Here is a 50,000-nt window from a genome sequence, read left to right on the forward strand (position 1 = left end):
CATGCCGGTAACGCAGCCGGGCCGGTCGTCGCGGCGCCGCCCCTGGCGCTGGTGGCCGATCCGGCGGATGCGGCGGCCGCCGCGCTGGCGCGCACGCTGGCCGCCGCGCTGGGCGAGGCGGACGGCCCGGCCCCGCTGCCGCTTCCCGCGCGCGGCTGGTCCGACATGCTGGAGCGGCTGGACGTGGACCAGCCGCGCCTGGCCGTGGCGCGCTACGACGCGCTGCGCCTGGCGCGGCAGTCCGCGGCTGCGCCGCTGGCAGTGCTGACGCCGCTGTCCATGCACGAGGTGCAAGTGCTCGTGCGCGCCGACTCGCCGCTGCGCCACCTGCACGAGTTGCGCGGGCTGCGCATCAACGCCGGCCCCGGCGCCGGCGCGCGGCGCCTGAGCGCGCGCACGCTGTACGAGGCAATGTTCGGCACGCCGCTGCCGGGCGCGCCCGGCGACGACCTGGACGAGGCCGCCGCGCTGCAGGCGCTGCTGCGCGGCGAGCTCGACGCGGTGGTGCTGGTGGCGCCGCAGCCCGCGCCGCCGCTGGCCGCGCTGCCGGCGGCGCAGGCACGCGCGCTGCGGCTGCTGGCGCTGGATGCGCGGCATCCCACCAGCCGGCATGTCCTGGACACCTTCCTGCCGGCGCGGCTGCGGCCCGAAGGCTTCGCGCCGGGGCTGCTCGACGCGCCGCTGCCGGCGCCGGCGCTGATGTCCTTCCTCGTCACCGGCGGGCGGCGCACGCCGCAGGCCGACGCGGCGCTCGGCCGCTTCGCCGCCGCGCTGTGCCGGCGGCTGCCGCTGCTGGCGCGCCTCGACCCGGCCTGGCGCGGCGTCGACCCGCGCCGGCGCCTGCCCACCAGCTGGCCCAACGCGGCGGCGGCGGAGGCGGCGCTGCGCGACTGCGCACCGGACCCGGACCCGGCGCCGGCCCTGGCGGCGCGAACGCCGGAGCTGCCGCGATGAAGCCCTTCCGACACGCGCCCGGACCCGGCGCGGGCGCCGCCCGGCGGCGGCGCCGACACGGGGCCGTCCCCGGGACGGCGACGCCGTCCGCCCTTCACTGCCTTACCAAGGAGCCGCTTGCCATGCTGATCAACGCTTCCCGCCTGGTGCTCGTCCCGCTGCTGGCCGCGCTGTCGGCGGCGCTGCCGGCCGCCGCGCAGAACGACGGCACGCCCGAAGCGGTGCGCGTGCGCGCCGTGGCGCACTTCGGGCCCGACAGCGTGCGCATGGACCCGCGCGACCGCGACGCCCTGCTGGCCGAGGTGGCCAAGCTGGGCGACGTGACCTGGAAGACCGTCACCGCCACCGGCCACACCGACAGCGCCGGCAGCGACGCCTACAACGAGCGTTTGGGCCGCCAGCGCGCCGACAGCGTGCGCCGCTACCTGGTGGGCAAGGGACTGTCGCCGCAGATGATCCGCACCGCCTCGGCCTCGGAGTCCGCGCCGGTGGCCGACAACGCCACGGCCGCGGGCCGGGCGCTGAACCGGCGTGCCGAGGTGGAGTTCGAGGGGGTGCGAATGATGAAGTGAGGCGGTGTGATGCCGCTGCTGGGCTTCAGCTGGTGAAGCCACGGGTGGCTGGCCGGAGCCGGTAGGAGGCCTGCTTGCAGGCCGAATTCGCGGCCGGGACAGGGTTCGGCCCGCAAGCGGGCCTACCGGCTGATGGCGGCACCTTGTTCCGGCACGACCGCTTCCTCCCCATCCCCAGACTCCAGCAGCGCCATCAGCCGCCGCAGCGCCGGCGAGGCCTCGCCGTGCCAGACCAGGTGCGTGCGGTTGCGCCGCACGCCATCGGGCAGCGGGTGCGCGGCCACGTCGCCCGCGGCGCGCAGCGACTTCAGGACGGAGCGCGGCACGATGGCGCAGCCGGTGCCCGCGGCCACGCACGCGACGATGGCCGGATAGCTGGCGAACTCCAGCACCCGCTCGGGCAGCACGTCGGCGGCGCCGAACCAGTCCTCCAGCCGCTTGCGGTAGGAGCAGCCCTGGGTGAAGGCCAGGATCGTGGCGCGCCGCAAGTCCGCCGCGCGCGTCACCGGCGCGTGGTCGCGGGCGGTGATCAAGACCAGCTCCTCCTCGAACACCGGCCGCGCGCTGAGCCCCGGCGCATTGAAGGGCTCGCTCACGAAGGCGGCCTCCAGCCGGTAGTCCGAGACCTTCTGGATCAGCGCCCCGGTGGTGCCGGTGGACAGCTCGATCACCACGCCCGGGTGCAGCCGGTGGTAGCGCGACAGCAGCGAGGGCAGCCGGCTGCCGGCCGTGCTCTCCAGCGAGCCGAGCCGGAACGGCCCGCGCGCCGGGCCGGTCTTCACGTCCGTCTCGGCCTCGTCGGCCAGCCGCAGCAGCCGCTCGGCATGCACCAGCAGCCCCTCGCCCTCGGCCGACAGCACCAGGGAGCGCCCCTGGCGCCGGAACAGCGCCACGCCCAGGCGCTCTTCGAGCTGCTTGATGCGCGTGGTGACGTTGCTCTGCACGCGGTTGAGGCGCGCCGCGGCGCGGATCACGCCGCCCTCGCGCACGACGGTGCGGAAGATTTCCAGCGATTCGAGGTCGAGGCTTCTCATCCCGAGAATGGTAGTTCTCGATTATTCATTTGTGCGGATGCTTTCCAGCGGGTCCAATCGCGGCATGGACAGCACCGCCACCCGCGCCCCTTCCCTGCCCGCCGCCGAGGCGGCCGCGACGCCGCTGTGGCTGGTGTGCCTGGCCGGCGCGCTGGCGCTGGCGGTGGCGATGGGCATCGGCCGCTTCGCCTTCACGCCGCTGCTGCCGCTGATGCAGCGCGAAGCTTTCATCGGCAGCGCCGAAGGGGCCTGGCTGGCCGCCGTGAACTACCTGGGCTACCTGGTGGGCGCGCTCACCGCGTCACGGCTGGCCCGGCATCCGCGCCGGCTGGTGCTGGGCAGCCTGGTCGGCACGGCGCTGGTGACGGCCGGGGCCGGCGTGTTGCACGGCTTCCCGGCCTGGCTGCTGCTGCGCGGCGCCGCCGGGGTGCTGAGCGCGTGGGTGATGGTGGGCGTCAGCGCCTGGGCCATCGCGGCGCTGGCGCGCGGCGGGCGGCCGGAATGGGGCGGCTGGGTGTACGCGGGCGTGGGCCTGGGGATCATGGGCGCCGGCGGCCTGGGCGTGACGCGTGCCGGCGACGGCGCCGCCGCCCTGTGGCTGGAGCTGGGCCTGCTGGCCGTGCCGGCGCTGGTCGCCGTGGCCTGGGCCTGGAAGCGCGACGCCGCCCCGGCCGCGGCGCCCGCCGCGGCGGCTCCCCAGCCCGCACTGGGCGGCGTGCCGCGCGGCAACCGGGGGCTGGTGATCGCCTACGGCACCTTCGGCTTCGGCTACATCCTGCCGGCGACCTATCTGCCGGCGATGGCGCGCACCCTGGTGGACGACCCGCGCCTGTTCGGCCTGGCCTGGCCCGCCTTCGGGCTGGCGGCGGCCGTCTCGACGCTGGTTGCCGGGCGGCTGCTGAAACGCTTCCGGCTCTTCGACGTCTGGGCCTTCTGCCATGGGCTGATGGCGCTGGGCGTGCTGCTGCCGCTGTTCAGCCTCTCGGGCTGGAGCATCGGCGCGGCGGCGCTGGCGGTGGGTGGCACCTTCATGGTCGCGACCATGGCGGGCCTGCAGCTGGCGCGCGCCCGCGCCGCGCACCACCCGGCGCCGCTGCTGTCGCGCATGGTGGCCGCCTTCGCCACCGGCCAGATCGCCGGGCCGCTGGTGGCGCTGGGCGTGGCCCGGCTGACGGGCGGCAACGGCACCGAGCCGACGCTGGCGCTGGCGGCGCTATTGCTCGTCGGCACGGCCATCTGGCTGGCGCGGCAGGAGGATTGACAGGTGGTCAATCAAACCATGCGAAACAGCCCGTGCTTGAACCGCAGCCTCCAAGATCCGTTCGCCCTGAGGTATCGAAGGGTGAATCCGACAGGCCGTGAATTCCGTTCGTCCTGAGGTATCGAAGGATGAACGCTCCAGCCGAGCAGCCGCCATCCAGGAACCTTCAAACTTCCCAAAACACGCATCCAGGGAAATTCCAACCATGACCGAAACACAACCCGTCCCCCGCATCATTCCCCAGGGCACCGGCCCCGAGCGCCTGCCCCTGCCCCCGCTGGAATCCCTGACCGAGGAGCAGCGCGCCGCCGCGCAGGCCCTGATCGACGGCCCGCGCAAAGGCGTTTACGGCCCCTTCGTCCCGCTGTTGCGCACCCCCGCCCTGCTGGACCGCGTCGCGCAACTGGGCGAGGTGCTGCGATTCAACGGCACGCTGGAGGCGCGCATCCGGGAACTGGTGATCGCCACCGCGGCGGCCGAAGTGGGCAATCAATTCGAATGGGTGATGCACGAGCCGCTGGCGCGCGCGGCGGGCGTGTCGGCCGAGGCGCTGGAATCCATCCGCGTCGGGGCGCGGCCGGAGGGTTTACAAGGCAATGAGCAGGTGGCCTTTGATTTCACCGCGGAACTGCTGCGTCGCAACGGGGTTTGCGATGTGACTTATGGGCGGGCGGTGGAATGCTTCGGCGAGGCGGGGGTGGTCGAGCTTTCCACGCTGATCGGGTATTTCGTGATGGTGTCCTGGATGATGAATGTGGGGAGGACGCCGTCACGGCCAGTTTCAGGAGTGCAGGGGCTGACAGCGCATCCCCTGTAGCAAATGCTTCGCCGATAGGGTGCTAGTGGCGAGAGTCGCAAACTCGTATACCGCTTGACTGGCAGGTTCCGGCCAAATACGGGCGGACAGCCTGCCTTTCCGATCGGCTTTTCAAGACCGGTTGCGGACGGTCGGTCGTCAGCATCACCAGCCCACTCGTGCCCGAGGCAAATATCAGAGATGGCTGATTGTTGATGCGTCTATCGTCTATTTAAGACCAGAAAGCACTGATCTTAAAAACAACTCATCGGAAACAAAAACATAACTCTGATAATTGGATCTGATGGCGTGCGAGCTTGGTTGACAGATCGTCAACCAAGCACTCTAGTCGCCCCTTCCAAGCGCCTCGGTTAAAAAAACAATTAATTTTTCTTTTGCGGCCACCAAGTCACTGCGATCATTAAAAGAAATATAAATGATTCCACCAAAGTCTGCAGGCATCTTGGCGCCAGCCTCTCGAATTATTGCTATGCGGCCTTTTCCATGAGAGCGAGTGAAGAAGCCTGCCTCAAGCAAAACGTTGTCGCGCGGGATGGCGTCAAATGATGCCTTTCCTGTCGATATGTTTTGTATTTCGTCATCCTTTGTAAACAGAAAAATTCCGGAACGACAGCGCTCGGAGGCTCGCTCGATTTCTTCAAGGATCGTGGCGCCTGATGGCTTGAAGTCCCTACTCCAATCAACAACAGAAAAGTTATTATTTTCAAGATAATCTCGAATCTCCATGGCAACTGGGCTTGCCTTGCTGCAGTAGCCTAAAAAAACGTCTCGGCGTCCGCACACAACCGCCGCCCATGCATTAAAGTGATTCGTGAAACTGGACGAATTTACCCATTGTTCGGCCACGTTCTTTGGGATAATTGATGGTTTGATTCCGCTGGCAAAGAGCCCGCTTCGATCCATGTCTTCCTCAAGTAAGATCAGGACAGGGAGGCCAAGAGAGATGGCGAGCCCACCTTCAAGGTGATTGTATGGTGTTGGTTGAGGTTGAGAGATTAATGTTGTTTTGCTTCTGGCTTTGATGCCAGGTTTTAAAACATGGACATGTGACCGTGCCAAACCCAGCACTACCGCTCCATCGCACCGCCGCAGTAAAGCTGATGCTCGCTCCACGCTCCAATCGTTCAATAAAGGCGGTGTAGTCACGCCCCACTGCTCTGATTCAAAGCCGATAACTTCAAAACCGCTGTCTTGAATGAAGGCGATTATTGAGCGTTTCAGTGATTGGCGACGACTATCGAGATGCCGGTCATCCGGCACGCTGATAAAAAGCTTTGCCTTTTTGTTCACGGCTAACCCCTCCGTCAATAAGTCTTAAATACCTGCTTCAAAACTACAGCATAACAAAGATTTCGATGAGAAAAAGATATAAGAGCGATTGTTTTTGCTGGAAACATGGTTGTTTATTGTTGGACGGCAGAGGTTCGCGTGCATTGCTGACGGTGCGAACGAAATTTCTTATGACTGTGCGCCAATTGTCTGATATGGGCGCGGAGTTCCAGCAGCAGTCGCAACGTGAGCAAAGCGCAACAAAGCTCGCTGCCGGCCGAATTTTGTAATTCATTAGCCGCTATTGGACAGCCGGTTTCGCTGCTGACCGGATGCCGGCGAAACTGAGATAACTGTCGGCAATGGGCACGAATCTGCCATTCAAGCAATACAGGATCGTGTGACTCGCACCACTAGGCGGCCTTTTACAGTGGCAGATTATGATTGAGAAGAAATAAATCCTTCAATATCTCTGCCGTCAGTTCAATGGCCCCTAATACCTGTCGTGACAGCATCGGGCTGCCATGTGAAAGCTCGTTTTGTAAATGAGGCCAAGGTGCTCATGATTGGTCAATATGCGTGCTCATGAAAGTGCAGGCGTGCTGCAGAAACAAATGTTTTGATGCCCATGTTCAAGCAACGGGTTCAAGTAGGTGCGTGTCGGCAGCCGTCAATGAGAAGTGTTTGAAAGTCGCCCAAATGCCCTTTTGTCACGAGATCGATGCCGCAGCCCGCGCGATCTGCCAAAATGGCAAAATGGCCATCAAGAATTCCGCTTTCAACATGAGATGCGACACCAACCGTCCCATCCACCTCGCAGCTTTTCACCACCACCAACCTCTCCGCATTCAACCTCATCGCCAACCACAGCGCCAAACTGTCCGAAGTGACATCCCAGGAAGTCAGTTCGTCGGGTTGCTCTCTCAATAATTCCAGCGGCATCCACAACGCCGTCTTCCCCGCCCGCAACGCCCGCCGAATATCCGCATCCCGCCCCGCCAGTTGCAGTGAGGGATAAAGCGAGCGCAAAAGCAACGCGCTCTGCCCCATCCCCAATATCGCCATGTTGTGCGCGCACAAATCGTCGAATCCCCAGCCGGTTTGCGAGGCGCGCACCTGGTCCACGAACGGCCCGCCGCCCGGGACGATCACCACCCGGCCACGCCCCAGCGTGCCCAGCAGTTCCAGCCAGCGCCGCAGCAGCGGCGGGTCGGACTGCAGGCTACCGCCGAGCTTCACCACCCACATCTCAACCGCGCTCCTGCGCCAGCAGCAGCCCCACCGCCACGGCCGGGGCACACACCTGCGCCTGACGCACCAGCCCGGCGTCGGATGCGCCATCCAGCCGCACTGCCCGCGCCGCGAAGTGCTCGCAGGGCCGGCCGCGCAAGGCCGCCAGCTTCTCCACCAGGAAACAGCCGCAGCCGGCCGACACCAGCGGTGCGTCCAGCGGCAGCCCGGCCTCGCGCAGCACCTTGTCGAGATTGCGGCCGATCTCCAGCAGCTGCTCCGCGCGCCAGGCGCGCGCGAAGTCCGCCCAGGCCTCCTCGCCGCCTTCGTCCGCGTCGCGCCCCACCATGCGCGCCAGGCGGCGGCGGGTGGACAGTGCATCCTTGGGGCCGTGGTCGGCGGCGGGGTGCTGGTCGTGCGCGGGGTCGAGCTCGCCCAGTAGCCGGTACACGTCCGCCGTCGTGGCGAAGAACTCGTTCATGACGTTGTGCGGCACGCCCTCGAAGTCGATGCGCCGCGCCAGCGCGCACAGCGGCGTGCGCACCACGCCCTGGTAGACCAGCTCGCCGTGCACCAGCCGCTGCGCGTCGCTGCGCCCGCGCGCGGCGGGGCGGCGGCCCAGCAGCGGGATCAGGTCGCAGGTGGTGCTACCGATGTCCACCAGCAGCCCGTGCCCCACGCTGCGCGCCGCCAGCGTCGCGGTGGCCAGCCAGTTGGCCGAGGCCACGTCCTCCCAGCGCGCCGACACGTCGTCCGACTCGATGAAACCGTCCTCGCCGGCCCAGAAGCCCACGCCCGCGCCCGGCTGCTGCGCCAGCCGCTCGGCGATGCACGCCACCCCCTCGGCGCGGCTGGCGAACAGGTCGGCCATCTCGCCGGTCATGGTCACGGCGTGACGCGCCTGCGCCATGCCGGGCCAGCGCGAGCGCGCCTGCGCCAGCACGGCATCGAGCCGGTCCAGCCCCTCCCACAGCGGGCAGGCCCACTGCACCGCGTCGCGCAGCCGGCCGCCCACGAGCAGGCTCGCCTTCACGTGCGCGCCGCCGATGTCCCAGCCGATGACGGTATCCCGCAGGGCTTCGACAGGCTCAGCCCGAACGGAATCGGATTGGGATGCCATGGCCCCGGCCGAAAAGGGCTCAGGCCGCATGGCGCAGCTCCGCGCGTGAGGAGAACTGCTGGAGCGCCTCCAGCGCGATGCGCCGGCCCAGCTGCTGCGACAGCCCGACGAAGGCGGTCGTGTAGCGCGGGTTCACCTCGATCAGCACCGGCCCGCGCGCCGGGTGCCAGACCAGGTCGATGCCCACGCAGCCGCGCAGCCCGGGGAGCGCCAGCACCACGTCGCGCGCCAGGCGCTGCAGCGCGGGAGCGCGGCCGTCGTCCAGGGCGATGGCGCCGGTGGCGACGCCGCCGAAGCACAGCGCGCCGTCGGCCGCCAGCGTCACGTGCTGGCGGTTGATGCTCAGCAGCTCGGTGGCTTGCGGCCCGCACAGCAGCGACAGGCTCAGCGCCTCGCCCTCCACCCACGGCTCCAGCGTGGCGCTGGCGTTCATGCGCCGGCGCTGGGCCAGGTCGGCCCGGGCCTCGGCCACGCCGGCGTGCACGCGGGCGTGCAGGCCGCCGGCGCCGTCGTCGGGCTTCACGATCCAGCGCGTGGCCTCGCCGGTGCCGCTGAGCGCCAGCGGCGTGGGCAGGCCCAGCCGCGCCAGGTGCTCCAGCGTCGCGAGCTTGCTGCCGGCGACGCGGATGGCGGCGCTGTCGCAGCCGATCCAGCCCAGCGGCCCGACCAGCTTGCGCAGGCAGCCCAGCAAGCCCCCGGTCTCGGGCGCGACGATCCAGCTCGCATCGTGCGCGCCGGCCTGGCGCAGCACGAAGTCGTGCGGCGACTCCTCGGGGCGTGGCCGCACCCAGCGCAGGTTCGGCGCCTTCGTGAAACCTTCGGGCCCGGATGTTGCGGCGCTAATCTGAACGCCCGGCACGCCGGCCAGGTCCGCCACCAGCGCGTCGCGCATGGCCGTGCCCTGTTCCAGCAGATCCTCGTCGTCGCCGTCCTCGCCGCCGACCAGGCCGCCGCCGCTGAGAAATTCGTAGATGAACACACGCTGCTCACGCAGGGCTGGCATGACTGACTTCCTTCTCGTTCCCGTGATCGATCTGCTCGATGGCCAGGTGGTGCGCGCCGTGCGCGGCCAGCGAGAGGGCTATCGGCCCATCGAATCGGCGCTGTGCCCCGGCAGCAGCGAGCCGCTCGCCGTCGCCCGCGCGCTGCGCGAGGCCGCCGGCGCGGACCTGCTCTATGTGGCCGACCTCGACGCCATCCTTGGCCGCGCGCCGCAGGTGGCGCTGCTGGCGCGCCTGCTCGACGGCCTGCCCGGCCTCACGCTGTGGCTGGACGCCGGTTTCAGCGACTTGCCCTCGGCGCGGCGCGTGCTGGCCGCGCTGGGCGAGGCCGCGCCGCGCGTGCGGCCGGTGTTCGGCACGGAGTCCTTGGGCTCGGTGGACGCCTTGGCCGAGTGCTTTCCCGGCGGCGAGGCCGCTCCCGCGCTCGACGGGCTGCTGTCGCTGGACCGCCGCGGCGAGGCGCCGATGGACCCGGCCGGCGCCTGGGACGAGCCCGGGCGCTGGCCGCGCGAGCTGATCGTGATGACGCTGGACCGCGTCGGCGCCGACGCCGGGCCGGACCTGGACACGCTGTATGCCGTGCGCGAGCGCGCGCCGCGGGCGCGGCTGTTCGGCGCGGGCGGCGTGCGCGATGCCGCCGACCTGGAGGCCGCGCGCGCCGCCGGCGCCGCCGGCTGGCTGGTGGCCAGCGCGCTGCACGACCTGAAGCTGAAGCCGCGCGGGCGCTGAAGCGGCGGCTCCGAGGGCTCGCCGGCAAGGGGAAAGGGGCGCTGACGGCCGGGGTTTCATGGGGGCGGTGAAACACGATCCGTGCCATGGCTGTCCGGGATAAGTTGAGGGCGACGAGCATCCCGACAGCACGGGTGCCCCGCCTCATGCTTCGTCATTCCGGCGAAAGCCGGAATCCACGAACGCCGCCATGTCTCGCTGGTCAGCGCACGTACGTGCCCGCGTCGGCCGTTTCGCCGTAGCAGTGCGCGTGGATTCCGGCTTTCGCCGGAATGACGGATCGGGGTGCGGGCCGCCCGTGCCAGCCGGCTACCGGCAATCGCCTGCTTCGCTCGGACAGGCTGGGCCGCCGCTGACCGCCCCGCCCCTCCCCCCGCAACACTGTGTCCCACCCCCGGACCACAGTGGGACACACCGGCGCAGCCGCCGCCCCGGTGCTGCCCGGCGCATCCCGGCGCATGCCCCGTGCCGCGCCGCAATGGCATGCCCCTTGCGGACATGCCGCCCCATGGATGACGCCCGCGCCACCGGTTCTCCCCCTGACGCCGCCGCAGCCGCCGCCCCCTGGACCTGCCCGTTCTGCACCCTGCTGTGCGACGGCTTCGGCGTGGACGCGCAGCCCGACGGCAGCCTGCGCCTGTCCGGCAGCGACTGCCCGCGCGCGCGCGCCGGCCTGGCGCAGTTCACGGCCACGCCCGACACGGCCGCCACGCCGCGCATCAACGGCCAGCCCGCCACGCTCGACGCCGCCGTGGCCGCGGCGGCGCGGCTGCTGCGCCGCAGCCGGCTGCCGCTTTTCGGCGGCCTGGGCACCGACGTGGCCGGCGCGCGCGCGCTGTATCGCCTGGCCGAGCGCAGCGGCGCCGTCAGCGACCATGCCAACGGACCAGCCCTCTTCACCGCCGCGCGCGCGCTGCAGGACCGCGGCGGCTTCACCACCACCCTCGCCGAGGTGCGCACCCGCGCCGATCTGCTGGTCTGCCTGACGCGGCCCAGCGACAACTTCCCCGAGTTCTTCCGCCGCTGCGGCGTGGGCGACACCTCGCTGCTGGCGCAGCGCCGCATCGTGTACCTGGGCCTGGAGCCCGAAGCCGCGCTGCAAGGCCTGCCGGGCGTGAGCGTGGAGACGCTGCCGCTGCAAGGCGGCGACCTGTTCACCACCCTGTCCGTGCTGCAGGCGCTGTGCGCCAACCGGCCCGTGCCGGGCGCGGACGCGGCGCTGGTGGACTTGTCAGAAGCGCTGGCCGCCGCGCACTACGCCGTGCTGGTGTGGGAGCCGGCGCGGCTGGGCGGGCACGGCGCGCTGGCGGCGGAAAGCCTGCACCAGATCGTCAACACCCTCAACCACGCCACCCGCGCCGCCTCGCTGGCGCTGGGCGGCAACGACGGCGCCGGCACCGTGCAGCAGGTGTTCACGTGGCTGTCCGGGCTGCCCACGCGCACGCACTGCTCCCCGCTGGGCCTGGAGCACGACCCGCTGCGCCACGACGCGGCACTGCTGCTGGCGCGCGGCGACGTGGACGCGCTGCTGTGGGTCAGCGCCTTCCACCCGGTGGCGGCGCCTGATGCCGGGCTGCCGACGCTGGTGCTGGGACACCCGGACACGCCGGCCTGCGCCGCCGAGAGCGTGTTCATCCCGGTGGCGACGCCGGGCATCGGCCACGCCGGGCACCTGTTCCGCACCGACGGCACGGTGCTGATGCCGCTGCGCGCGCTGCGCGGGGAGTCGCTGCCGGGCGTGGCGCAGGCCGTGGCGGCGATCACGGCGGCATTCGAGTCGGTCGAAAGGGTCGAGACGGCATGACGACGCTGGTCATCAGGAACGGCCACCTGGTCGATCCGGCCTCCGGCCTGGACGCGGTGGGCAACCTCTACGTGCGCGACGGCCGCATCGTCGCGCCCGACGCCGCGCTCGATGCCGGCGCACCCGTCTTCGACGCCTCGGGCTGCGTGGTAATGGCCGGCGGCATCGACCTGCACACCCACATCGGCGGCGGCAAGGTCAACCTGGCGCGGCTGCTGCTGCCCGAGGACCACCGCCGCGGCCGCGACCCGGTGCCGCGGCCGGTGAACCCGCTGGAGCTCGACGCCTGCGGCACCTGCGCGCCGGGCACGCTCTACACCGGCTACCGCTACGTCGAGATGGGCTACACGGCCGCCTTCGAGCCGGCCATGGTGCTGAGCAACGCGCGCCACGCGCACATGGAGATGGGCGACGTGCCCATCCTCGACCACGGCGCCTACGTGATGCTGGGCAACGAGGAGCTGCTGCTGCAGATGCTCGCCGAGGGGCAGCCCTTCGAGCGCATCCGCGACTACGTCGGCTGGGCCGTGGACTCGTCCAAGGCCATGGGCGTGAAGGTGGTCAACCCGGGCGGCATCTCGGCCTTCAAGTTCAACCAGCGCCGCCTCGACGTGGACGGCACGCACGCGCACTGGGGCATCACGCCGCGCCAGGTCATCCAGACGCTGTCGCGCGCCGTGCACGAGCTGGGCATGGCGCACCCGCTGCACATCCACTGCAGCAACCTCGGCGCGGCCGGCAACATCGCCTCGACCTTCGCCACCATCGACGCGCTGGAGGGCCGCCCCGGGCACCTGACCCACGTGCAGTTCCACAGCTACGGCACCGAGGGGCCCTACAAGTTCTCGTCGGCGGCGCGGCAGCTGGCCGAGGTGGTGAACGCGAACCCGAACGTCTCCATCGACGTCGGCCAGGTCATCTTCGGCCAGACCGTCACGGCCTCGGGCGACACCATGAGCCAGCTCGCCACCGCGGCGCTGGCGCATCCGCGCAAGTGGACCGGCGCCGACATCGAGTGCGTGGGCGGCTGCGGCGTGGTGCCCTTCAGGTACCGCGAGCAGAGCTACGTGAACGCCCTGCAGTGGTCGATCGGGCTGGAGCTGTTCCTGCTGATCCGGGACCCGTGGCGCGTGGTGCTGACCACCGACCATCCCAACGGCGGTCCCTTCACCAGCTACCCGCACCTGATCCGGCTGCTGATGGACAAGGCCTTCCGCGACGAGCAGCTGGCGAAGCTGCACCCGGAGGTGGCGGCGCAGTCGGCACTGAAGGACATGACGCGCGAGTACACGCTGCAGGAAATCGCCATCGTCACCCGCGCCGGTCCGGCGCGGCTGCTGGGGCTGAAGGACCGCGGCCGGCTGGCGCCGGGCGCGGCCGCCGACATCGCGGTGTACCGGCGCGAGGCGGATCCGGAGGCCATGTTCACGGCGCCGGCGCTGGTGTTCAAGGACGGGCAGCTGGTGGCGCAGTCCGGGCGCATCGTCTCGGTGCCCACCGGCGGCACGCACTTCACGACGCCCGACTACGACCGCAGCATCACGCAGGTGATCGGGAAATGGTCCGAGCGCCACGGCAGCGTGCACCCGCGGCACCTGGGCATCGGGCGCGACGAGCTGTGCGCCTGCTGCAACGGCGGGCGGCTGCTGCCGGCGGCGTGCTTCGAGACGGAGGGGCAGGCATGACGGCGGCCGTGCAGGTCAACGGCATCCAGGTGGACGACGAGTTCGCCGAGGCCTTCCCGATGAAGGGCACGCGGCTGCTGATCACCGCGCACAACGTCGAGTGGGCGCGCCATGCCGCCGTCACGGCCACGGGCTTTGCCACCTCCGTCATTGCCTGCGGCTGCGAGGCCGGCATCGAGCGCGAACTGGTGGCGGAGGAAACGCCGGACGGGCGCCCGGGCGTGTCGGTGCTGATCTTTTCCATGTCCGGCAAGGAGCTGGCCAAGCAGGTCGAGCGCCGCGTCGGGCAGTGCGTGCTGACCTGCCCGACCACGGCCGTGTTTGCCGGGCTGGACGAGGGCGAGGCCATCGCGCTGGGCAGGAACCTGCGCTTCTTCGGCGACGGCTGGCAGACCAGCAAGGTCATCGACGGGCGGCGCTACTGGCGCGTGCCGGTGATGGACGGCGAGTTCGTCGCGCAGGAAACCACCGCCGTGGTCAAGGGCGTGGGCGGCGGCAACCTGCTGCTGATCGCGCGCGACACGGCCGCGGCGCTGGGCGCGGCCGAGGCCGCGGTGGCGGCGATGCGCGAGGTGCCGGGCGTGGTCATGCCCTTTCCCGGCGGCGTGGTGCGCTCCGGCTCCAAGGTCGGCAGCAAGTACAAGACGCTGATGGCCTCGACCAACGACGCCTTCTGCCCGTCGCTGGCCGGCCTGTCGCCGCGCAGCCTGCTGGCGCCGGGACAGGACTGCGTGATGGAGATCGTCATCGACGGGCTGTCCGAGGCCGACGTGGCCGCGGCCATGCGCGCCGGGCTGCAGGCGGCCACGGCGCGGGGCGTGGAGAGCGGCCTGCTGCGCATCTCCGCGGGCAACTACGGCGGCAAGCTCGGCCCCTTCCATTTCCATTTGCACAAGCTGCTGGGGGAGACGGCATGAGCTGGGTGCTGAGCCTGATGCAGCCGCCGCCGCTGCGGCTGGACCTGCGCTCGCTGCTGCCGGCGAAGCTGGCCGGGCTGAGCCCGGCGGCCGTTGAAACCCTGCCGCTGTGGCAGGGCCGGCAGGCGCTGCCGCTGGCGGAGTTCTTCACCGTGGCGCGCGGCGACGGCCCGGACGATTCACTCGTGTTCGAAGGCGACTGCTCGCGTTGCGACCGCATCGGCTGGCAGCTGCAGGCCGGGCGCATCGAGGTGCACGGCGACGCGGGCGACCTGGTCGGCACCGGCATGGGCGGCGGCGAGATCGTGATCGACGGCAGCGCCGGGCTGCTCGCCGGCTGCGAGATGCAGGGCGGGCGGCTCACGGTGCTGGGCGACGTGGGCGACTTCGCCGCCGCGCCGCTGCCCGGCAGCATGGAAGGCGTCAAGGGCGGCGTGCTGCTGGTGCACGGCCGGGCCGGCGCGCGGCTGGCCGACCGGATGCGCCGCGGCCTGGTGCTGGTGCACGGCGGCGCGGGCGATTTCACGGCTTCACGCCTGGTGGCCGGCACCGTGGCGGTGGGCGGCGCGCTGGGCGCGCATCCGGGCTTTCACATGCGCCGCGGCACGCTGCTGTGCCTGGGCGCGGCGCCGGCGGCGTCGCCCGGCTTCATCGAGACGCGCCACGACGCGGGCGTGATCTGGCAACTGCTGGCGCGCTCGCTGGCGCCCTACGGCGGCGCCTTCGCCGGGCTGCCTTCGCGGCGCGCGCGGCGCCTGGCCGGCGACCTCGCCATGGGCGGGCGAGGCGAGCTGCTGCTGCCGGCCTGACTCACTTTTCCCCTTCAAACCAACTCAAGGAACACGCGATGAGCAAGGACTATCTCTTCCACGCCGGCGAGGCCACGGTGCTGGCCGCCGAGGGCCAGTTCACGGACGCGATGCCGGAAATTCTGATCGGCCGCACCGACGGCCCGGTGGGCCAGGCCTTCGCCAACATGATGGCCCAGAGCAAGGGCCACACCGCCATGTTCGCCATCCGCGCCTGCAACCAGCTCGTGCGCCCGGCGACGATGCTGGTCCCGAAGGTCACGCTCAAGGACACGGCCAACATCGAGCTCTTCGGCGGCGTGGTGCAGTCGGCCACGGCCGACGCGGTGGTGGACTGCCTGATCGAGGGCGTGATCCCCAAGGAGCTGGCCAACGAGCTGTGCATCATTTCCCTGGTCTGGATCGACCCGCGCTGCGCCACGCATGCCGAGCTCGACAAGAAGGACATGTACCGCACCAACTACGACGCCACCAAGCTGGCGATCCGCCGCGCGCTGGCCAACGAGCCCTCGGTGGACGAGCTCATCGCCAACCGCAACACCATCCGCCACGACATGGACGACTGGAGCTGATCGGCGCCAGACTGCGCCTTGCGGCGGCAGTTGGAGCCCGCGATTCCCGCGCGTGCAGCGCGCCGCATGGAGGGATGTGCGATGACGCAATGGCGCAAGTCCACGGCCGACACGGTCTACAGCCCCGAGGAAATCGAGGCGCGGTTGAAGGAAGAGCTGCCGCGCTGGTACTACGAGGACGGCTGGATCCGGCGCAAGTACAAGACCAGCGGCTGGAAGTCCACGCTGATGGTGGTCAACACCATCGGGCAGCTGGCCGAGGCCGCGTGGCACCACCCGGATCTCACCGTCTCCTACGCCTTCGTGACCGTCAAGCTCATGAACCATGCCGCCAAGGGCGTGACGGACAAGGACTTCGCGCTGGCGCGCAAGTTCGAGGAGGTGCTGATGTGGCAGCCCGGCGCGGACGAGGACTCGCCGCTGGAGGGCACGCCCGACGATCCGCGCTTCAAGCACATGAAGTACGACTGATGCCCATGGCCGAGAGCAACCGGCGCCTGGCGCTGTTCGACCTGGACCACACGCTCATCCCCTTCGACAGCGGTCGCGAGTGGCTGCTGTTCCTGGCCGCTCGCGGCGCGGTGGACGAGGCCGCGGAAGCGCGCTACCTCGACGCCTGCCGCGCACTGGTGAGCGGGCGCGGCGGCATCGAGGCGCTGCACCGCGCCGTGGTGGCGCCGCTGGCCGACGTGGCCGAGGCGCGGCTGGCGCAGTGGGTGGCCGAGTTCGAGGCCGTCATGGCGGCGCGCGTGCCGCGCTCGGCGCTGGCGCTGGTGGCGCGGCACCGCGAGGCCGGCGACCGCTGCGCCATCGTCACCACCACCACGCGGCTTGTGGCCGCGCCCTTCGCGCGCATCTTCGGCGTGCCGCACCTGCTGGCCACCGAGCCGCGCCGCGCGGGCGGCCGGCTCAGCGGCGAGATCGAGGGCGAGCCCTGCCACCGCGCCCACAAGGTGACGCACGTGCGGCGCTGGCTAGCGGCCGAGGGCCTGTCGCTGGGCGATTTCGCGCGCAGCTTCTTCTACTCCGACGCCCACGGCGACCTGCCGCTGCTGGAGGCGGTGACGGACCCGGTGGCGGTGCGCCCCGACGACCGGCTGCGCGCCCTGGCGCGCGAGCGCGGCTGGCCGGTGCTGGGGACGGCGGATGTGGCGGTTTGAGCCCGTGTCGCGCGCACTGACGAGTTCCGTTCGTCCTGATGCTTCGATACCTCAGCACAGGGCACGCCCTGCGGGCGTGTCGAAGGATGAACGGCCCCGGCTGTGTGGCGGACCGCAAGAGCCTTGCGGATTCGCCCTTCGATACCTCAGGGCTTACGCATCAGCTTGCCAACGGCTTCCGGCCACCGCTGCAGCCTGTCGGATTCGTCCTTCGATACCTCAGGACGAACGGGTTGGTTGGCAGGCTGAGAAGCCATGGTGCATAGGCTTGGCCGCCGCGGCGCTGGCACTGCTGCTGTCCACCGCCGCCCACGCCGCGCCCGCGCTGGCCTACATCACCAACCAGGGGAGCCACGACGTGAGCGTGGTGGACGTGGCGCAGCGCCGCGTGGTGGCGACCGTGCCGGTGGGGCGCTCGCCGGCCGGGGTGGCGGTGGCGGGCGAGCGCGTCTTCGTCACCAACCCGGACAGCCGCGAGCTGGCCGTGATCGAGCCCGGCAGCAGCGGCGGCGCCGGCGCGCGGCTGCTGGCCACGCGCGCGGCCGGCGAGCAGCCGCTGGGCATCGCCGCGGCGCCGGACGGGCGCAGCGTCTGGGTCGCGGACTGGCAAGGTCAGCGCCTCATCGGCTTCGACACGCGCACGCTGGAGCGCATCGGCGACGTCGCCGTGGGCCGCACGCCGTCGGGCGTGGCGATCGCCGCCGACGGCGCCACGGCCTATGTCGCCGAGCGCGACGACGACGTGGTGGCGGTGGTGGACTTGCCGGCGCGGCGCGTCGTGGCGCGCATCGCCGTCGGGAGCCACCCCTTCGCGCTGCTGCTCGACGCGGCGCGCGGCCGGCTGCTGGCGCTCAACGTGCAGGGCGACGACATGAGCGTGGTGGACCTGCGCCAGCGCCGCGAAGTCAGGCGCGTGCCGCTGGGCCGCGCGCCCTACGGCGCGGCGCTGTCCGGCGACGGCGCGCGCCTTTTCGTCACCAACCAGCACGACGGCACGGTGAGCGTGCTCGACGCGCAGAGCTACGCGCCGTTGCGGCGCCTGGAGGGCTTCGGCCACCCGGAGGGCGTGGCGGTGCTGGGCGCGGAGCTGCTGGTCGTCAACTGGATGGACGACGACCTCTCCGTGCTCGACGCCGACAGCGGCCGGCTGCGCGCGCGCATTCCCACCGGCACCAATCCCCGCGGCTTCGGCGCCTTCGTGGCGACCGGGCCCTGACCGCCTGACCGCCATTTCCCACCCCGCGACCCATTGAGGAGACAAGTCGCATGCATCACCTGCTGTCCCGAAGATCCCTGTTCATTGCCGGCGCGGCCCTGGCCGCCTCGCAGCTCGCCCTGGCGCACGGCCCGACGCGGCAGAAGGTGGTCGAGAAGGTCACCATCGACGCCCCCGCCGCCGTGGTGTGGGACAAGGTCAAGAGCTTCGACGCGCTGGCGCAGTGGCACCCGGCCGTGGCCTCCAGCCCGGCCGACAAGGGCAACGCCGTCGGCTCGGTGCGCACCATCGCGCTCAAGGGCGGCGGCGAGCTGATCGAGACCCTGGAGGGCTACAGCGAGGAGCAGCGCCGCTACAGCTACCGCGCCAGGGACGGCGGCGCGCTGCCGGTGACGAACTACACCTCCACGATCCAGGTCACGCCCGACGGCGACGCGAAGTCGGTGGTGGAGTGGCGCGGCGCCTTCTACCGCGCCTTCCCCGGCAACGACCCGCCGCCGGACAAGAACGACGACGCGGCGGTGAAGGCCATCACCGGCGTGTACCAGACCGGGCTGGCGAACCTGAAGAAGGCCGTCGAGGGCAAGTAGGGCATGAGCCCGCGCCTGACCGCCCTGGGCGCGGCGCTGGCCGCCGCGCTGCTGGCCACGGCCTGCGCGCTGCCGCCCGCGCCCGGTGCGCAAGCGCCGCCCGGCGCCGCTGCCGACGGCGCCGCACCGCAGCAGGTGGCACCGGGCGTTTACGTCCTGCCCGGCCGGCATGCCGTCTGGGACGCCGCACACGGCGACGTGGCCAACACCGGCTTCATCCTGGGCAGCCGCTGCGCGGCGGTGATCGACAGCGGCGGCAGCCCGGCGCAGGGGCGCGCGCTGCTGGCGGCGCTGCGCCGCGTCAGCCCGCTGCCGGTGTGCTACCTGGTCAACACCCACGCGCATCCGGACCACGTCATGGGCAACGGCGCCTTCGCCACGGCCAATGCCGGCAAGGCGCCACAGGTGGTCGGGCACGTGAAGCTGGCCGCGGCGCTGGCGGCGCGCGCGCCCTACTACCTGCGCGCGCTGGAGCGCGAAGGCGCCGCCGAGATCCCGCAGCGCATCGCGCCGCCGACGCTGGCCGTGGCGGACCGGCTGGAGCTGGACCTGGGCGAGCGGCCGCTGCTGCTGCGTGCCTGGCCCACGGCGCACACCGACGCCGACCTGACCGTGCTCGACGAGCGCAGCGGCACGCTGTGGCTGGGCGACCTGGCCTTCGACGGCCACCTGCCCGTGCTCGACGGCCGGCTGCTGGGCTGGCTGCAGGTGCTCGACGAGCTGGGCCGCGAGCCGGCGCGCCGCGCCGTGCCGGGCCATGGCCGGGTGATGGAAGACTGGCCGGCGGGCCTGGCGCCGACGATTGAATACCTCGCCGGCTTGCGCCGGGAGACGGAAGCCGCGCTGGGCCAGGGCTTGAGCCTGGCCGAGACCGTCGAGGCCACGCGCTTGCCTGGACAATGGCAGCTGGCGGAGGATTTCCACCGCCGCAACCTCACGGCCGCCTACGCCGAGCTGGAGTGGGCGCGCTGACCGGGTGTCACGAAGCTTTCCTGGAGGTGCCCATGAAGTTCCTGCCTTCAGACCCGTCCCGCCGCCATGTCCTGGGCCTGCTGCTCGCGGCGCCGGCCGTCGCGCGTGCGCAGCTGCGCACGGCCGAGGAGCTGGAGGACAACCCGCGCTGGCTGCAGCAGCGCGAGGCGCTGTTCGCCCGCCGCCCGATCGCCGAGGACGAGTCGCTGCTGACGCTGCAGGCGCCCGCGCGTGCCGAGGACGCGGCCGTGGTGCCGCTGGCCATCCGCGCGGGCTTCGCGCAGGGCGAGGGCGGGCTGTCGGTGCGGCGGCTGGTGCTGGTCATCGACAACAACCCCTCGCCGCTGGCCGCGATGGTCGAGTACGGGCCGGCCAGCGGCCGCGCCGACCTGGAGACGCGGGTGCGCATCGACGAGTACGGCTTCGTGCGCGCCGTGGCCGAGCTCTCCGACGGCCGCCTGGTGATGAGCAAGCGCTTCGTGAAGGCCTCGGGCGGCTGCTCCGCGCCGCCGGGCAAGGACGCCGAGGCCGCGCGCGCCACGCTGGGCCGCATGCGGCTAGCAGTGCAGGAGGACGCGGCGGCCGGGCAGCCGGTGCGCGCGCAGCTCATGGTCAGCCATCCCAACGACTCCGGGCTGGTGATGGACCAGGCCACGCGGCTCTACACCAAGGCGCAGTTCGTGCGCCGCATCGAGCTGGCCTACGCCGGGCGGCCGCTGCTGGCGGCCACGGTGGACTTCTCGATCAGCGAGAACCCGCACCTGCGCTTCTGGCTCAAGGCCGAGCCGCGCGGCGGGGAGCTGGTCGCCCGCGTGGACGACACCGAGGGCCGGCACTTCGAGCAGCGGCTGCAGCTCGGGGCCTGAAATCCGGCACCTCCACGGGAAACGCATCCTGGCCGCCCTCCGCCCCCTCCCGCCGCTGCCGTCCTCGCCCGCGCGCCGCCGCCTGGCGCTCGCGGCGCTGGCGCTGCTGACGGCTCCCGGTGTGACGGCAGCCCCCGCGGCTTCGAACCCGCCGCCCGCACGCTACGGCGCGGCGCAGGCGCTGGCGCCGGGGGTGTTCGTCTTTCCTGGCGGCGTGGAGGGCCCCGATGCTGGCAACCAGGGCGCTGTCGGCAACCTGGGCCTGATCGACACGCCGGCCGGGCCGGTGATGGTCGAGACCGGCGGCTCGTACCGGCTGGCGCGCTGGGCCATCGGCCAGGCGCGGCGGCTGACCGGGCGCCGGCCCGTGCTGGCCGTCATCACGCAGGCGCGGCCGGAGTTCCTGATGGGCGGCGCGGCGTACGCCGAGGCCGGCATCCCGGTGCTGGCGCATGCCGCCACGGCCGAGCTGATGGCGCAGCGCTGCCACGAGTGCCTGCGCCACCTGCGCGCCGACCTGGGCGAGGCGGTGATGCAGGGCACGCGGCTGGTGCTGCCGCAGCGCCGCATCCACGGCGGCGAGACGCTGGAGTTCGGTGGTCGCCGCATCGCCCTGCTGCATGTCGCGGGCCACACCGCGGGCGACCTGGTGGTGCTGGACGAGCGCAGCGGCGTGGCCTTCGCCGGCGCGCTGGTGCCGGCGCGGCGCATCCCGGAGCTCGACCCGGGCCGCGAGGCCGCACCCTGGCGCGCGGCGCTGCGCCAGTTGGCCGCGCAGCCGCGGCTGGACACGCTGGTACCGGGCTACGGCGCACCGGGCGCGGCGCCGGGGCTCATCGACGCGGCGGCGGCCTATCTCGCGGCGCTGGAGACCGAGGTGCAGGCACTGCTGGACGGCGGCGCGGACCTGATCGAGGCGCAGCGCCGCGCCGGGCTGCCGGCCTGGGCCGACTGGGCGCGCTACGACGCCTTCCACCGCCGCAACGTGCAGCGCCAGTACCTGGCGGCCGAGCTGCGCTGGCTGGCCGCGCCGGACGCCACGGCGGCGCCGCGCTGAAGCGGCCGGCCGGCCGGCCGGCCGGTCGCGGCGCATTGCCGTGCCCATACACGGCGTTGCAGTGAGCCCGGCGCGCCGGGGTCCTTGTGGACGGGTTGCAACGGAAAAACCCACGGCCGTGCTCGGAATAGCGTGCATATGCCGCACCCGGCTGTTGCGGCCGTGACGGCCGCCTTCCCGGGAAAACCCGCGTGACCGGGCGCGCGGTGGCGTGGTTGCGGCCGCAAGGACCGGTCCGCGGGCGGCGCGGCGCGCGGGGCTGCTTCCAGGCGCAGCAACGCTGCAAGGTGAAGCAACGTGCCGGCCGGCTAGCCGGTGGAAACCCGTACCGGTGCCCGCTTTTGAGACAACGGACACTCGACAGCGCCGAGATGCCGGACGTTGCCTGCGAACCGAACTTCCGGGTCGCGGCGCGGCGCCCGCGCCAACGCATTCCACTACGAGGAGACCTCCCTATGAAGAAGCTCATCCTGAAGCCCACGCTGATCGCCGCCGCCGTGCTGGCCGTCGCCCCGCTGGCGCAGGCGCAGTCCAACGTCACGCTGTATGGCCGCGTGGACCTGGGCATCCAGCACAGCAACCGCTCGGCGGCTGCCGACGATGGCAAGACCGAGCTCTACAACGGCGGCATCCTGCCCAGCATCTGGGGCCTGCGTGGCACGGAAGACCTGGGCAGCGGCCTGAGCGCCTTCTTCAACCTGGAGAGCCACTTCAGCGCCGATACCGGTATCGGCGTCAACGGCCTCTTCCGCCGCCAGGCCAACGTCGGCCTGAAGGGCGCCTGGGGTGCCGTGGCGCTGGGCCGCCAGTACTCGCCGGCCCTGCTGGCGCACCTGGCCACCGACCCGCGCGGCATGAAGGAACAGCACTCGATGCTGTATCCCTACGCGCTGAACCAACTCACCGTGCCGGTCGCCAACAACGACATCGGCGTGTTCCTGGGCAACGCGATCTCCTACACCAACAGCTTCGGCCCGGTGAACGTGGGCGCGGCCTACGCCTTCGGTGAAGTGGCCGGCGAGAGCAAGGCCGGCCGCACGCTGTCGCTGGGCGGCTCGTACACCGGCCCGGTCACGGTGTCGGCCTCTTACCAGCAAATCACGACCGTCGCTGACACGGGCGACACCAAGCAGTTTGGCCTGGGCGCCGCGGTGCCGGTGGGCCCGGTCAAGGTCAAGGCGCTGTACCTGCGCACCAAGTCCGACGACGGGGTGCTGACCGGCGCCGGCGGCCCCGAGACCAACGTCAACGTCTGGGGCGTGGGTGTCGATTACGCCTGGGGTGCCAACACCACCACGCTGGCCTACTACCAGGGCAAGGACAAGGATGCCGACGACGACAAGACCAAGACGCTGGTGCTGAGCAACGACTACGCCCTGTCCAAGCGCACCACGCTGTACGCCCAACTGGCCTACGCCGACGCCAATGCCGGTGCGACCTTCCGCACCAGCATCAGCTCCGCACAGCCTGCGCCGGACAAGAAGACGACCACGATCGGCCTGGGCGTGAAGCACGACTTCTAAGCCCGTCCCGTTCCTCGAAGATCCTCTTTCAGGCGGTGCCGCAAGGCACCGCCTTTTTTGTTTGTCGAGGGGAAGCGCGCGGCGCCTTCAGCGGCAGTAGCGCCAGCCGCCGACTTCGAGGTGCAGGTGGTTGGCGTGCGCGGCGTCGTAGTCGGGGCCGAGCACGCCGTCGAAGCTGCGGCAGCCGCCGCGGTGCAGCGCGCGCCAGAAGCGCCCCGCGGGCGCGTCGGCGTCGCCCCAGTCGCGCAGGATCGACAGCCGCCGCCCGTCGCTCAGGGTGAAGCCGGCCACGTCGAGCGCATCGGCCGAGGCGTGGCGGCTGCGCCGCCCGGGCGCGCGCGCCACGTCGCGGCAGGCCAGGCTGCCCAGGTGCTGCATGCGCGCCACCGGCGCGCCCAGGATGCGCAGCGCGGCCGGCTGCACGGTGTGCGTCTCCCACAGCGCCAGCGACACCGCGCCGCGGCAGCTCAGCAGGAAGGGCGTGTCCAGCGCGAAGCGCGTGCGCGTGACGCGCACCGCGTCGGTGAGGCGGCAACCGGCGCCGACCTCGCGATCGGGCACCGGCGTGGCCTGCAGCGGCGCGTCGGCCAGCACGGCGCGGCACAGCTCGCCGTCGCGCGACAGGCGCGCCAGTTTCAGCGAGGTAAGCGCATTGGGCGGGTCGGCCACGCGCAGCGGCGCCCAGGGGTTCCAGCGGTCGGGGATGCCGCCGCGGTCGGGCGGCACGGGGATGGCGAGGAGCAGCAGCGCGATCGCCGCGGGACGGAGGATGGCGGCCATGCCGCGCGGCATGGCAAGGCAGGTGCCCTTGTCAGCGGCCCGGGTCAGTCACCGAAGAAGTAGCGCTTGAGCCCGGCCAGGATCATCTCGATGGCGATGGCCGTGAGCACCAGGCCCATGAGCTTTTCCATGGCCGTGACGACCGAGTCGCCCAGCAGCCGGCGCAGCCGCTCGCTGGCGAGCATGACGATGCCGCACACGGCCATGGCGACGGTGAGCGCGCCGATCCAGTCGGGCATGCGGTCGGGCGCGCGCGAGGCCAGCAGCAGCACCGTGGCCATGGCCGAGGGCCCGGCCAGCAGCGGCACCGCCAGCGGGAAGATGAAGGGCTCGCGCGTGTCGCCGGCATAGGCGCCTTGCGAGGACGCGAAGATCATGCGCATCGCGATCACGAGCAGGATCACGCCGCCGGCCACCTCCAGCGAGCGCTCGGACAGCCGCATCACCTCCAGGAAATGCTTGCCGCCGAACATGAAGGCCAGCAGCACGAGGAAGGCGATGGCCGTCTCGCGCAGCGCCACGCGCGCGCGCCGCGACGGCTCCACGCGGCGCAGCACCGAGATGAACACGGGCAGGCTGCCCAGCGGGTCGAGCACCAGCAGCAGCAGGATCAGGGCGGAGAGGAAGGTGTGGTCCACGGTCGAACTCTTCGTTTGTTCTTGAATGTGCCGAACGCCGCGCAGTGCCGGCGCGGCTTTTGAGCCGGGCCGGTGCCCCGCGGCGGGGCGCGCATCCTACGATGGTCCGGCCGCCGCGCCGCTGCCGGCGCATGGAGCCCCAGCCAAGGAGAGCCGCCGCCGTGAGTGCCGTCCCAAACTGCTTCCTGGACTTCGCCGGCGGGCTGCAGCCGCAGTCGGTGCTGCGCGCGGCGATCACGGCGGCCACGCGCCGCCCGGAGCCCGAAGGCGTGGCGATCCTGATCGAGGCGGCGCGGCTGGCGCCGGCGCAGGCCGCCGCGGCGCATGCGCTGGCGCTGTCGCTGGCGCGGCGGCTGCGCGAGCGCATCGCCGCGAGCAACGGCCGCGAGGGCCTGGTGCAGGGGCTGATGCACGAGTTCTCGCTGTCCTCGCAGGAGGGCGTGGCGCTGATGTGCCTGGCCGAGGCGCTGCTGCGCATCCCCGACGACGCCACGCGCGACGCGCTCATCCGCGACAAGCTCGGCGACGGCGACTGGGCCGCGCACCTGGGCCGCAGCGGCTCGCTCTTCGTCAACGCCGCCACCTGGGGCCTGCTGCTGGGCGGGCGCATGGCGGCCATCCAGGGCGAGGCGCCTTCGAACGGCCCGGCCGGCCTCGCGGGCCTGGGCGCGCTCGCCGGCGGCCTGGGCGGCGCCCTCACCCGCGTGCTGGCGCGCAGCGGCGAGCCGCTGCTGCGCAAGGGCGTGGACTTGGCCATGCGGCTGCTGGGCGAGCAGTTCGTGTGCGGCCAGACCATCGGCGAGGCGCTGGCGCGCGCCCGCCGCCGCGAGTCCCAGGGTTTCACTTATTCCTTCGACATGCTCGGGGAAGCGGCGCTGACCGAGGAGGACGCGCAGCGCTACGCCGCGTCCTACGAGCACGCCATCAACGCGCTCGGGATCGCCGTGGCCGGCCGCGGGCTGCACGAGGCGCCGGGCATCTCCGTGAAGCTGTCGGCGCTGCATCCGCGCTACGTGCGCGCGCAACATGCCCGGGTGATGGCCGAGCTGTACCCGCGGCTGCTGCACCTGGCGCTGCTGGCGCGGCACCACGGCGTGGCGCTCAACATCGACGCGGAGGAGGCCGACCGGCTGGAGCTGTCGCTGGACCTGCTGCAGAAGCTTTGCGGCGAGCGCACGCTGGCCGGCTGGAACGGCCTGGGGCTGGCGGTGCAGGCCTACCAGAAGCGCAGCCCGCACGTGATCGACTTCTGCATCGACCTGGCCCGGCGCAGCCGCCGCCGCCTGATGCTGCGGCTGGTCAAGGGCGCGTACTGGGACACCGAGATCAAGCGCGCGCAGGCCGACGGCCTGGAGGACTACGCCGTCTTCACGCGCAAGGCGCACACCGACCTGGCCTACCTCGCCTGCGCGCGGCGGCTGCTGGCTGCGCCCGACGCGGTCCATCCGCAGTTCGCCACGCACAACGCGCACACCGTGGCGGCCATCCACCAGCTCTGCCCCGACTGGGCGCCCGGACGCTACGAGTTCCAGTGCCTGCACGGCATGGGCGAGCCGCTGTACGAGATGGTGGTCGCCCCGGTGGCCGACGGCGGCCTGGCGCGGCCCTGCCGCATCTACGCGCCGGTGGGCACGCACGAGACGCTGCTGGCCTACCTGGTGCGCCGGCTGCTGGAGAACGGCGCCAATTCCAGCTTCGTCAACCGCATCGCCGACGCGCGCATCCCGGTGGAGGCGCTGGTGGCCGACCCGGTGGCGCAGGTCGAGCGCCACGCCGCGGCCGAAGGGGCGCTCGGCCTGCCGCACCCGGCCATCCCGCTGCCGCGCGCGCTGTACGGGGCGCGCCGGCTCAATGCCGGCGGCATCGACCTGGCCAACGAGCACCGGCTGGCCTCGCTGTCGGCAGCGCTGCTGCACGGCGCGCGGCGCGAATGGAGCGCCGCTCCGCTGGTGGCGGGCGAGCCGCGCCCGGGCGATCTGCCCTTGCCGGTGCTCAATCCGGCGGACCGGCGCGAGCGCGTCGGCAGCGTGCGCGAGGCGCGCGAGGACGAGATCGACGCGGCGCTGGACGCCGCCGCCGCGGTGCAGCCGGCCTGGGGCGCCGTGCCGGCTGCCGAGCGCGCCGCCCTGCTGGAGCGCGGCGCCGACGCGCTGGAGGACGCGCTGCAGGGCTTCGTCGGACTCATCGTGCGCGAGGCCGGCCGCACCGTGCAGGCGGCGGTGGCCGAGGTACGCGAGGCGGTGGACGCGCTGCGCTACGCCGCGGCGCAGGCGCGCGAGGCGCTGGGCCCGCAGGCGCAGCCGCTCGGCCCGATGGTGTGCATCAGCCCCTGGAATTTTCCATTGGCGATCTTCACGGGCCAGCTCGCTGCGGCGCTGGCCGCGGGCAACGCGGTGCTGTGCAAACCGGCGCGCCAGACGCCGCTGGTGGCGGCGGAGCTGGTCCAGCTGCTGCACGACGCCGGCGTGCCCGGCGCGGCGCTGCAGCTGCTGCCCGGGCGCGGCGAGGCGGTGGGCATGCGGCTGGCGGCCGATGCGCGCGTGCGCGGCGTGCTGTTCACGGGCTCGCTCGCCACCGCGCGGCGGCTGCAGGCGGTGCTGGCGGCGCGGCTGGACGCGCAAGGCGAACCGCCGCTGCTGGTGGCCGAGACGGGCGGCGTCAATGCGCTCATCGCCGACTCCTCGGCGCTGCCGGAGCAACTCGTGGCCGACGTGCTCGCCAGCGCCTTCGACAGCGCCGGCCAGCGCTGCTCGGCGCTGCGGCTGTTGTGCCTGCAGCAGGAGATCGCGCCGCGCGTGCTGGCGCTGCTGCGCGGCGCGATGGCCGAGCTGTGCATCGGCCGCCCGGACGCGCTGGCCACCGACGTCGGGCCGGTGATCGACGACGCGGCGCGCACCGCGATCGACAAGCACCTGGAGCGCATGCGCGCGCTGGGGCTGCGCGTGACGCAGGCGCCGCTGCCCGAAGGGCTGGCGGAGCACGGCAGCTTCGTGGCGCCGGCGCTGGTGGAGCTGGACGACCTGTCGCAACTGCCCGGCGAGGTGTTCGGCCCGGTGCTGCACGTGTTGCGCTGGCGGCGCGAGGCGCTGGAGCCGCTGCTGGACCGCATCGCGGCCACGGGCCATGGCCTGACCCTGGGGCTGCACACGCGCATCGACGAGGTCGTGACGCTGGTGACGGGGCGCTCGCGCGCGGGCAACCAGTACGTCAACCGCAACATGATCGGCGCGGTGGTGGGCGTGCAGCCCTTCGGCGGCGAGGGGCTGTCGGGCACCGGTCCGAAGGCCGGCGGGCCGCTGCTGGTGCGGCGCCTGTGCCGGGGGCACGCGCTGGCGCTGCCGCTGCCCGGAGAGCCGGTGCCGGCGCCGGCCGAGCCGCAGGCGGCCGGGGCGGCGCCGATGCCCGCTTCAGCCCCGGCCCCGGCCCCCGCCCCGCGCTTGGCGGCGCTGCGCGCGCTGCGGGGCTGGCTGGCGCAGACGCTGCCGGCCGAAGACGGGCTGGTCGCGGCCTGCGACACGCTGCTGGCGCTCTCCCCCGCGGGCCTGGCCGTGCTGCTGCCCGGGCCCACGGGCGAGCGCAACGTCTACGTGCTACAGCCGCGCCGGCGCGTGCTGTGCCAGGCGGCCGAACGCGGCGATGCGCTGTTCCTGCTGGCGCTGGTGCTGGCCGGCGACGGCCACGCGCTGTGGGCCGACACCGCGCCGCTGCGCGCATTGCACGCGGCGCTGCCGCTGCTGGCGCAATCACGCGTGGCGCTGGCGCACGAGCCGCTGCGCGGGGACATCGACCTGGCCGTGGCGCAGGACGCGCCGGGCCGGGTGCTGGAGCTGGGCCTGGCGCTTGCGCAGCGTGAGGGCGCGATCGTGCCGCTGCTCGCCTGCCCGCCCGGCGCGCGCGAACCTGCGCTGCTGCCGCCGGAGCGGCTGATGGTGGAGCGCAGCCTGTGCGTCAACACGGCGGCGGTGGGAGGGAATGCGGGGTTGATGGCGCTGGAGTGAGCGTCAGCCCTTGTTCTTCAGCAATTCCAGCAGCGCCCTGGCTCCCTCCTCCGACGACGCCGGGTTCTGCCCCGTGACGAGCAGCCCGTCCACCTCGACGTTGCTCTGCCAGTCGGCGCCCTTGGAGTAGCGCCCGCCCGCGGCCTTGAGCATGTCCTCGACCAGGAAGGGCACGACCTTGGTCAGGCCCACGGCCTCCTCCTCGCTGTTGGAGAAGCCGGTGACGTGCTTGCCTTTGACCACCGAGTCGCCGTCCGGCCCCTTCACGTTCTTGAGCACGCCCGGCGCGTGGCACACGGCGGCGACAGGTTTGTTGGCGGCCAGGAAGGCCTCGATCAGCGCCGCGGATTCACGGCTTTCGGCCAGGTCCCACAGCGGGCCGTGGCCGCCCGGATAGAACAGGCCGTCGAAGTCGGCGGCCGACACCTCGGCCAGGCGCCGGGTCTGCGCCAGCGCGGCCTGCGCCTCAGTGTCCTGGTTGAAGCGCTCGGTGGACGGCGTTTGCGCGTCGGGCTCGCCGCTCTTCGGGTCCAGCGGCGGCTGGCCGCCCTTGGGCGAGGCCAGCGTGAGCTGCGCGCCGGCGTCCTTGAACACGTAGTAGGGCGCGGCCAGCTCCTCCAGCCAGAAGCCGGTGGGCTTGCCGGTGTCGCCCAGGCGGTCGTGCGAGGTCAGGACGATGAGGATGTGCATGGGAACTCCTGAGTGGTAGCCGTCGGGAGGCGGCGGTGGAGACCCGGACGGCAACGGGCGTGCCGTGAAGCAGGCGAAATCGTCCGCCCAAGGGGCGGACAATCGAACGCCATGAGCACTCCACCAATTGCTGCCGATGACGCCGCCGCGCGAACAGCCGCCGTAAGGGCGCGCGCAATCCAGGTTTTCGAGTCCGAGACGGCGGCGCTGTCCTGGCTGGCGTCACCCAACGGGGCGCTGGGCGGAGCGATACCGGACTCGCTGGCCGGCTCGCTGGAAGGGACGGCTGCGGTGCTGGAAACGCTGGGCCGTATCGAGCACGGCGTGTTCTCTTGAGCAGGGTCAGTCCGAGACAGGGCGACGTGTTCGTGACAACTTACCCGGCTGCAAGGAAAAGCGTTGTCATGCCTGTGAACGCGCACTGCTGTCCAGGAAAAGTCGAGGGAGCGTCAGCCGAAGGCTCACACAGCGCGCCCACCACTTCGTCATCCCCGCGCAGGCGGGGACCCAGGCGGTCCCCAAGCAGCCGAGAGCCGGTCGGTCGGCTTGCCATGGTTCAAGACACGGCAGGCGCTGCGCATCAGCTTGCGGCTGGCTTGGGGACCGCCTGGGTCCCCGCCTTCGCGGGAATGACGAGGTAAGGTGCGGGCTGCCCGTGCTGACGGCCCATAGGCCATTGCCCACTTTCCCCGGACAGCAGTGCACCTTCGCGGAAATGACGAAGTGAGGTGCGGGTCGCCCGTGCCAACGGGCTACCGGCCTACTGCTGCCTCCTCGCCCGCAGCGCCCCGAACCCCCACGCCACGGCCATCACCCCCACCGCCCCCAGCGCGATCGGCGCTGCCGAGCCCCAGTGCGTGCGCAGCGCCCCGGCCACCACCACGCCGGCCGACTGGCCCAGGAAGAACAGCGACGCGAACGCCGATACCGCCGGCCCCCGCCGCTGCGGCGCCATCTGCGTGGCATTCACTTGCAGCGTGTTGTGCAGCATGTAGAAGCCCAGCCCCATGCCCAGGCAGCCCGGCAGCGCCAGCGCCCAGTGCGGCGTGAAGGCCACCAGCGCCATCGACGCGGCCATGATGCTGCCGCCCCAGCGCGCCAGGCCGACCTCGCCCAGGCGCTTCACCAGCCGCCCCGACGCCACGGCGAAGGCGAAGCCGCCGAAGCCGAAGAGCATTACCACCGAGCCGGCCGCGGCCAGCGTCAGCCCGAAGCGCTCGTGCAGGTGCGTGGCGATGAAGGCGAAGGGCCCGTACAGCGCCACCGCCTCCAGGAACACGCTGGCCAGGATCACCCGCGCCCAGGGCTGGGCCAGCACGTACCTGAAATCCCCGGTCATGCGCGCCAGCGCCGAGCCCGCCGCGGCCGCGCCGCGCGCGCGGGCCGGCGCGGGCAGCCCGCGCTCGACGATGAACAGCACCGCCGCCACCGCGCCGAACAGCAGCGCCAGGATGAAGTACGGCACGCGCCAGCCCAGGTGGTCGGCGGCGAAGCCGCCCAGCCATACCCCGGCGGACAGGCCCAGGATCTGGCCGATGAGGAAGCGCGCCAGCACCGGCTGGCGCTGCTCGTAGGCGACCACGTCGCCGATCCAGGCCATGGACAGCGGGATGATGGATGCGGCCATCACGCCGCCCAGGCCGCGCAGCGCCCGCAGCGAGGCGAAATCCGGCGCCACGCCGCACAGCACCGAGGCCAGCGCGCAGCCGCCGCAGCCCCAGGCCACGACGCGGTACTTGCCATGGCGCTCGCCGGTGGGTCCGAAGAAGAGCTGCGCCACGCCGTAGGCGATGGCGAACACGCTCACCACCTGCGCGGCCTGCGCCAGCGTCACGCCGAACTCGGCGGAGAGCCGCGGCAGCAGCGCGTCGTTGACGCGCAGCGCCATGCCGCTGCCGAAGGCGGCCAGGGCCAGCGCGGCGATGGACAGGGCGGAGACGGGGGCGCCAATGGCATCGGCGCCCGGTGCGGAGGCGGCGGCGCCGCGGACGGGAGAGGACATGGGGCGTGAGGATTGCGCGGAAAGCGCGCCGCGGTGGCGCCAGGGACGCGCGGCGATCGCCTGTCCTGCCACAGGGTGGGAATGCGCGCGCGTACCATGCGCCCCCTCATGAGCCTGCTGCTGCTGGCCCCGATGGAGGGCCTTCTCGACCATCCCTTGCGCGAGACGCTCACGCGCGTCGGCGGCATCGACCGCTGCGTCTCCGAATTCATCCGCGTTACCGGCACGCTGTTGCCCGAGCGCGCCTTCACGCGCGTCGTGCCCGAACTGCTGCAGGGCGGGCGCACGCGTGCGGGCACGCCGGTGCGGGCGCAGCTGCTGGGCTCCGACGAGGTTTGCCTCGCGGAGAACGCGGCGCGGCTGGCCGGCCTGGGGCCAGCGGGGATCGACCTGAACTTCGGCTGCCCGGCCAAGGTCGTGAACCGCCACGGCGGCGGCGCCATGCTGCTGCAGGATCCGGCGCTGGTGCACCGCATCGTCGCGGCGGTGCGCCGCGCCGTGCCGGCGGGCATGCCGGTGTCGGCCAAGATGCGCCTGGGCTTCAACGACGACACGCGCGCCGAGGAATGCGCGCAGGCCATCGAGGCCGCGGGCGCCGACGAGATCGTGGTGCACGCGCGCACCAAGGTGCACGGCTACCGGCCGCCGGCCTACTGGGAGCGTGTGGCCGACATCCGCGCCACGGTGAGGCTGCCGCTGGTGGCCAACGGCGAGATCTGGACCGTGGAAGACGCCCGCCGCTGCCGCGCGGCTTCCGGCTGCGACGCGCTCATGCTCGGCCGCGGCATGGTCAGCGACCCGGGGCTGGCGCTGGCGATCCGCGCCGACGGCGCCGGCACCGGCATCGCCTGGACGGCGCTGCTGCCGCTGATGCTCGACTTCTGGCTGCACGTCTCGCGCCGCGTCGAGCCACGGCACCGCGCCGGGCGGTTGAAGCAGTGGCTGAACTACCTGCGCCGCACCTACCCCGAGGCGCAGGCGACCTACGACCAGGTGCGCACTCTGAACGACCCGCGCGCGGTGGCGGTGGCGGTGTTCGGGCCGGATGCGGTGCCGGTGGACATCCCGGCGCCGCGGCGGCGCGCCTGGGCCGGGGCACGGCACCCGGCGGACGAGGCGCTGGCCTGACGGATTGCGGAGTTGTTGTGTGATGGACGTGTCCGCCGTGCTCCTGTCGCGCTTCCACCTGCGCCGGCTGCATGCCGTGTGGCGCTCGGCCGGCTGGCCGTGCCAGGACCTGGTCGAGGTGGAGCTGCTGGCCGCCGGCATGCTGGAGCGGCTGACGGAGGACGGGCGCGAGCGGCTGCGCGTGACCGATGCCGGCGTGGCCGCGCTGGCCGCCGGGCGCCAGCGCAACCGGCGCGCCTTCGACGCGCACGAGGCGCTGGTGCAGCGCGTGGCGCGGCAGCTGCAGCGCGCCGGGCGCGTGGTCTACACCGAGCTGAAGCTGCGCGCGCAGGTGGCGGTGGCCTCGCCCACGCAGGCCGTGGCCGTCGCGCCCGAAGGCCTGCCCGGCGCGCCGGCGCCGCTGGCCTCGCTGGACACGCTGCCCGCCGGCCTCGGCTTCGAGGACGAGCCGCCGCTGCCGGCCTCGCCCATGGGAAAACTGCGCTGGGTGCAGGCGCGGCCGGACGTGTTCTCGATCCGCTACACCAGCGTCGAGGCCTACCTGCAGCCGCTGGTGCACGAGATCAAGGTGCGCCGCGCCGACCTGCTCTCCGACGTGAGGAAGCCCGAGAAGCGCGCCGCCTATCTCGGCATGGCGGGCGAGTGCTGGTACGTGCTGGCCGAAGGGATCGGCGGGCCGGAGGACGTGCCGCCGGAGTGCGGCGTGCTCATCGCCACCGAGTCCGGGCTGGAATGCGCGCGCGCGGCGCCGGCGCGCAGCGTCCCGATGCGCTTCGACGTGTGGATGGCGCTGGCGCGGGCGGTGCCGCTGGCGGGCGAGGACGAGCCGCGGCAGGGGTTGCTGGGACAGGAATCAGGACGGGATTCGGCGCCGGACCCGGACTAGAACCGGCGCCGGGCGCCTGTTCCGGGGGTAGGTAACATCCAGCAACGGCACGCCCCGTGCTATTGCGCCCCCGATGCCCCTGCCCCACCTCTCCCTCGCCCCGCTCCTGAACCCCGTTCACTTCCTGGGGCAGGTGCTGCTCGCCGGTGTGGGGCTGGTGCGGGGCCGGGCCAAGGTCAGCACGCGCGACCTGGCGCGCGTGTCCACCGAGTCCAGCGCGCGGGCACTGCCCATCATCACGGGCGTGAACCTGCTGGTGGGCGCGATCCTGGCCTTCGTCGGCGCGGTGCAGCTGGTCAAGTTCGGCGCGGGCATCTTCGTGGCCGACCTGGTGGGCATCGCCGTGGCGCGCGAGATGGCCACCGTCATCACCGCCGTGGTCATGTGCGGGCGCACCGGCGCCGCCTTTGCCGCCGAGCTCGCCACCATGCAGGCCAACGAGGAGATCGACGCCTACGAGGTGCTGGGCATCGACCCGGTGCCCTACCTGGTGCTGCCGCGCGTGATCTCGCTGCTGCTGCTCATGCCGCTGCTCTACATCTACGCCTGCCTGGCCGGGCTGATCGGCGGGGCCATGGTGGGCGCGGGCATGCTGCAGCTCGCGCCCCAGGCCTACATGGACCGCACCGCGCTGGTGCTGGGCTGGAGCCACCTGGGGCTGGGATTGGTGAAGTCGCTGGCCTTCGGCGCGCTCATCGGCATCGTCGGCTGCTACTGCGGGCTGCACGCCCAGCGCAATGCCGCTGGCGTGGGCCGCGCCACCACGCAGGCCGTGGTGGTCAGCATCGTGGGCGTGATCGTGCTGGATTCGATCTTCGCCATCCTCGCCAACGCGCTGGGGGTCTGAGCATGGCCGTGCCGATGCCCTCGCCTTCGCCTTCGATGGAGCCCGCAAGGCAGCCGCAGCTGCAGCCGGCGCTGGTGGAAGTGAAGAGCCTGGAGATGCGCTTCGGCCAGCGGCTGATCCAGCGCGACGTGAGCTTCGCCGTCGCCCCGCGCACCATCTTCGCCATCATGGGCGGCTCGGGCGTGGGCAAGAGCACGCTGCTGCGCCACATGATCGGGCTGCTGCCGCCGGCCGCCGGCCAAGTGCTGCACCAGGGCACCGACTACTGGGCCAGCGACGCCGCCACGCGCGCGCGGCTGCGTGCCCGCTGCGGCATGCTGTTCCAGAGCGCGGCGCTGTGGAGCTCGATGACGGTGCTGGAGAACGTGATGCTGCCGCTGGAGCAGCTCACCGACCAGGACCTGTCCACGCGCCGCGAGCGCGCGCTGGAGGTGCTGCGCTGGGTCGGGCTGGAGGAGTTCGCCACCTTCCTACCCGAGCGGCTGTCCGGGGGCATGAAGAAGCGCGCGGGGCTGGCGCGCGCCATCGCCGCGGAGCCGCCGCTGCTGTTCCTGGACGAGCCCTCGGCCGGCCTGGACCCGATCAGCGCCCGGCGCCTGGACGACCTGGTGCTCGACATCCGCGAGCGCACCGGCGCCGCGGTGGTGATGGTCAGCCACGAGCTGCCGAGCCTCATGGCCATTGCCGATGACGGCATCTATCTCGACGACGCCGGCCGCGTGCCGATCGCCCGCGGCAGCCCGCGCGCGCTGCGCGACGACCCGGCCACGCACCCCACCGTGCGCGCCTTCCTGAACCGCGAGGAACCTCCCGCATGATGAAGAAACACGCCCTGCTCGTCGGCGCCTTCGCGCTGGGTGCGCTGGCGCTGGTGGTGGCCACGGTGCTCTGGCTCAGCGGCAACAGCCTCTTTCGCAAGCAGACGCTGGCCATGATCTATTTCCAGGGCGGCGTCGCCGGCCTGTACGTGGGCGCGCCGGTGACCTTCCGCGGCGTGCCCGTCGGCCAGGTCGAGGACATCGGCATCGAGGTGGACCAGCGCTCGCTGGACGCGCGCATCCCGGTGCGCGTGCGCCTGAACCCCAATGCCGTGCGCTTCGGCACCATCGATGGCGAGGCCGCCACCTCGCCGGGGCTGCCGACGCTGGTGCAGCGCGGGCTGCGCGCCAAGCTGGTGGCGCAGAGCTTCGTCACCGGGCAGAAGCTCATCGACCTGGACTTCCTCGACGAGCCGCCGCCCGCGCCCACGGCCGCCAACAGCCGCTACCCGGAGATACCGGCCGTGCGCGACCGCTTCGAGGCCCTCTTCGACCAGGTGGCGCAGCTGCCGCTGCGCGAGACGGTGGAGGACGTGCGCGCCACGCTGCAGTCGCTCAACGAGACGCTGGTGGAGACGCGCGCCACGGTGGTGAGCGCGCGCGAGGCGCTCGACGGCGTGGCCACCCAGGTCACGGGCCTGGCCGGCGAGGGCCAGCGCACCCTGCGCTCGGCCACCGCGGCCATGGACGAGCTGCGCCGCACCGCCGGCGCCAGCCTGGAAGGCGTCAACCGCCTGCTCGAAGCCAGTCGCGAAACCGTGGCCGCGGCGCAGCCCGAGCTGCAGGCCACGCTGCAGAGCGCGCGCAGCGCCGCCGACGCGGCCAACCTGGCCGTGCGCCGCGTCGGCGAGATCACCGAGCCGGGCGCGCCGCTGCGCGCCGACCTCGACGCCGCCGTGCGCGACCTGTCGCAGGCCGCGCGCGGCCTGCGCGAGTTCAGCGAGCTCATCGAGGAACAACCCAACGCGGTCATCTTCGGCCGCCGCCGCCAATGACGACGCCCTCCCCGCACCGAGCCCGCCGCGCCGCGGCGGCGCTGTCCCGGTTCCTGCCGTGCGCCGCGCTGCTGCCGCTGCTGCTGCTGCTGCTTGCGGGCTGCGCCGGCTCGCCGCCGCCCAGCACCGTGCTGCTGGCGCTGCCCACCCTGGGCGACGCGGGCCCCGCCGGCGCGCCGGCCGCGCCGACGGCGCAATCCCTCGACCCGCAGCGCCCGGTGCTGGTGGTGCGCCGCGTGGTGCTGCCGGAATACCTGCTGGCGCGGCGCGTGCGCTTCCGCGCCAACGACACCACCGTGGACGACTGGCCCGGCACCTTCTGGGCCGAGCGCATCGAGGTGGGCATGACGCGCGAGCTCGCCGGCGCGCTGCGCGCGGCACTGCCGGGCTGGACGCTGTGCAACGCCAGCTGCACCGACGGCAGCGACGGCGCCGCGCAGCCGCGCGCCTGGGCGCTGCGGCTGGAGTTCGCGCCGCTGGACTACCGGCGCGACCGCCGCGAGCTCTTCACCGTGGCGCGCGCCAGCCTGGAGGCGCCCGACGGCATCACGCTGCAGCGCAGCGAGCGGCGCTACACGCTGCAGGCCGCGGCCGACACGCCGCAGGCCCATGCCGCGGTACTGGGCGAGCTGCTGCGGCGCGTGGCGGCGGACGTGGCGCCGGCGCTGCCCGTCACGGCCGCGGCGACCGCGCGCTGACCGGCGCGGCCGCGCTCACGGCACCGCCTGCACCGCGCCGATCACGAGGCCTTCGCGCGGCAGCGCCGGCAACCGGCCCATGTCGAGCTCCAGGTCCTGCGCCGGCACCTCGTAGCGCATGCGGTGCAGCAGCCAGTCCAGCGACAGCATCATCAGCGCGATGGTCACGCCCTCGCCCGGGCAGCGGTGGTGCGCGTGCGGCTCGGCGCCGCCCTGCGGCACCAGATCGTAGGCGCCGGGCTTTCGGGTGAGGAAGCGCTGTGGGCGGAAGGCCTGCGGCTCGTCCCAGCTGCGCGGGTCGTGGTTGGTGCCGTAGAGGTCGAGCAGTGCCAGCTGCCCGCGCGGGAAGTGGCAGCCCTGCCATTCGAAGTCGTGGCGCACGCGCGCGGCCACGGCCGGAAAGAACGGGTACCAGCGCCGCACTTCCTGCACGAAGGCCTGCGCCCAGCGCATGTCGCCGCCGAGCAGGCTGTCGCTCAGCGGCTCGCGGCACTCGGGATGCACGTGCAGCGCGTGCGCGGCCTGGACGATGAACACCGACACCGCCACCGTCGGGCGCAGCAGGTTGAGCAGCTCCACCGCGGCGATGCGCGGGCGCAGCACGTTGCCGTCCTCGTCGCGGTGCAGCGCCACCTGCTCCGCCGCGCTGCCTTCGGGCAGCTCGACGCGGCCCGCGCGCGCCTCGGCCAGCAGGTGCGCCAGCCACGACTCCAGCGCCGCGCGCGCCACGCGCGCGCGCAGGTGGCGCAGCGGCGGCTTCACGCTCTGGTCGAACAGCGAGACGAGCTCCTCGGTGCGCAGCGCCAGCTGCGACTGCGGCAGCGGCACGCCGGCCCAGTGGCACACCGCGCGCGCCAGCAGCGGGTGCAGCGCCGTGTAGAGCGGCACGGTCTCCTGCTGCGCCCAGCGGCCGAGCTCGTGCTGCCACTCGTGCGCCACCTGCCGCACCAGCGCCGCCACCTGCTCGGGCGCGAGCGCGCGCATGAACAGCGCCTTGCGCCGGCGGTGCCGCGCGCCGTCGAGCCCCTGCACCCCGCCCTTGCCGAACAGCGTGGCGCGCAGCGGCTCCGGCGCGGCGCCGCCGCGCTGGAACAGCGACTCGTTGTAGAACAGCTCGGCCGCGCGCGGCCCGGTGAAGCACAGCGTCGGGCGCAGCATCAGCCGCGCCTCGACCACCTCGCTGCGCAGCTCGCGGCAGTGCCGGCCTATGAAGCGGTACGGGTCTTCGAGAAACGCCAGGCTGCTGTCGAGGCCGGGGACGCGGGGAATCGGTCGCATGGGGCTGCCCGGGGCAAGCGCCATTCCGAAACTCGCGCACCGCAACGGCCGGTGACGATGGACACGCGCGGCATACGCAGCAGGGCCGCGGCGGGCCCACCGCGGCCGGGCGTCTCAGCCTTCCAGCTTCCCCTGCTGCGTGCCGCTCTCGTCCTTGAGCGCCACGCCGCTGACGCCGCGCGCGCGTGCCTGCGCCAGCAGCCAGACCAGGCGCCGCGCCGCCAGCGCATAGGGCAGCCCTTGCGGGCGCACGTTGGAGATGCAGTTGCGCTCGGCATCGACCCGGCCCACGCGCGGAGCCCAGGTCAGGTAGATCCCCAGGCTGTCGGGCGCGCTCAGCCCGGGGCGCTCGCCGATGAGCACGGCCACCAGCGCGGCACCGAGCGCCTCGCCGACCTCGTCGCCCAGCGCCACGCGGCCCTGCGCCACCAGCGCCACCGGCGCCAGGCGCCAGGGCGCGGCTTCGGCTTGCAGCAAGGGCAGCAATTGCGCGAGCAACGGTGCCGCATGCGCCTGCACCGCCTGCGCCGACAGCCCGTCGGCCAGCACCAGCGCCAGGTCGAAGCCGGCACCGGGTGGCGGGGCCAGCGCCTGCAGCCGCTCGCGCGAGGCCTCGTCCAGCCGCCGGCCCAGGTCCGGGCGCTGCAGGTACGTCACGCGATCCGGCGCGGCGCCGTGCAGCTCGACCGTGTCCAGCCCCAGCGGCCGCAGCGCGGCGGCCAGCGCGGCGCAGTCCAGCGCCTGGTGCACCGCGTCGCGGGCGCGGGCGTGCGCCAGCTGGAATTCCAGCTGCGCCGCCGTGCCCTGGCTCACGCCGCTGCGCGGCAAGCCGATGCGCGCGGGCGTGTGGCGGCGCAGCGCCTGCCACAGGTCCGCCGTGCCCACAGCGGCCGGGGCCGGCAGCACGGCGCCGCGGCCCTCGGCCGGCGCGGCGGGATCGTCAATGGCGTCGGAGTCCGGCATCGCGTGTTATCCCCCCTCAAACCGCCGGCAGCAGCGCCTGCGTGAAACCCGCGGGCGGCACGTCCGCGAGACGGCCCTGGGTGTCAGTCAAACCCATGCGCTGCAGCCAGGCCTCGAACTCCGGCGCGGGCTTCAACCCCAGCACGCGGCGCAGGTAGAGCGCGTCGTGGAACGAGGTGCTCTGATAGCCCAGCATCACGTCGTCGGCGCCGGGCACGCCCATGACGTAGTTGACGCCCGCGACGCCCAGCAGCGTCAGCAGCGTGTCGGCGTCGTCCTGGTCGGCCTCGGCGTGGTTGGTGTAGCAGACGTCGCAGCCCATGGGCAGGCCCAGCAGCTTGCCGCAGCAGTGGTCCTCCAGCCCGGCGCGCTGGATCTGCTTGGCGTCGAAGAGGTATTCCGGCCCGATGAAGCCCACCACCGTGTTGACCAGCAGCGGGTCGAAGCGCCGCGCCACGGCGTAGGCGCGGGCTTCGAGCGTCTGCTGGTCGCAGCCGTGGTGCGCGCCGGCGGAGAGCGCGCTGCCCTGGCCGGTCTCGAAATACATCACCTGCCCCTGGCCGCGGCCCAGCGACCGCGCCGCGGCCTGCGCCTCGGCCAGCAGCGCCAGGTCGATGCCGAAGGCGCGGTTGGTGCCCTCGGTGCCGCCGATGGACTGGAACACCAGGTCCACCGGCGCGCCGCGCCCGATGGCCTGGATCGTGTTGCTGACGTGCGTGAGCACGCAGGACTGGGTGGGAATGCCGTGGCGCTGGATCACGGCGTCGAGCAGCTGCAGCAGCGCCGTGACCTGCGCCACGTCGTCGCCGGCCGGGTTGATGCCGATGACGGCGTCGCCGCTGCCCAGCAGCAGCCCGTCGAGGATCGCCGCGGCGATGCCGGCGGCGTCGTCGGTGGGGTGGTTGGGCTGCAGCCGCGTGGCCAGCCGCCCGGGCAGGCCCAGCGTGCTGCGAAAACGCGTGACCACACGGCACTTGCGCGCGACCTGGATCAGGTCCTGGTTGCGCATGAGCTTGGAGACGGCGGCGGCCATCTCCGGCGTGAGTCCCGGGGCCAGTGCCGCCAGCGCCTCGCTCGTGGCCTCGTCCGACAGCAGCCAGTCGCGGAAGCCGCCGACGGTGAGATGGCGCACCGGCGCGAAGGCGCCGGCGTCGTGCGTGTCGAGGATCAGCCGCGTGACCTCGTCGCCTTCATACGGGACGACCGCCTCGTTCAGGAAGGTCGTGAGCGGCACCTCGGCCAGCGCCATCTGCGCCGCCACGCGCTCGCGCATCGATCCCGCCGCCACGCCGGCGAGCCGGTCGCCGGAGCGCTCGGGGCTGGCGCGCGCCAGCAGCGTGCGCAGGTCGGGGAAGGTGAAGGACTCGGTGCCGGTGCGCTGGTGGTAGGCCATGCGCGCCAGTATGGGCGCGCGGACGCCGGTGCGTGCGCGCGTCCCTGCTGGAGGTTTGTCAGTCGTCCCGCTGCACCGCCGCCAGCACCTGGCGGCTGAAGGACGCCTCCAGCGGCTCGGTTTCGGGCAGCACGTAGACCACGCCGCGGCGGCGTCCGAGCACGGGCTCGACCACGGCGACGAAGAAGCCCGGGTCCATCACCACGCAGCCCAGCGAGATGCGGTTGTCGGCCACCGTGGCCGAGGCCAGCCGCTCGGCGCGGCGCTCGCGCGCCGGGCCCGGGCGCAGCCGGTGCAGCGCCAGGCCCTCGTCGTAGTTGAACCACACCACCAGCTCGCCGGCAAGGTTGCGCCCGGGCTCGGTGTCGAAGCGCCCGGCCGGCGTGGTGCGCTCCTCGGGGCGGATGGCCGACAGCGGCTTCGCGCCCACGCCGCGTACCGCGTGGTCGCCGGGCTGCAGGCCCAGCAGCACCGGTGCGGCGCCCAGCACGCGGCCGTCGCCGGCGTACAGCACCATGCGCGCCTGCTTCTTGTCCACCACGGCAAAGGGCCGGCCGCGGTGGTCGTTGCTCTCCAGCACGCCGCGGGCAAAGCGCTGCGCGGTGTCGTCGGTGGCGGCGCGGTCGGCCGGACGCTGCACGGGCTCGTTCGGCGGCAGCGTCCTGGACCATCCGGGCAGCGCCAGCCAAAGGCCCGCCACCAGCGCGCACAGCGCCTTGCCTCCCCCCAACATCCGCTTCCCCCGTGGCGTCGTCCGGCGCCGCCGGCGCCTGTGGAACCGTCCGGACCGGCGGCCCGGGACTCAGGAAGATGCTAAGGGGAAAACCCGTGCGCGCGGCGGCCGCCGCGGCACGCCGCGCGCGGCATGGTTCACGATCCGGGACGAAGCGGGGCGGAAGCGGTGCCGTTCGGTGCCGAAGACACCATCACGACACATTCCCACCCGCGCCGTGCCGGCGCCGGCGGGACCCGGCTTCAGCCGCGCGTCACTGCGGCGGGCCCTGGCGGTGGCTGGGGCCTTCCTGGTCGGACGGGCCGGAGGGGTTGTCGTGCGCGGGGTCGCGGCTGTTCTCGTAGCCCTTCCAGGTGTTGTCCAGCGTGGCCTGGGCGCGCTCGGCGGCCTTGACGGCCTCCTTGTCGTCGGGGTTGACCTTGGGAACCTTGGGCGAATCGGTCATGCGTTGCTCCTGTGTCGGCTTGACCAGCAGGGCGGCAAGCGGCGTACCGCCGCGGGCATACTGATTCCGGCCGCATTGGCAGCCCTCCGGTGGCCGGGCGCGACGCATGCCTGCCCCGGGTCCAGGAACCAGACTTCGCCTCGCCCGTTCGCGCGCATGCCCCTGTATTCGCTGCACCCGCCCCGCTTCGGTCTCAAGGACTACCTGCGCGCCCCGCTGCTGCTGCTGGCCGGCGGCTGCGTGGTGGCGTCGGGCGCAGCCTGGTGGCAGCACCGCGCCAACGAGGCGCTGGAGCGCGCGCGCTTCGAGGCCCTGGGCGCGCGCGCCGCGGAGCAGCTGCGCACGCGCATGCGCACCTACGAGTACGGGCTGCGCGGCGCCCGCGGCGCCGTCATCGCCGCGGGCGTGGATGCCATCACGCGCGAGCGCTTCCACCAGTACGGCCTGTCGCGCCAGATCGAGCGCGAGTTTCCCGGCGCGCGCGGCTTCGGCTTCATCCGCCGCGTGCCGCAGGCGCAGGAGGCGGCTTTCCTGGACGCGGCGCGGCGCGACGGGGCGCCGGACTTCCGCATCCGCCAGATCGCGCCGTACGAGGGCGAGCGCTGGGTCATCCAGTACGTCGAGCCGCTGCACAACAACGCCGCCGCGCTCGGGCTGGACGTGGCCTCCGAGCCCAAGCGCCGCGCCGCGGCCCAGGCCGCGCTGCTCAGCGGCGAGGCGCGCATCACCGCGCCCATCACCATCGTGCAGGCCACCGAGAGCCCCAGCCGCGCCTTCCTGGTGATGCTGCCGCTGTACCGCGAGCCGGCCGTGCCGCCGGCCGACCGCCGCGCCGCCGAGGTGATGGGCTGGGCCTACGCGCCGCTGGTGATGGACGAGGTGCTGCGCGACTTCGACTTCGAGCGTGGCGACTACGCGCTCTCGCTTGCCGACGTGACCGGCGACACGCCGGAGAGCTTCTATGCCACCGCGCAATGGCGCGCCGACTTCACGGACGGGCCGCGCCAGCGCCGGCGCATCGAGGTGTACGGCCGCACCTGGGAGCTGGACCTGCAGGCGCAGCCCTCCTTCCGCGAGGGGCTCAACCTGCCCGACGCGGTGGGGCTGGGCGCGACCGTGGGCGGCGTGTCGCTGCTGCTGGCCTTGCTGGCCGGCGGCATGCAGCGCGCGGTGCGGCGCGAACAGCTGATCCAGTACCAGCGCGCGCGCATGGCCGCGATCGTGGAAGGCGCGCAGGACGCCATCGTCGGCCACGGCGCCGACGGTGCCATCACCGACTGGAACCCGGCCGCCGAGCGGCTGCTGGGCTGGAGCGCGTCCGAGGCCCTGGGACAGAACCTGTACGCGCTGGTGGTGCCCGAGCCGCAGCGCGAGCAGGCGCGCCAGGCCGGCGAGCACGCGCTCAGCGGCCGGGCCGTGCCGCCCTTCGACACCGTGGTGCGCCAGCGCGACGGCCGCCCGGTGGAGGTGTCGTACTCGCTGGCGCCGATCCGCGACGAGCAGGGCCAGGTGCGCGGGCTGGCCAGCACGCTGCGCGACATCCGCGCGCAGCGCGCGGCGCAGGCGCGCATCCTGGAGCTCAACGCCACGCTGGAGCAGCAGGTGCAGCAGCGCACCACGGAGCTGCGCGTGGTGTCGGCGCGCGAGCGCGCCATCCTCGACGGCGCGGGCAGCGCCATCGTCGCCACCGACGCGGCGGGCCGCATCACCCTCTTCAATCCGGCCGCCGAGCGCCTCACCGGCCATGCCGCGGCGCAGGCGCTGGGCCGCGAGGCCACGGCGCTGCTGCTCGACGCGCAGGAACTGCGCGAGCGCGAGGAAGCGCTGCGGGCCGAGCTGGGCCGGGCGCTGGCGCCGGGCGAGGTGTTCCTGTCGCGCGCGCACGGCCACGGCGCCGAAGGCGGCGAGTGGCGGCTCAAGCGCGCCGACGGCACGCAGGTGCCGGTGCTGCTGGACGTGCGCACGCTGCGCGACGAGCGCGCGCGCACCGTGGGCCTGATCTACGTGGCGGTGGACCTGTCCGAGCGCAAGCAGCTGGAGACCGAGCTGCAGCAGCGCACGGCGCAGGCCGAGGCCGCGAATCGCGCCAAGAGCGCGTTCCTGGCCAACATGAGCCACGAGATCCGCACCCCGCTCAATGCCGTCATCGGGCTGTCCCACCTGCTGCAGCAGATGCCGCTCGAAGGCCGGCAGCGGGAGTTCGTGGGCCACATCGCCGGGGCCGGGCAGCAGCTGCTGGGCCTGGTCAACGACGTGCTCGACCTCTCCAAGATCGAGGCCGGCGAGATGCGGCTGGAGCAGGTGCCCTTCGAGCTGCGCACGCTGCTCGACGAGGTCATGGCGCAGTTCCAGGTGCAGGCCGAGCAGAAGGGGCTGGCGCTGCGGCTGGAGCTGCCCCACCCGCCCGACGCCGCGCGGGTGCTGCGCGGCGACCCGCTGCGCCTGAAGCAGGTGCTGCTCAACCTGCTGAGCAACGCCGTGAAGTTCACCGAGCGCGGTGGCGTGACGCTGCGCGTGCGCGCGCTGCCCGGCGGCGCGCGGCGCGTGGTGCTGCGCCTGGAGGTGCTCGACACCGGCATCGGCATCGCGCCGGAGGCGCAGGCCAGGATCTTCGAGGCCTTCACGCAGGCCGACGGCTCGACCACGCGGCGCTTCGGCGGCACGGGGCTGGGCCTGTCCATCGTGCGCCGGCTGGTGGCGATGATGGAGGGCGAGCTCACGCTGGAGAGCACGCCCGGGCGTGGCAGCAGCTTCGTGGCGACGGTGCCGATGCAGACGGAGCCGGAGCCGGTGCCGGTGCCGGTGCCGAAATCGGAATAGGCCGCCTGAAGGCGGTTTGGTCGGCAGGCGAATTTCCTGGGTGAAACCTTTCTCGCAATATGTTGAGAAGCGGGTGAAACAACAGTGCCAAAGCATTGATGCCGGGCCAACACAATTGAGGGATGGCAGACACCGGGCCAGAAACTAGCCTGATTCCTGAAGGCGTATCCCTGCCGCGGAATGCGGTGGTCTGCATGCCTGAAAGGAAATTGCCGATGTCGCCATGCCGTCGCCTGCAGCGTTGGGCCGCGACGGCCCTGCTGGCGCTTGCCGCCGTGGGTGCCCAGGCCGAATTGCGCTTTCGCATCGAGGAGCTGGGTTACGAAGGGCGGCATGGGCCGTCCGAGTTTTTCTGGCCCGCCGCCATCAACAACCACGGCCAGGTCGTGGGTTATTTGCAGCAGGAGGTACCGCGAGACGACTACACCGAGTTGCTCACGACGGCCTATGTTTCCCGTGGCAGCCGGCTGCTGCCCCTGCCCGGCAGCGGCGCCTTCCGGCAGTCCAGCGCCTCGGGCATCAACGACCGGGGGCAAGTCGTGGGCGACTACCAGCCATCGGACGTTCCCGGCAATGTTCCCTTTATTCATGCCGATGGCTCGTACCGGGATTTGCGTGTCGAGAGCAAAACCGGGTGGGATTACACGAGCGGCATCAATGCCTCGGGGCAGGTCGCCGGCCGTGCCAATGCCAAGGCATTTTTCTTCGATGGCCGGCATTCGCGGTATATCGACATTCCCGGCGCCGTGGCATCGGACGTCGCAGGGCTCAACGACCGGGGCGAGGTATTGGGCAATGCCGTCTTCGAAAGGGCAGGCGGCGGATTCGAGCGGCGCGCCTTCGTGTTCGACGGCCAGGAGGCGAAATTCCTGCCCGATCCCCTCCAGGAGGGTTATCAGGGTTTCGCGCCGGTGGGCATCAACAACGCCGGGCATATCGTCGGGCGCGCGTACAGGCCCGACGACCAGTCCGTCAGGTCCGTCATCTACGGTGCCGGCGGGCGGCTCACCGAGCTGGGCGGCCTGTATGGGCGCGCGGACCGGACGGAGGTGACCGCGCTGAACGACCGGGACTGGGCCGTGGGGCTGGTCAGGGACGTCGATTGCAACGAGTTCAGCTGCAACGAGGCCTTCCTGTGGCGAGACGGACGCATGGCGGGCCTCACCGGGCTGCTGTTGCCCTCGCAAGCCCAGGGATGGCAGCTCACCCATGCCGCGGACGTCAACGACCGTGGCCAGATCGTCGGCACCGGCTGGCACCACGGCTTCTTCACCACCTTCGTACTCACGCCCGTGCCGGAGCCGCGGGGCTGGGCCCTGCTGCTGGCGGGGCTGGGCGCGGTCGGCCTGGGAACCCGGCGCCGGCCGGGATCGGCGGGCATGGGCTGGAAATGCATGGACAGGGCTCGCCCGTTTTCCGCGTCGGGCCACGCTGTTTGCGATGCCGCCCTGGCCGGTGTCCTTGAAAGGAAGCCGTGATGTTTCGAAATCCTTCCTTCATTGGTTTTGCTCTGGGTGCGACGCTGAGTTTTGCGGCCTTGGGCGCACAGGCTGAACTGCGCTACCGGCTCCAGGAGCTGACCCATTTCGACGCCATCGCCAGCAGCGGGCCGCTCGGGCCCATCGACCATTTCATTCCCCAAGCGCTCAACAACCGGGGCCACGTGGTGGGGTACCGGCTGCAGGAAGTGCAGAACGAGGTCATTGAATATATTCAGACGGCCCACGTTTTCGACGGCACCCGGCTGGCGCCGCTGCCCGGCAGCAATGTTTTCCGGGAATCCGTCGCCACCGGCATCAACGACCGTGGGCAGATCGTCGGCGGCTACCTCCTGCCTGACACCGCGTGGCAAATTCCGTATCTCTACGCCGACGGCCGATACCGGGACTTGCGCGTCGAGGCCACGAATACCTGGGGCGGCGCGTCCGGTATCAATGCCTCGGGGCACATTTCGGGCACAGCCCACGGCAAGGCGTTCTTCTTTGACGGCACGCGCTCCCGGTACATGGATATTCCCGGTGCCGTCGCGTCCGGCGCGGGGCCGCTCAACGACCAGGACACGGTGGTGGGCCGGGCCCATTTCGATGCGCCCGGCGGCATTCCTGAAGAGCGCACCTTCGTGCACCATGAAAATGGCCTGCGATTCCTGCCCAAGCCGCTTCCGGATTTTCAGGCGCCTCAAGTGACGGACATCAACAATGCCGGGCAAATGGTCGCCAATGTCTTCAACCCCGGGGAGCAGGCCCGCCGCGCCTTTCTTTACGGCGCGGACGGCCGCTTCGCCGACCTGGGCGGCCTCTCGCGGACTGCCGGGCAGACCGTCGTGGAGGCGCTCAACGATCGGGGCTGGGTCGTTGGCCAATCCGAGAGCGAGTCCTGCGACCTGTACACCTGCACCGAGGCTTTCCTGTGGCGCGACGGGCGCATGGTGAGCCTCAACGACCTGGTGGTCGGGCCGCCCGGCGACGAGTGGTACCTCAGCAGCGCGGTGGACATCAACGAGCGGGGCCAGATCGTGGGCAACGGCTGGCGCGGCGGCGCCAACTACGGCGCCTACCTGCTGACGCCCGTGCCGCAGCCGCCGTCGGGGGCGCTGTGGCTGGCCGGGCTGGGCCTGGTCGGCACGCTGGTGCGGCGCCGGACGGCAGGCCAGGGCTGAAGCCGGCGCCGCTGGCAGCCTCGGCTGCGTCCGGGTCGCGTCTCAGCGCACGCGCCCGCGCCGCTGCCACAGCGGTTTCTTGCCCTTCAAATGCCGCTCGATGCCGTCGTTCAGGCGCGAGCGCAGGTCCTGCACCGCGTCCACCTCGCCGTAGACGCCGGGAAAGCGCAGGTCCAGCCACAGCCACAGGCTGCACGCGCGCAGCGCCTGCTCCATGCGGTCGAGGCGGCTGTGCTCGTCCACCTCGCGCAGGAAGCGCGGGCTGCCGGCTTCGCCGGTCATGGCGTGGTGGTGCGCCCAGTCCAGGAACTCCTCGACCAGCGCCGGCGTGCGCGTGTCCACCGGCGCCTGGGCGTAGAGGAAGCGGTCCTTGAGCGAGAGCCGGCCGCCGGCCTCGTCGAGCAGCCCGGCGATCTCCAGCATCTGGTCGAGCTCGGCCACGGCGAAGTGCGCGTCGTCGAGCTTCAACTGCTCGATGAAGATGCCCAGCACCGTGCGCAGCTTGTTCACGTCCAGCCGTGCGGCGATGGTGTTGACGTGCCACCAGCCCGGCGCCACCGGGGCCTTGAAGTCGCGCGGGGCCTTGGGGCTTTGCGGCAGCAGTTCCTTGAGCGCGCGCAGCGCCGTGGGCTCGGCCTCGCGCAGCACGCCCGTGAAACCCTCGTCGTGCAGCCCGTAGCGGCCGGCGCGGCCGGCGATCTGGTGCACCTCGGTGACTGCGAGCGGGCGCTCGGTCTGGCCGTCGAACTTGTTGAGCGTGGAGAACAGCACGCGGCGGATGGGCAGGTTCAGCCCCATGCCGATGGCGTCGGTGGCCACCAGCACGTGCGCCTGGCCTTCGGCGAAGCGCTCGGCCTCGCGGCGGCGCACCTCCGGCGGCAGCGCGCCGTAGATGACCGACACCGGGTGCCCGTGCTCGGCGATCTGGTCGCGCAGCATCAGCACGTCGCGCCGGCTGAAGGCCACCACCGCGTCGCCGCGCCTGAGGTTGCCGATGGGCACCGGCTGCGACAGCAGCTGCACGTGCTGCTTGCGCTCGAAGTGCCGCACCGTGCACTGCTCGCCGGCCAGGCGCAGCAGCCGCTCGATGGCGGGCACGGCGTAGGCCGAGCAGATGATGATGACCTCGTTGGCCGGCGCGCCGACGATGGCCTGCGTCCAGGCCCAGCCGCGCGCGGTGTCGAAGATCATCTGCGCCTCGTCGATCACGGCCACGTCGATGGGGCGTTGCGTGCTCATCATCTCGATCGTGCTGGAGACCACGCGCGCCTCGGGCGCGGGCACGTTCTCCTCGCCGGTGAGCAGCGAGCACGGCACGCCGCGCGCCATGAGCCGGTCGCGCCCTTCGAGCGCGAGCAGCCGCAGCGGCGCGAGGTAGGCACCGTCCAGCGCCTGCGCCAGCCGCTCGAAGGCGGCGTGGGTCTTGCCGCTGTTGGGCGGGCCGACGTAGAGCGTGACGCTGCGCTGCATCTGGCGCGCCAGCGCGAAGCTGTCGGGGTAGCCGCGAAAGGCCAGCTCGCTGGTCAGTCCGGCCAGGGTGTCCATCTCCGCGGCGCGGTGCTCCCAGCGGTCCTGGGCGCGGGTGAGCGCGGCCTTCAGGGCCGGCAGCGGCTGCGGCACGGCGCACTCGGCCTGCAGTCGCGGCAGCAGCGAGCCGAGCTGGCGCGGGTGCCCGGACTCGCTGCGCGCCACGAGCTGGTGCAGGTGCGCGAGCAACTCGTCGGCATGCGGGTAGGGCGCGGGCTGTCCCAGCGCGGCCAGCAGCGCGCGGCGCTCGCCGTGGCGCAGGAAATCCCAGACCGGGCCCTCGTCGATGGCGACCTTGTGCGCGAGCTGCAGCGTCCAGCCCGGCTCGTCGAGCACGATCGGCTGGTGCAGCAGCCGCTCCCAGCCGGTGCCCGCGCGGGCGATGCCCAGCTGCTCCAGCGCGGCGGTGCGCTCCAGCATCAGCGCGCGCACCTCGGGGCCGGCGCCCACGGTGTCGAGGTGGCGCAGCGCGGCGTCCATCTGCGCCGGGTGGATCCAGCGGCTGGGTCGCCCGCCCGCGGCCGCGCGCGCGAGCTGGACGAAGCCGCGGCGCTCCAGGTCGGGCGCGGGCTCGTCGTCGCTCTCGATGAAGTCCGCCGGCTTGACCACCTGCGGCAGCAGGTACGCGGCGCGGCGCAGGCGCTCGACGTCGGCGGCGTTGAGGTGGGGCGGAATGCGCGCGGCGTGGTGCGGCTGCGGCAGCTTGAGCTCTTGTTGTTGCACTTCATTCATGCGGCCGATTGTGGCCCTGGCGAAAGGCTGCCTCGGGAGCGGCACAATCCGGGGCTTTGCTTGCTCGCCCCCGAGGGCCTGCCCATGACGAATTCCGAGACGCCCGCCACGCCGACTCCCGCCGACGCCGGGCTGCCGAACGATCCCAACACCGCCGCCACGCCCGTGCCCGCCGCCGCTGCCGCCGACACCCCGGCGCAGCCGGCGTCGGACGCGCCCACCGCGGCCGAGGCTCCCGCGGCGGACGCGCCGGCCGCGGCCGGCAACGACGCCGAGCCCGATGCGCCGGCTTCCATCGCGGCCGATCCGGACAGCGAGCCGGCGCAGCAGACCGAGCCCGCCCCGGTCGAAACCCCGGCCGCCACCCCGGACGGCGCCGAGGCGCCCCAGGGCGAAGGCGAGCCCGGCGCCGCTGCGGCAGCGGCCGCGCCCGCGGCACCGCGCTTCGACCTGGCGGCTGCGGCGCGCGACCTGTCGGAGGCCTTTCCGGCGCTGTTCGGCGGCAACGGGCCGCTGAAACCGCTGAAGCTGCGCATCCAGTCCGACATCCAGCAGCGCGCGCCGGGCCGCTTCACCAAGGGGCTGCTGTCGGCGTTCCTGCGCCGACACACCGGCAGCACGGCGTACCTGATCGCGCTGACACGCTCGAAGGAGCGCTTCGACCTCGACGGCCAGCCCGCGGGCGAGGTCAGCGACGAGCACCGCGAGGCGGCGCAGCAGGAAGTGGCGCGCCGGCGCGAGCTGCGCAAGGCCCGCCAGCAGGCCGAAGCCGCGGCGCGTCCGCAGCCGCCGGCGGGCGAGGCCGCGGCCGG

45 protein-coding genes are annotated in these 50,000 nt (G+C 72.4%); 30 read left to right on the top strand and 15 right to left on the bottom strand.

From position 1 onward, the window contains the following. Window positions 1-954, top strand: a 954-nt coding sequence (locus FJ694_RS25930) for a TAXI family TRAP transporter solute-binding subunit (RefSeq protein ID WP_198321001.1), incomplete at its 5' end; no start/stop codon positions are given. A gap of 122 nt (window positions 955-1,076) precedes the next feature. Next, entirely contained in the window at window positions 1,077-1,526 is a 450-nt protein-coding gene (locus tag FJ694_RS25935; RefSeq protein ID WP_157270253.1) for an OmpA family protein, read from the top strand. Between the two features lie 122 nt (window positions 1,527-1,648). Here the strand turns inward: FJ694_RS25935 and FJ694_RS25940 are convergent, their stop codons facing one another. Further along, a complete protein-coding gene (locus FJ694_RS25940; protein ID WP_157270255.1) occupies window positions 1,649-2,560 on the bottom strand; it encodes a LysR family transcriptional regulator in 912 nt (303 codons plus the stop codon). 64 nt (window positions 2,561-2,624) lie between these two features. Here FJ694_RS25940 and FJ694_RS25945 point away from each other — a divergent pair, with 64 nt between their 5' ends. Together FJ694_RS25945 and FJ694_RS25950 are read left to right on the top strand one after the other, a co-directional pair. Continuing rightward, the gene (locus tag FJ694_RS25945) at window positions 2,625-3,821 is read left to right on the top strand and encodes a YbfB/YjiJ family MFS transporter (protein ID WP_157270257.1); all 1,197 of its coding nucleotides are present in this window, start codon (window positions 2,625-2,627) and stop codon (window positions 3,819-3,821) included. Between the two features lie 205 nt (window positions 3,822-4,026). Then, window positions 4,027-4,638 (top strand): carboxymuconolactone decarboxylase family protein, encoded by a 612-nt coding sequence (locus tag FJ694_RS25950; protein ID WP_157270259.1) that lies wholly within the window; start codon window positions 4,027-4,029, stop codon window positions 4,636-4,638. Window positions 4,639-4,962: 324 nt separating this feature from the next. On the opposite strand, the gene FJ694_RS25955 is transcribed toward FJ694_RS25950, so the two are convergent. The 4 genes from FJ694_RS25955 to FJ694_RS25970 form a co-directional block, all read right to left on the bottom strand. Beyond that, entirely contained in the window at window positions 4,963-5,928 is a 966-nt protein-coding gene (locus FJ694_RS25955; RefSeq protein WP_157270261.1) for a TIR domain-containing protein, read from the bottom strand. 624 nt (window positions 5,929-6,552) lie between these two features. Then, complete coding sequence (locus FJ694_RS25960; protein WP_157270263.1) at window positions 6,553-7,155, bottom strand: amino acid kinase family protein; 603 nt, start codon at window positions 7,153-7,155, stop codon at window positions 6,553-6,555. Between the two features lies 1 nt (window position 7,156). After that, window positions 7,157-8,257, bottom strand: coding sequence for a hydantoinase/oxoprolinase family protein (locus tag FJ694_RS25965; protein WP_157270265.1), 1,101 nt, complete (start codon window positions 8,255-8,257; stop codon window positions 7,157-7,159). A 19-nt stretch (window positions 8,258-8,276) separates the two neighbouring features. Beyond that, on the bottom strand, window positions 8,277-9,260 hold the full coding sequence (locus FJ694_RS25970) for an ATP-grasp domain-containing protein (protein ID WP_157270267.1): 984 nt from the start codon (window positions 9,258-9,260) through the stop codon (window positions 8,277-8,279). On the opposite strand from FJ694_RS25970, the gene FJ694_RS25975 reads away from it, so the two are divergent. From FJ694_RS25975 to FJ694_RS26040, 14 genes are all read left to right on the top strand, one after another. Beyond that, window positions 9,259-9,987 (top strand): HisA/HisF-related TIM barrel protein, encoded by a 729-nt coding sequence (locus FJ694_RS25975; protein ID WP_157270269.1) that lies wholly within the window; start codon window positions 9,259-9,261, stop codon window positions 9,985-9,987. The two genes, FJ694_RS25970 and FJ694_RS25975, sit on opposite strands and share 2 nt — an antisense overlap. Before the next feature lie 508 nt (window positions 9,988-10,495). After that, window positions 10,496-11,791 carry a molybdopterin-binding domain-containing protein gene (locus FJ694_RS25980; RefSeq protein WP_157270271.1) on the top strand — a complete coding sequence of 432 codons (1,296 nt, stop codon included), beginning with the start codon at window positions 10,496-10,498 and terminating at the stop codon, window positions 11,789-11,791. Next, complete coding sequence (locus FJ694_RS25985; protein ID WP_157270273.1) at window positions 11,788-13,476, top strand: formylmethanofuran dehydrogenase subunit A; 1,689 nt, start codon at window positions 11,788-11,790, stop codon at window positions 13,474-13,476. Before FJ694_RS25980 ends, FJ694_RS25985 begins: the two co-directional genes overlap by 4 nt. Further along, window positions 13,473-14,393, top strand: a complete 921-nt coding sequence (gene fhcD, locus FJ694_RS25990; protein ID WP_157270275.1) for a formylmethanofuran--tetrahydromethanopterin N-formyltransferase — start codon at window positions 13,473-13,475, stop codon at window positions 14,391-14,393. Before FJ694_RS25985 ends, fhcD begins: the two co-directional genes overlap by 4 nt. Next, a complete protein-coding gene (locus FJ694_RS25995; RefSeq protein WP_157270277.1) occupies window positions 14,390-15,202 on the top strand; it encodes a formylmethanofuran dehydrogenase subunit C in 813 nt (270 codons plus the stop codon). The genes fhcD and FJ694_RS25995 overlap by 4 nt, the downstream gene beginning before the upstream one ends. Window positions 15,203-15,240: 38 nt before the next feature. Further along, window positions 15,241-15,774, top strand: coding sequence for a formaldehyde-activating enzyme (gene fae, locus FJ694_RS26000; RefSeq protein ID WP_157270279.1), 534 nt, complete (start codon window positions 15,241-15,243; stop codon window positions 15,772-15,774). Between the two features lie 81 nt (window positions 15,775-15,855). Continuing rightward, the gene (locus FJ694_RS26005) at window positions 15,856-16,245 is read left to right on the top strand and encodes a 4a-hydroxytetrahydrobiopterin dehydratase (protein ID WP_157270282.1); all 390 of its coding nucleotides are present in this window, start codon (window positions 15,856-15,858) and stop codon (window positions 16,243-16,245) included. Between the two features lie 5 nt (window positions 16,246-16,250). Next, window positions 16,251-16,934 carry an HAD family hydrolase gene (locus tag FJ694_RS26010; protein ID WP_157270284.1) on the top strand — a complete coding sequence of 228 codons (684 nt, stop codon included), beginning with the start codon at window positions 16,251-16,253 and terminating at the stop codon, window positions 16,932-16,934. 268 nt (window positions 16,935-17,202) lie between these two features. Then, window positions 17,203-18,150: a YncE family protein gene (locus FJ694_RS26015; protein ID WP_232540225.1), complete on the top strand. Its 948-nt coding sequence runs from the start codon at window positions 17,203-17,205 to the stop codon at window positions 18,148-18,150. A gap of 50 nt (window positions 18,151-18,200) precedes the next feature. Then, a complete protein-coding gene (locus FJ694_RS26020) occupies window positions 18,201-18,740 on the top strand; it encodes an SRPBCC family protein (RefSeq protein WP_157270288.1) in 540 nt (179 codons plus the stop codon). A gap of 3 nt (window positions 18,741-18,743) precedes the next feature. Further along, the gene (locus tag FJ694_RS26025) at window positions 18,744-19,712 is read left to right on the top strand and encodes a quinoprotein relay system zinc metallohydrolase 2 (protein WP_157270290.1); all 969 of its coding nucleotides are present in this window, start codon (window positions 18,744-18,746) and stop codon (window positions 19,710-19,712) included. A gap of 32 nt (window positions 19,713-19,744) precedes the next feature. Further along, on the top strand, window positions 19,745-20,578 hold the full coding sequence (locus tag FJ694_RS26030; RefSeq protein WP_157270292.1) for a quinoprotein dehydrogenase-associated SoxYZ-like carrier: 834 nt from the start codon (window positions 19,745-19,747) through the stop codon (window positions 20,576-20,578). A 121-nt stretch (window positions 20,579-20,699) separates the two neighbouring features. Next, entirely contained in the window at window positions 20,700-21,635 is a 936-nt protein-coding gene (locus FJ694_RS26035; RefSeq protein WP_157270295.1) for an MBL fold metallo-hydrolase, read from the top strand. A 455-nt stretch (window positions 21,636-22,090) separates the two neighbouring features. Beyond that, a complete protein-coding gene (locus FJ694_RS26040) occupies window positions 22,091-23,158 on the top strand; it encodes a porin (RefSeq protein ID WP_157270297.1) in 1,068 nt (355 codons plus the stop codon). Between the two features lie 87 nt (window positions 23,159-23,245). Here FJ694_RS26040 and FJ694_RS26045 read toward each other — a convergent pair whose 3' ends face one another. Both FJ694_RS26045 and FJ694_RS26050 read right to left on the bottom strand, forming a co-directional pair. Then, window positions 23,246-23,938: an extensin-like domain-containing protein gene (locus FJ694_RS26045; protein ID WP_157270299.1), complete on the bottom strand. Its 693-nt coding sequence runs from the start codon at window positions 23,936-23,938 to the stop codon at window positions 23,246-23,248. A gap of 44 nt (window positions 23,939-23,982) precedes the next feature. Then, the gene (locus FJ694_RS26050; protein ID WP_157270301.1) at window positions 23,983-24,576 is read right to left on the bottom strand and encodes a MarC family protein; all 594 of its coding nucleotides are present in this window, start codon (window positions 24,574-24,576) and stop codon (window positions 23,983-23,985) included. A 131-nt stretch (window positions 24,577-24,707) separates the two neighbouring features. On the opposite strand from FJ694_RS26050, the gene putA reads away from it, so the two are divergent. After that, window positions 24,708-28,574 carry a trifunctional transcriptional regulator/proline dehydrogenase/L-glutamate gamma-semialdehyde dehydrogenase gene (gene putA, locus FJ694_RS26055; RefSeq protein ID WP_375140256.1) on the top strand — a complete coding sequence of 1,289 codons (3,867 nt, stop codon included), beginning with the start codon at window positions 24,708-24,710 and terminating at the stop codon, window positions 28,572-28,574. A gap of 3 nt (window positions 28,575-28,577) precedes the next feature. On the opposite strand, the gene FJ694_RS26060 is transcribed toward putA, so the two are convergent. Next, the gene (locus FJ694_RS26060; RefSeq protein WP_157270305.1) at window positions 28,578-29,264 is read right to left on the bottom strand and encodes a type 1 glutamine amidotransferase domain-containing protein; all 687 of its coding nucleotides are present in this window, start codon (window positions 29,262-29,264) and stop codon (window positions 28,578-28,580) included. Window positions 29,265-29,375: 111 nt separating this feature from the next. Here FJ694_RS26060 and FJ694_RS26065 point away from each other — a divergent pair, with 111 nt between their 5' ends. Next, on the top strand, window positions 29,376-29,600 hold the full coding sequence (locus FJ694_RS26065; RefSeq protein WP_157270307.1) for an MbcA/ParS/Xre antitoxin family protein: 225 nt from the start codon (window positions 29,376-29,378) through the stop codon (window positions 29,598-29,600). Window positions 29,601-30,024: 424 nt separating this feature from the next. Here the strand turns inward: FJ694_RS26065 and FJ694_RS26070 are convergent, their stop codons facing one another. Beyond that, entirely contained in the window at window positions 30,025-31,266 is a 1,242-nt protein-coding gene (locus tag FJ694_RS26070; protein ID WP_157270309.1) for an MFS transporter, read from the bottom strand. Between the two features lie 108 nt (window positions 31,267-31,374). Between FJ694_RS26070 and FJ694_RS26075 the strand changes: the two genes are divergently transcribed. From FJ694_RS26075 to FJ694_RS26100, 6 genes are all read left to right on the top strand, one after another. Next, a complete protein-coding gene (locus FJ694_RS26075; protein ID WP_157270311.1) occupies window positions 31,375-32,394 on the top strand; it encodes a tRNA dihydrouridine synthase in 1,020 nt (339 codons plus the stop codon). 22 nt (window positions 32,395-32,416) lie between these two features. Beyond that, window positions 32,417-33,280, top strand: coding sequence for a hypothetical protein (locus FJ694_RS26080; RefSeq protein ID WP_157270313.1), 864 nt, complete (start codon window positions 32,417-32,419; stop codon window positions 33,278-33,280). A gap of 73 nt (window positions 33,281-33,353) precedes the next feature. Then, a complete protein-coding gene (locus tag FJ694_RS26085) occupies window positions 33,354-34,127 on the top strand; it encodes an MlaE family ABC transporter permease (protein ID WP_157270315.1) in 774 nt (257 codons plus the stop codon). Between the two features lie 14 nt (window positions 34,128-34,141). Then, the gene (locus FJ694_RS26090; protein ID WP_232540227.1) at window positions 34,142-34,945 is read left to right on the top strand and encodes an ABC transporter ATP-binding protein; all 804 of its coding nucleotides are present in this window, start codon (window positions 34,142-34,144) and stop codon (window positions 34,943-34,945) included. Further along, on the top strand, window positions 34,942-35,940 hold the full coding sequence (locus tag FJ694_RS26095; RefSeq protein ID WP_157270317.1) for an MlaD family protein: 999 nt from the start codon (window positions 34,942-34,944) through the stop codon (window positions 35,938-35,940). The genes FJ694_RS26090 and FJ694_RS26095 overlap by 4 nt, the downstream gene beginning before the upstream one ends. Further along, window positions 35,937-36,638: an ABC-type transport auxiliary lipoprotein family protein gene (locus FJ694_RS26100; protein ID WP_157270319.1), complete on the top strand. Its 702-nt coding sequence runs from the start codon at window positions 35,937-35,939 to the stop codon at window positions 36,636-36,638. Before FJ694_RS26095 ends, FJ694_RS26100 begins: the two co-directional genes overlap by 4 nt. Before the next feature lie 15 nt (window positions 36,639-36,653). Here the strand turns inward: FJ694_RS26100 and FJ694_RS26105 are convergent, their stop codons facing one another. The 5 genes from FJ694_RS26105 to FJ694_RS26125 form a co-directional block, all read right to left on the bottom strand. Then, complete coding sequence (locus tag FJ694_RS26105; RefSeq protein WP_157270321.1) at window positions 36,654-37,916, bottom strand: cytochrome P450; 1,263 nt, start codon at window positions 37,914-37,916, stop codon at window positions 36,654-36,656. 114 nt (window positions 37,917-38,030) lie between these two features. Next, the gene (gene eutC / locus FJ694_RS26110) at window positions 38,031-38,879 is read right to left on the bottom strand and encodes an ethanolamine ammonia-lyase subunit EutC (RefSeq protein ID WP_157270323.1); all 849 of its coding nucleotides are present in this window, start codon (window positions 38,877-38,879) and stop codon (window positions 38,031-38,033) included. Window positions 38,880-38,895: 16 nt separating this feature from the next. Next, a complete protein-coding gene (locus FJ694_RS26115; protein ID WP_157270325.1) occupies window positions 38,896-40,272 on the bottom strand; it encodes an ethanolamine ammonia-lyase subunit EutB in 1,377 nt (458 codons plus the stop codon). Between the two features lie 58 nt (window positions 40,273-40,330). Continuing rightward, entirely contained in the window at window positions 40,331-41,005 is a 675-nt protein-coding gene (locus tag FJ694_RS26120; RefSeq protein WP_232540228.1) for a L,D-transpeptidase, read from the bottom strand. A gap of 253 nt (window positions 41,006-41,258) precedes the next feature. Further along, window positions 41,259-41,450, bottom strand: coding sequence for a hypothetical protein (locus FJ694_RS26125; protein ID WP_157270328.1), 192 nt, complete (start codon window positions 41,448-41,450; stop codon window positions 41,259-41,261). A gap of 156 nt (window positions 41,451-41,606) precedes the next feature. Here FJ694_RS26125 and FJ694_RS26130 point away from each other — a divergent pair, with 156 nt between their 5' ends. The 3 genes from FJ694_RS26130 to FJ694_RS36805 all read left to right on the top strand — a co-directional run bounded on the left by FJ694_RS26130 (window position 41,607) and on the right by FJ694_RS36805 (window position 46,929). Then, entirely contained in the window at window positions 41,607-44,270 is a 2,664-nt protein-coding gene (locus tag FJ694_RS26130; RefSeq protein ID WP_157270330.1) for a sensor histidine kinase, read from the top strand. A 122-nt stretch (window positions 44,271-44,392) separates the two neighbouring features. Further along, a complete protein-coding gene (locus tag FJ694_RS26135) occupies window positions 44,393-45,748 on the top strand; it encodes a hypothetical protein (RefSeq protein ID WP_157270332.1) in 1,356 nt (451 codons plus the stop codon). Continuing rightward, window positions 45,748-46,929, top strand: a complete 1,182-nt coding sequence (locus FJ694_RS36805) for a hypothetical protein (RefSeq protein WP_198321003.1) — start codon at window positions 45,748-45,750, stop codon at window positions 46,927-46,929. Before FJ694_RS26135 ends, FJ694_RS36805 begins: the two co-directional genes overlap by 1 nt. Before the next feature lie 42 nt (window positions 46,930-46,971). Here FJ694_RS36805 and FJ694_RS26145 read toward each other — a convergent pair whose 3' ends face one another. Further along, complete coding sequence (locus FJ694_RS26145; protein ID WP_157270334.1) at window positions 46,972-49,188, bottom strand: helicase-related protein; 2,217 nt, start codon at window positions 49,186-49,188, stop codon at window positions 46,972-46,974. Window positions 49,189-49,272: 84 nt separating this feature from the next. Here FJ694_RS26145 and FJ694_RS26150 point away from each other — a divergent pair. Then, window positions 49,273-50,000, top strand: a 728-nt coding sequence (locus tag FJ694_RS26150; RefSeq protein ID WP_198321004.1) for a ProQ/FINO family protein, incomplete at its 3' end; no start/stop codon positions are given.

Origin of the sequence: Azohydromonas aeria (assembly GCF_009760915.1) — a bacterium.
Classification (GTDB): domain Bacteria; phylum Pseudomonadota; class Gammaproteobacteria; order Burkholderiales; family Burkholderiaceae_C; genus Azohydromonas; species Azohydromonas aeria.

What these genes read in the sequence shown, in the direction of transcription:
- FJ694_RS26135 (WP_157270332.1), top strand. Translation starts at nt 44,393, where the DNA reads ATGGCAGACACCGGGCCAGAAACTAGCCTGATTCCTGAAGGCGTATCC.
- FJ694_RS25975 (WP_157270269.1), top strand. Translation starts at nt 9,259, where the DNA reads ATGACTGACTTCCTTCTCGTTCCCGTGATCGATCTGCTCGATGGCCAG.
- FJ694_RS25985 (WP_157270273.1), top strand. Translation starts at nt 11,788, where the DNA reads ATGACGACGCTGGTCATCAGGAACGGCCACCTGGTCGATCCGGCCTCC.
- FJ694_RS25950 (WP_157270259.1), top strand. Translation starts at nt 4,027, where the DNA reads ATGACCGAAACACAACCCGTCCCCCGCATCATTCCCCAGGGCACCGGC.
- FJ694_RS26060 (WP_157270305.1), bottom strand. Translation starts at nt 29,264, where the DNA reads ATGCACATCCTCATCGTCCTGACCTCGCACGACCGCCTGGGCGACACC.
- FJ694_RS25970 (WP_157270267.1), bottom strand. Translation starts at nt 9,260, where the DNA reads ATGCCAGCCCTGCGTGAGCAGCGTGTGTTCATCTACGAATTTCTCAGC.
- FJ694_RS26025 (WP_157270290.1), top strand. Translation starts at nt 18,744, where the DNA reads ATGAGCCCGCGCCTGACCGCCCTGGGCGCGGCGCTGGCCGCCGCGCTG.
- FJ694_RS26020 (WP_157270288.1), top strand. Translation starts at nt 18,201, where the DNA reads ATGCATCACCTGCTGTCCCGAAGATCCCTGTTCATTGCCGGCGCGGCC.
- FJ694_RS26040 (WP_157270297.1), top strand. Translation starts at nt 22,091, where the DNA reads ATGAAGAAGCTCATCCTGAAGCCCACGCTGATCGCCGCCGCCGTGCTG.
- FJ694_RS26115 (WP_157270325.1), bottom strand. Translation starts at nt 40,272, where the DNA reads ATGGCCTACCACCAGCGCACCGGCACCGAGTCCTTCACCTTCCCCGAC.
- FJ694_RS25995 (WP_157270277.1), top strand. Translation starts at nt 14,390, where the DNA reads ATGAGCTGGGTGCTGAGCCTGATGCAGCCGCCGCCGCTGCGGCTGGAC.
- FJ694_RS26125 (WP_157270328.1), bottom strand. Translation starts at nt 41,450, where the DNA reads ATGACCGATTCGCCCAAGGTTCCCAAGGTCAACCCCGACGACAAGGAG.
- FJ694_RS26095 (WP_157270317.1), top strand. Translation starts at nt 34,942, where the DNA reads ATGATGAAGAAACACGCCCTGCTCGTCGGCGCCTTCGCGCTGGGTGCG.
- FJ694_RS26130 (WP_157270330.1), top strand. Translation starts at nt 41,607, where the DNA reads ATGCCCCTGTATTCGCTGCACCCGCCCCGCTTCGGTCTCAAGGACTAC.
- FJ694_RS25960 (WP_157270263.1), bottom strand. Translation starts at nt 7,155, where the DNA reads ATGTGGGTGGTGAAGCTCGGCGGTAGCCTGCAGTCCGACCCGCCGCTG.
- FJ694_RS25940 (WP_157270255.1), bottom strand. Translation starts at nt 2,560, where the DNA reads ATGAGAAGCCTCGACCTCGAATCGCTGGAAATCTTCCGCACCGTCGTG.
- FJ694_RS26030 (WP_157270292.1), top strand. Translation starts at nt 19,745, where the DNA reads ATGAAGTTCCTGCCTTCAGACCCGTCCCGCCGCCATGTCCTGGGCCTG.
- FJ694_RS26120 (WP_232540228.1), bottom strand. Translation starts at nt 41,005, where the DNA reads ATGTTGGGGGGAGGCAAGGCGCTGTGCGCGCTGGTGGCGGGCCTTTGG.
- FJ694_RS26010 (WP_157270284.1), top strand. Translation starts at nt 16,251, where the DNA reads ATGGCCGAGAGCAACCGGCGCCTGGCGCTGTTCGACCTGGACCACACG.
- putA (WP_375140256.1), top strand. Translation starts at nt 24,708, where the DNA reads ATGGAGCCCCAGCCAAGGAGAGCCGCCGCCGTGAGTGCCGTCCCAAAC.
- FJ694_RS26145 (WP_157270334.1), bottom strand. Translation starts at nt 49,188, where the DNA reads ATGAATGAAGTGCAACAACAAGAGCTCAAGCTGCCGCAGCCGCACCAC.
- FJ694_RS26105 (WP_157270321.1), bottom strand. Translation starts at nt 37,916, where the DNA reads ATGCGACCGATTCCCCGCGTCCCCGGCCTCGACAGCAGCCTGGCGTTT.
- FJ694_RS36805 (WP_198321003.1), top strand. Translation starts at nt 45,748, where the DNA reads ATGTTTCGAAATCCTTCCTTCATTGGTTTTGCTCTGGGTGCGACGCTG.
- FJ694_RS25935 (WP_157270253.1), top strand. Translation starts at nt 1,077, where the DNA reads ATGCTGATCAACGCTTCCCGCCTGGTGCTCGTCCCGCTGCTGGCCGCG.
- FJ694_RS26100 (WP_157270319.1), top strand. Translation starts at nt 35,937, where the DNA reads ATGACGACGCCCTCCCCGCACCGAGCCCGCCGCGCCGCGGCGGCGCTG.
- FJ694_RS26085 (WP_157270315.1), top strand. Translation starts at nt 33,354, where the DNA reads ATGCCCCTGCCCCACCTCTCCCTCGCCCCGCTCCTGAACCCCGTTCAC.
- FJ694_RS26005 (WP_157270282.1), top strand. Translation starts at nt 15,856, where the DNA reads ATGACGCAATGGCGCAAGTCCACGGCCGACACGGTCTACAGCCCCGAG.
- FJ694_RS25965 (WP_157270265.1), bottom strand. Translation starts at nt 8,257, where the DNA reads ATGGCATCCCAATCCGATTCCGTTCGGGCTGAGCCTGTCGAAGCCCTG.
- FJ694_RS26065 (WP_157270307.1), top strand. Translation starts at nt 29,376, where the DNA reads ATGAGCACTCCACCAATTGCTGCCGATGACGCCGCCGCGCGAACAGCC.
- FJ694_RS26045 (WP_157270299.1), bottom strand. Translation starts at nt 23,938, where the DNA reads ATGGCCGCCATCCTCCGTCCCGCGGCGATCGCGCTGCTGCTCCTCGCC.
- FJ694_RS26070 (WP_157270309.1), bottom strand. Translation starts at nt 31,266, where the DNA reads ATGTCCTCTCCCGTCCGCGGCGCCGCCGCCTCCGCACCGGGCGCCGAT.
- fhcD (WP_157270275.1), top strand. Translation starts at nt 13,473, where the DNA reads ATGACGGCGGCCGTGCAGGTCAACGGCATCCAGGTGGACGACGAGTTC.
- FJ694_RS25945 (WP_157270257.1), top strand. Translation starts at nt 2,625, where the DNA reads ATGGACAGCACCGCCACCCGCGCCCCTTCCCTGCCCGCCGCCGAGGCG.
- eutC (WP_157270323.1), bottom strand. Translation starts at nt 38,879, where the DNA reads ATGCCGGACTCCGACGCCATTGACGATCCCGCCGCGCCGGCCGAGGGC.
- FJ694_RS25980 (WP_157270271.1), top strand. Translation starts at nt 10,496, where the DNA reads ATGGATGACGCCCGCGCCACCGGTTCTCCCCCTGACGCCGCCGCAGCC.
- FJ694_RS26075 (WP_157270311.1), top strand. Translation starts at nt 31,375, where the DNA reads ATGAGCCTGCTGCTGCTGGCCCCGATGGAGGGCCTTCTCGACCATCCC.
- FJ694_RS26090 (WP_232540227.1), top strand. Translation starts at nt 34,142, where the DNA reads ATGCCCTCGCCTTCGCCTTCGATGGAGCCCGCAAGGCAGCCGCAGCTG.
- FJ694_RS26080 (WP_157270313.1), top strand. Translation starts at nt 32,417, where the DNA reads ATGGACGTGTCCGCCGTGCTCCTGTCGCGCTTCCACCTGCGCCGGCTG.
- fae (WP_157270279.1), top strand. Translation starts at nt 15,241, where the DNA reads ATGAGCAAGGACTATCTCTTCCACGCCGGCGAGGCCACGGTGCTGGCC.